This is a genomic window from Micromonospora sp. C28SCA-DRY-2 (assembly GCF_030519475.1).
Lineage (GTDB): Bacteria > Actinomycetota > Actinomycetes > Mycobacteriales > Micromonosporaceae > Micromonospora.
Genome location: NZ_JAUMKD010000002.1, coordinates 477,344 through 535,014, shown reverse-complemented (window position 1 = coordinate 535,014; position 57,671 = coordinate 477,344). Strand labels below are relative to the sequence as shown.

General features: G+C 73.5%; 44 protein-coding genes and 3 pseudogenes (1 of these 47 cut by a window edge). 25 read left to right on the top strand and 22 right to left on the bottom strand.

Annotated elements, in window-relative coordinates; all coding sequences use genetic code 11:
* The 6 genes and pseudogenes from meaB to Q3W71_RS30955 all read left to right on the top strand — a co-directional run.
* A protein-coding gene (meaB, locus tag Q3W71_RS10940) for a methylmalonyl Co-A mutase-associated GTPase MeaB (RefSeq protein WP_302919668.1) crosses the window boundary here: on the top strand, positions 1-821 show its 3' portion. Its footprint begins 184 nt before the window's first position; 821 of the gene's 1,005 nt are visible here — the last part of the coding sequence; the start codon falls outside the window, past its left edge; the stop codon is at positions 819-821.
* A gap of 132 nt (positions 822-953) precedes the next feature.
* Complete coding sequence (locus Q3W71_RS10935) at positions 954-1,367, top strand: Asp23/Gls24 family envelope stress response protein (protein ID WP_302919187.1); 414 nt, start codon at positions 954-956, stop codon at positions 1,365-1,367.
* Between the two features lie 108 nt (positions 1,368-1,475).
* Entirely contained in the window at positions 1,476-3,164 is a 1,689-nt protein-coding gene (locus tag Q3W71_RS10930) for a methylmalonyl-CoA mutase (protein WP_302919186.1), read from the top strand.
* Positions 3,165-3,266: 102 nt separating this feature from the next.
* Positions 3,267-4,175, top strand: coding sequence for a tetratricopeptide repeat protein (locus Q3W71_RS10925; protein WP_302919185.1), 909 nt, complete (start codon positions 3,267-3,269; stop codon positions 4,173-4,175).
* Between the two features lie 66 nt (positions 4,176-4,241).
* A pseudogene (locus Q3W71_RS30960) lies at positions 4,242-5,177 on the top strand (arginase family protein); the annotation flags it as partial.
* Positions 5,178-5,500: 323 nt separating this feature from the next.
* A pseudogene (locus tag Q3W71_RS30955) lies at positions 5,501-6,217 on the top strand (hypothetical protein); the annotation flags it as partial.
* Positions 6,218-6,244: 27 nt separating this feature from the next.
* On the opposite strand, the gene Q3W71_RS10915 reads toward Q3W71_RS30955, so the two are convergent.
* Entirely contained in the window at positions 6,245-8,194 is a 1,950-nt protein-coding gene (locus Q3W71_RS10915; protein ID WP_302919183.1) for a penicillin-binding transpeptidase domain-containing protein, read from the bottom strand.
* Between the two features lie 288 nt (positions 8,195-8,482).
* Here Q3W71_RS10915 and Q3W71_RS10910 point away from each other — a divergent pair, with 288 nt between their 5' ends.
* Complete coding sequence (locus tag Q3W71_RS10910; protein ID WP_302919182.1) at positions 8,483-13,540, top strand: NAD-glutamate dehydrogenase; 5,058 nt, start codon at positions 8,483-8,485, stop codon at positions 13,538-13,540.
* Positions 13,541-13,607: 67 nt separating this feature from the next.
* On the opposite strand, the gene Q3W71_RS10905 is transcribed toward Q3W71_RS10910, so the two are convergent.
* Together Q3W71_RS10905 and Q3W71_RS10900 are read right to left on the bottom strand one after the other, a co-directional pair.
* The gene (locus tag Q3W71_RS10905; protein WP_302919667.1) at positions 13,608-14,285 is read right to left on the bottom strand and encodes a class F sortase; all 678 of its coding nucleotides are present in this window, start codon (positions 14,283-14,285) and stop codon (positions 13,608-13,610) included.
* Between the two features lies 1 nt (position 14,286).
* Complete coding sequence (locus Q3W71_RS10900; RefSeq protein WP_302919181.1) at positions 14,287-15,324, bottom strand: hypothetical protein; 1,038 nt, start codon at positions 15,322-15,324, stop codon at positions 14,287-14,289.
* 634 nt (positions 15,325-15,958) lie between these two features.
* On the opposite strand from Q3W71_RS10900, the gene Q3W71_RS10895 reads away from it, so the two are divergent.
* Positions 15,959-17,722 (top strand): glycoside hydrolase family 6 protein, encoded by a 1,764-nt coding sequence (locus tag Q3W71_RS10895; RefSeq protein WP_302919180.1) that lies wholly within the window; start codon positions 15,959-15,961, stop codon positions 17,720-17,722.
* A gap of 236 nt (positions 17,723-17,958) precedes the next feature.
* Here the strand turns inward: Q3W71_RS10895 and Q3W71_RS10890 are convergent, their stop codons facing one another.
* The 5 genes from Q3W71_RS10890 to Q3W71_RS10870 form a co-directional block, all read right to left on the bottom strand.
* The gene (locus Q3W71_RS10890; protein WP_088992237.1) at positions 17,959-18,339 is read right to left on the bottom strand and encodes a hypothetical protein; all 381 of its coding nucleotides are present in this window, start codon (positions 18,337-18,339) and stop codon (positions 17,959-17,961) included.
* Positions 18,340-18,455: 116 nt separating this feature from the next.
* On the bottom strand, positions 18,456-18,767 hold the full coding sequence (locus tag Q3W71_RS10885) for a hypothetical protein (RefSeq protein WP_302919179.1): 312 nt from the start codon (positions 18,765-18,767) through the stop codon (positions 18,456-18,458).
* A 15-nt stretch (positions 18,768-18,782) separates the two neighbouring features.
* Positions 18,783-20,441 carry a sodium:solute symporter family protein gene (locus Q3W71_RS10880; protein ID WP_302919178.1) on the bottom strand — a complete coding sequence of 553 codons (1,659 nt, stop codon included), beginning with the start codon at positions 20,439-20,441 and terminating at the stop codon, positions 18,783-18,785.
* Between the two features lie 147 nt (positions 20,442-20,588).
* Entirely contained in the window at positions 20,589-21,521 is a 933-nt protein-coding gene (locus tag Q3W71_RS10875) for a hypothetical protein (protein WP_302919177.1), read from the bottom strand.
* Between the two features lie 10 nt (positions 21,522-21,531).
* The gene (locus tag Q3W71_RS10870) at positions 21,532-22,125 is read right to left on the bottom strand and encodes a hypothetical protein (RefSeq protein WP_302919176.1); all 594 of its coding nucleotides are present in this window, start codon (positions 22,123-22,125) and stop codon (positions 21,532-21,534) included.
* 301 nt (positions 22,126-22,426) lie between these two features.
* On the opposite strand from Q3W71_RS10870, the gene Q3W71_RS10865 reads away from it, so the two are divergent.
* The 8 genes and pseudogenes from Q3W71_RS10865 (at position 22,427) to Q3W71_RS10830 (ending at position 33,097) form a co-directional block, all read left to right on the top strand.
* Positions 22,427-23,917 (top strand): catalase, encoded by a 1,491-nt coding sequence (locus Q3W71_RS10865; protein ID WP_302919175.1) that lies wholly within the window; start codon positions 22,427-22,429, stop codon positions 23,915-23,917.
* A 219-nt stretch (positions 23,918-24,136) separates the two neighbouring features.
* A pseudogene (locus tag Q3W71_RS10860) lies at positions 24,137-26,521 on the top strand (nitrate- and nitrite sensing domain-containing protein); the annotation flags it as partial.
* 383 nt (positions 26,522-26,904) lie between these two features.
* Positions 26,905-27,330 carry a roadblock/LC7 domain-containing protein gene (locus Q3W71_RS10855; protein WP_302919666.1) on the top strand — a complete coding sequence of 142 codons (426 nt, stop codon included), beginning with the start codon at positions 26,905-26,907 and terminating at the stop codon, positions 27,328-27,330.
* Complete coding sequence (locus Q3W71_RS10850; protein ID WP_302919174.1) at positions 27,320-27,709, top strand: DUF742 domain-containing protein; 390 nt, start codon at positions 27,320-27,322, stop codon at positions 27,707-27,709. Before Q3W71_RS10855 ends, Q3W71_RS10850 begins: the two co-directional genes overlap by 11 nt.
* Positions 27,690-28,286 (top strand): ATP/GTP-binding protein, encoded by a 597-nt coding sequence (locus Q3W71_RS10845; RefSeq protein ID WP_302919173.1) that lies wholly within the window; start codon positions 27,690-27,692, stop codon positions 28,284-28,286. Before Q3W71_RS10850 ends, Q3W71_RS10845 begins: the two co-directional genes overlap by 20 nt.
* 169 nt (positions 28,287-28,455) lie before the next feature.
* Positions 28,456-29,493, top strand: coding sequence for a lactonase family protein (locus Q3W71_RS10840; protein ID WP_302919172.1), 1,038 nt, complete (start codon positions 28,456-28,458; stop codon positions 29,491-29,493).
* Between the two features lie 142 nt (positions 29,494-29,635).
* Positions 29,636-31,393 carry a VWA domain-containing protein gene (locus tag Q3W71_RS10835; RefSeq protein ID WP_302919171.1) on the top strand — a complete coding sequence of 586 codons (1,758 nt, stop codon included), beginning with the start codon at positions 29,636-29,638 and terminating at the stop codon, positions 31,391-31,393.
* A gap of 237 nt (positions 31,394-31,630) precedes the next feature.
* Complete coding sequence (locus Q3W71_RS10830) at positions 31,631-33,097, top strand: sugar transferase (protein ID WP_302919665.1); 1,467 nt, start codon at positions 31,631-31,633, stop codon at positions 33,095-33,097.
* 12 nt (positions 33,098-33,109) lie between these two features.
* On the opposite strand, the gene Q3W71_RS10825 is transcribed toward Q3W71_RS10830, so the two are convergent.
* Positions 33,110-34,240 carry a PP2C family protein-serine/threonine phosphatase gene (locus Q3W71_RS10825; RefSeq protein WP_302919170.1) on the bottom strand — a complete coding sequence of 377 codons (1,131 nt, stop codon included), beginning with the start codon at positions 34,238-34,240 and terminating at the stop codon, positions 33,110-33,112.
* Between the two features lie 57 nt (positions 34,241-34,297).
* Between Q3W71_RS10825 and Q3W71_RS10820 the strand changes: the two genes are divergently transcribed.
* Positions 34,298-34,870, top strand: coding sequence for a MarR family winged helix-turn-helix transcriptional regulator (locus Q3W71_RS10820; protein WP_302919169.1), 573 nt, complete (start codon positions 34,298-34,300; stop codon positions 34,868-34,870).
* Between the two features lie 205 nt (positions 34,871-35,075).
* Here Q3W71_RS10820 and Q3W71_RS10815 read toward each other — a convergent pair whose 3' ends face one another.
* Complete coding sequence (locus tag Q3W71_RS10815) at positions 35,076-36,710, bottom strand: PP2C family protein-serine/threonine phosphatase (protein WP_302919168.1); 1,635 nt, start codon at positions 36,708-36,710, stop codon at positions 35,076-35,078.
* Between the two features lie 128 nt (positions 36,711-36,838).
* The gene (locus tag Q3W71_RS10810; RefSeq protein WP_302919167.1) at positions 36,839-38,077 is read right to left on the bottom strand and encodes an ROK family transcriptional regulator; all 1,239 of its coding nucleotides are present in this window, start codon (positions 38,075-38,077) and stop codon (positions 36,839-36,841) included.
* Positions 38,078-38,153: 76 nt separating this feature from the next.
* Between Q3W71_RS10810 and xylA the strand changes: the two genes are divergently transcribed.
* The 4 genes from xylA (at position 38,154) to Q3W71_RS10790 (ending at position 43,544) form a co-directional block, all read left to right on the top strand.
* Complete coding sequence (gene xylA / locus Q3W71_RS10805) at positions 38,154-39,341, top strand: xylose isomerase (protein ID WP_302919166.1); 1,188 nt, start codon at positions 38,154-38,156, stop codon at positions 39,339-39,341.
* Positions 39,342-39,352: 11 nt separating this feature from the next.
* Positions 39,353-40,849, top strand: a complete 1,497-nt coding sequence (locus Q3W71_RS10800; RefSeq protein WP_302919165.1) for a xylulokinase — start codon at positions 39,353-39,355, stop codon at positions 40,847-40,849.
* Between the two features lie 92 nt (positions 40,850-40,941).
* On the top strand, positions 40,942-42,057 hold the full coding sequence (locus Q3W71_RS10795; RefSeq protein ID WP_302919164.1) for a DUF5925 domain-containing protein: 1,116 nt from the start codon (positions 40,942-40,944) through the stop codon (positions 42,055-42,057).
* A 62-nt stretch (positions 42,058-42,119) separates the two neighbouring features.
* The gene (locus tag Q3W71_RS10790) at positions 42,120-43,544 is read left to right on the top strand and encodes an MFS transporter (protein ID WP_302919163.1); all 1,425 of its coding nucleotides are present in this window, start codon (positions 42,120-42,122) and stop codon (positions 43,542-43,544) included.
* 178 nt (positions 43,545-43,722) lie between these two features.
* Here Q3W71_RS10790 and Q3W71_RS10785 read toward each other — a convergent pair whose 3' ends face one another.
* From Q3W71_RS10785 to Q3W71_RS10765, 5 genes are all read right to left on the bottom strand, one after another.
* Entirely contained in the window at positions 43,723-45,387 is a 1,665-nt protein-coding gene (locus Q3W71_RS10785; protein ID WP_302919664.1) for a glycoside hydrolase family 13 protein, read from the bottom strand.
* 68 nt (positions 45,388-45,455) lie between these two features.
* On the bottom strand, positions 45,456-46,505 hold the full coding sequence (locus Q3W71_RS10780; protein ID WP_302919162.1) for a LacI family DNA-binding transcriptional regulator: 1,050 nt from the start codon (positions 46,503-46,505) through the stop codon (positions 45,456-45,458).
* 62 nt (positions 46,506-46,567) lie between these two features.
* Positions 46,568-47,533: a carbohydrate ABC transporter permease gene (locus Q3W71_RS10775; RefSeq protein WP_302919161.1), complete on the bottom strand. Its 966-nt coding sequence runs from the start codon at positions 47,531-47,533 to the stop codon at positions 46,568-46,570.
* Between the two features lies 1 nt (position 47,534).
* Positions 47,535-48,584: a carbohydrate ABC transporter permease gene (locus Q3W71_RS10770; RefSeq protein ID WP_302919160.1), complete on the bottom strand. Its 1,050-nt coding sequence runs from the start codon at positions 48,582-48,584 to the stop codon at positions 47,535-47,537.
* Positions 48,585-48,654: 70 nt separating this feature from the next.
* Complete coding sequence (locus Q3W71_RS10765; protein WP_302919159.1) at positions 48,655-50,004, bottom strand: ABC transporter substrate-binding protein; 1,350 nt, start codon at positions 50,002-50,004, stop codon at positions 48,655-48,657.
* Positions 50,005-50,253: 249 nt separating this feature from the next.
* On the opposite strand from Q3W71_RS10765, the gene Q3W71_RS10760 reads away from it, so the two are divergent.
* Positions 50,254-51,027 carry a peptidoglycan DD-metalloendopeptidase family protein gene (locus Q3W71_RS10760; RefSeq protein WP_302919158.1) on the top strand — a complete coding sequence of 258 codons (774 nt, stop codon included), beginning with the start codon at positions 50,254-50,256 and terminating at the stop codon, positions 51,025-51,027.
* A gap of 39 nt (positions 51,028-51,066) precedes the next feature.
* On the opposite strand, the gene Q3W71_RS10755 is transcribed toward Q3W71_RS10760, so the two are convergent.
* The 5 genes from Q3W71_RS10755 to Q3W71_RS10735 all read right to left on the bottom strand — a co-directional run bounded on the left by Q3W71_RS10755 (position 51,067) and on the right by Q3W71_RS10735 (position 53,707).
* Positions 51,067-51,555 (bottom strand): TspO/MBR family protein, encoded by a 489-nt coding sequence (locus tag Q3W71_RS10755; RefSeq protein WP_302919157.1) that lies wholly within the window; start codon positions 51,553-51,555, stop codon positions 51,067-51,069.
* Between the two features lie 152 nt (positions 51,556-51,707).
* Positions 51,708-51,851, bottom strand: coding sequence for a GPGG-motif small membrane protein (locus Q3W71_RS10750; RefSeq protein WP_007464364.1), 144 nt, complete (start codon positions 51,849-51,851; stop codon positions 51,708-51,710).
* Positions 51,842-52,618, bottom strand: a complete 777-nt coding sequence (locus tag Q3W71_RS10745) for a metallophosphoesterase (RefSeq protein ID WP_302919156.1) — start codon at positions 52,616-52,618, stop codon at positions 51,842-51,844. The genes Q3W71_RS10750 and Q3W71_RS10745 overlap by 10 nt, the downstream gene beginning before the upstream one ends.
* Before the next feature lie 10 nt (positions 52,619-52,628).
* The gene (locus Q3W71_RS10740; RefSeq protein WP_302919663.1) at positions 52,629-52,838 is read right to left on the bottom strand and encodes a hypothetical protein; all 210 of its coding nucleotides are present in this window, start codon (positions 52,836-52,838) and stop codon (positions 52,629-52,631) included.
* Between the two features lie 56 nt (positions 52,839-52,894).
* The gene (locus Q3W71_RS10735; protein WP_302919155.1) at positions 52,895-53,707 is read right to left on the bottom strand and encodes a nucleotidyltransferase; all 813 of its coding nucleotides are present in this window, start codon (positions 53,705-53,707) and stop codon (positions 52,895-52,897) included.
* Between Q3W71_RS10735 and Q3W71_RS10730 the strand changes: the two genes are divergently transcribed.
* Positions 53,643-54,380 carry a dTMP kinase gene (locus Q3W71_RS10730; RefSeq protein WP_302919154.1) on the top strand — a complete coding sequence of 246 codons (738 nt, stop codon included), beginning with the start codon at positions 53,643-53,645 and terminating at the stop codon, positions 54,378-54,380. The genes Q3W71_RS10735 and Q3W71_RS10730 overlap by 65 nt on opposite strands.
* Positions 54,381-54,433: 53 nt before the next feature.
* Here Q3W71_RS10730 and Q3W71_RS10725 read toward each other — a convergent pair whose 3' ends face one another.
* Positions 54,434-55,117, bottom strand: coding sequence for an SDR family NAD(P)-dependent oxidoreductase (locus tag Q3W71_RS10725; protein ID WP_302919153.1), 684 nt, complete (start codon positions 55,115-55,117; stop codon positions 54,434-54,436).
* 236 nt (positions 55,118-55,353) lie between these two features.
* Here Q3W71_RS10725 and Q3W71_RS10720 point away from each other — a divergent pair, with 236 nt between their 5' ends.
* Both Q3W71_RS10720 and Q3W71_RS10715 read left to right on the top strand, forming a co-directional pair.
* Complete coding sequence (locus tag Q3W71_RS10720) at positions 55,354-56,268, top strand: MurR/RpiR family transcriptional regulator (RefSeq protein WP_302919152.1); 915 nt, start codon at positions 55,354-55,356, stop codon at positions 56,266-56,268.
* A complete protein-coding gene (locus Q3W71_RS10715; protein ID WP_302919151.1) occupies positions 56,265-57,215 on the top strand; it encodes an N-acetylmuramic acid 6-phosphate etherase in 951 nt (316 codons plus the stop codon). Before Q3W71_RS10720 ends, Q3W71_RS10715 begins: the two co-directional genes overlap by 4 nt.
* Positions 57,216-57,671 lie beyond the last annotated feature (456 nt).

The following is a 57,671-nucleotide window of genomic DNA, read 5'->3' as shown; positions in this document are numbered from 1 at the left end:
CCGGCCAGGCCCAGGTGGTCGGGCTGACCGGTTCCCCGGGCGTGGGCAAGTCCACCACCACCAACGAGCTGGTCCGGGCGCTGCGCGCCCGCGGGCACCGGGTGGGTGTGCTGGCCATCGACCCGTCCAGCCCGTTCACCGGCGGGGCGATCCTCGGTGACCGGGTGCGGATGCAGGACCACGCCACCGACCCCGGCGTCTACATCCGGTCCATGTCCAGCCGGGGTCACCTCGGCGGGCTCTCCGCGGCCACCCCGCAGGCGGTCCGGGTGCTGGAGGGCGCCGGCTGCGACGTGGTGCTGGTCGAGACCGTCGGCGTCGGGCAGGCGGAGGTGGAGGTCGCCTCGCTGGCCGACACCACGCTGGTGCTGCTCGCCCCCGGGATGGGCGACGCGATCCAGGCGGTCAAGGCCGGCATCCTGGAGATCGCCGACGTCTTCGTGGTCAACAAGGCCGACCGGGACGGCGCCGACGCCACGGTGCGCGACATCCAGGGGATGATCGCGCTGGGCGAGCGCGGGCCGGGCCAGTGGCGCCCGCAGGTGGTGCGCTCCGTCGCCGCCCGCGGCGAGGGGATCGACGACATCGCGGCCGCGATCGACAAGCACCGCGGCTGGCTGGTCGAGCACGGCGAGCTGCGCCGCCGGCAGGAGGCACGGGCCGCCGCCGAGATCGAGGCGATAGCGCTCGGCACGCTGCGCGACCGGATCGGCTCGCTGCGCGACGGTACGGAGCTGCCGGCGCTCGCCGCGAAGGTGGCCGAGGGGGCGCTGGACCCGTACGCGGCGGCGGACGAGCTGCTCGCGCAACTCGGCTCCTGAGCGTCGCGCCGGTTCCGTCCCGCCGGCCCGGACCGGCCGGTGCCGTGTCCACCCCGGACCGTCCGGAACTAGTACGCTCGCACCGCTCCACGGTCGGCGTGGGGCGGTGATGTGCGGGCGGAGTGGGAGAGCATGAGCGACGAGGCGACGCGGGACCTGTCGGTGACGCCGGACGCGGTGGCGGGCGGCACCACCTCCGTCTCCGACGAGGTGGTGGAGAAGATCGCGGTCGCCGCCGCGCGCTCGGTGCCCGGCGTGACCGAGCTGGGCGGCGACGTGGCCCGGTTCTTCAACTCGGTGCTCGACCGGGTCGGCCTGGACAGCGTGGGCGACGCGACGCGCGGCGCCTCGGCGCAGGTGAAGAACGGCGCCGCGGTGGTCAACCTGGTCATCGTGATCGAGGCGGGCCGGACGGTGCCCGAGGTGACCGAGGCGGTGCGGGCGAAGGTGACCGAGGCGGTCGAGGCGTACGGGCTGCGGGTCGACCAGGTCAACATCCGGGTCGACGACGTGGCCCTGGGCGAGCCCGCCGCGCCGACCGCCTGAGCGTCCGGCGCGCTCTGGTTACCAGCCGGTACGACTTCCCTTAGCGATCGTTCAGGCTCCCGGCCTACACTCGACGTGCAGTCGAGAGCTCGAGGAGGAGCCCCGCGGATGAACGCCGACGAGATCGCAGCCGGACGGGCACGCTGGCAGGCCCGCTACGACGCCGCGCGCAAGCGGGACGCCGACTTCACCACGCTCTCCGGGATGACCGTCGACCCGGTCTACGGGCCGCCGGAGGGCGTCGCCTACCCGGGCTTCGAGCGGATCGGCTGGCCGGGCGAGTTCCCGTACACCCGGGGCCTCTACCCGACCGGCTACCGGGGGCGGACCTGGACCATCCGGCAGTTCGCCGGCTTCGGCAACGCCCGGCAGACCAACGAGCGCTACAAGATGATCCTGGGCGCCGGCGGCGGCGGCCTCTCGGTCGCCTTCGACATGCCCACCCTGATGGGGCGGGACTCGGACGACCCGCAGGCGCTCGGCGAGGTCGGGCACTGCGGGGTCGCGGTGGACAGCGCCGCCGACATGGAGGTGCTCTTCGACGGCATCGACCTGGCCGGGGTGACCACCTCGATGACCATCTCCGGCCCGGCCGTGCCGGTGTTCTGCATGTACCTGGTGGCCGCCGAGCGGCAGGGCGCCGACCTGTCCAGCCTGGACGGCACCCTCCAGACGGACATCTTCAAGGAGTACATCGCGCAGAAGGAGTGGCTCTTCGACCCGGAGCCGCACCTGCGCCTGATCGGCGACCTGATGGAGTACTGCGCCCGGGAGATCCCCCGCTACAAGCCGCTCTCGGTCTCCGGCTACCACATCCGCGAGGCCGGCTCGACCGCCGCGCAGGAGCTGGCGTACACCCTCGCCGACGGGTTCGGCTACGTCGAGCTCGGCCTCTCCCGCGGCCTGGACGTGAACGTCTTCGCGCCCGGCCTGAGCTTCTTCTTCGACTCGCACGTCGACTTCTTCGAGGAGATCGCCAAGTTCCGGGCCGCCCGCCGGATCTGGGCCCGGTGGCTGCGCGACGTCTACGGCGCCACCAGCGAGAAGGCTCTCTGGCTGCGGTTCCACACGCAGACCGCGGGGGTCTCGCTGACCGCCCAGCAGCCGGTGAACAACGTGGTGCGGACCGCCGTCGAGGCGCTCGCGGCGGTGCTCGGCGGCACCAACTCGCTGCACACCAACGCCCTGGACGAGACGCTCGCGCTGCCCACCGACGAGTCCGCCGAGATCGCCCTGCGTACCCAGCAGGTGCTGATGGAGGAGACCGGGGTGACCAACGTGGCCGACCCGCTGGGCGGGTCGTGGTACGTCGAGGCGCTCACCGACAAGATCGAGGCCGAGGCGGAGGAGATCTTCGCCCGGATCCGGCAGCTCGGCGGCGAGGGCCCGCACCAGATCGGCCCGATGACCTCCGGCATCCTGCGCGGCATCGAGGACGGCTGGTTCACCGGCCACATCGCCGAGTCGGCGTTCGCCTACCAGCAGGCGCTGGAGAAGGGCGAGAAGAAGATCGTCGGGGTCAACTGCCACACCAACACGGTCGCCAAGGACCTGGAGATCCTGCGCATCTCGCACGAGGTGGAGCTGGAGCAGCGCCGGGTGCTGGCCGAGCGCAAGGCGACCCGCGACGACGCGGCGGTCAAGGCGGCCGTGGCCCGCATGGTCGAGGTCAGCCGCACCGGCGAGAACATGATCCCGGCCATGCTCGACGCCGTCCGCGCCGAAGCCACCCTCGGCGAGATCTGCGACGCCCTCCGCACCGAATGGGGCACCTACCGCGAACCCGCCCGCTTCTGACCGGGGTGGGGGTGGGCAGGGGCGGTGAGCAGGGTGAGAACTGCAACTGTCGCCGTCGCGGTTGATCGGCGTTGGGGCGCGCGCGTGCGAGACTAGATAACCATGAGCGACCCACGGATCACCTCGTCGATCTTCACCCGCGGCGCGGTCGACCTCAGCGCGCTGCGCACCCCTGCCCCGAGCCCGACCCCGGCCCAGGCCGGTCCGCCCGCCGGTGCCCCCGGCGGCGCCGTCGGCGGCGGCGTCACCGTCATCGACGTGACCGAGGCGACCTTCCAGTCCGAGGTCCTCGAACGCTCGCTGAACACACCGGTCGTGGTGGACTTCTGGGCCGAGTGGTGCGAGCCGTGCAAGCAGCTCTCCCCGGTGCTGGAGCGGCTGGCCGTCGAGGGCGGCGGCGCCTGGGTGCTCGCCAAGATCGACGTGGACGCCAACCCGCGCATCGCCCAGATGTTCCGGGTGCAGGGCATCCCGATGGTCTACGCGGTGGTCGGCGGCCAGCCGATCGACGCCTTCTCCGGGGTGGTGCCGGAGGCGCAGCTGCGGCAGTGGATCCAGGCGGTGCTCAAGGCCGGCGGCGTGAGCGTGGCGGAGCCGACCGACCCCCGCCTGGACGAGGCCGACGACGCCCTGATGAGCGGCGACCTGGACGCCGCCGAGCGGGCGTACCGCAAGATCCTGGCCGACTCGCCGGCCGACGCCGCGGCCGAGGCCGGCCTGGCCCAGGTCGGCCTGGCCCGCCGGGTGGCCGGCGCCGACCCGCAGGCGGCGCTTGCCGCCGCCGAGGCCGACCCCGACGACGTGGACGCGCAGCTGCTGGCCGCCGACATCGAGGTGCTCAGCGGCATGGCCGAGCAGGCCTACCGGCGGCTGGTCGGCGTGGTCCGGCGCACCGCCGGCGACGACCGGGAGAAGGTACGCCAGCACCTCGTCGGACTGTTCACCATCGCCGGTCCGGAGGACCCCGCGGTGGCCTCGGCCCGCCGGGCCCTGGCCAGCGCCCTGTTCTGAGCACGTAGCACGCCAGCGCGGGCCGGCGTCCCGGCCGGCCCGCCCGACCACCGAGGACGGGAGCCCATGATGCGCCGGATCGCCGTCCTCGACGCGCCGTCCAACCTGGGCCTGCGCCCGCCCACGGCCACCTCGGTGCCGGGCTGCGCCAAGGCGCCCGGCGCGCTGCGCGACCACGAGCTGCTCGCCCGGCTGCGGGCCCGCGACGCCGGCTGCCTGACCCCGCCGCGGTACGACCCGGGCGACTGGCGGCCGGGCGACGGCGTGTGCCACGCGCGGGAGATCTCCGACTACTCGGTGGCGCTCGCCGACCGGATCGGCTCGATCATCGACCGGGGGGAGTTCCCGCTGGTGCTCGGCGGGGACTGCTCGATCCTGCTCGGCTCGGCGCTGGCCATGCACCGGCTCGGCGAGGCGGTCGGCGGCCGGATCGGGCTGGTCTTCGTCGACGGCCACTCCGACTTCCGGCACCCCGGCAACGCCTCCTACGTGGGCGCCGCGGCGGGTGAGGATCTCGCCCTGGTCACCGGCCGGGGGCAGGCCGACCTGGCGGCCATCGAGGGGCGCCGCCCCTACTTCCGCGACATCGACGTGGTGGTGCTCGGCATCCGGGCCCAGGACGAGTACCGGCTCGACCTCCAGGCCGCCGGGATCATCACCCGGCCGGTGCCGGCGCTGCGCGCCGAGGGCGCGGCCCGTACCGCGCAGTGGGCGCACGAGCAGCTCGCCGACTGCGCCGGTTACTGGGTGCACATCGACGTGGACGTGCTGGACCCGGCCGTGATGCCGGCGGTCGACGCGCCCGACCCGGGCGGGATCGCCTTCGCCGAGCTGGAGATCCTGCTGGCCGGGCTGGTCGACACCCCGCACTGCCTCGGCGTCGAGCTGACCGTCTTCGACCCCGACTACGACCCGGACGGCGCGTACGCCGCCGAGATCGTCAACACGGTGGTGGCCGGGCTCGCCCCGGTCAGCGCGCCCGAGGCGGTGCCGCCCCGGCTGCTGCCCGGCCCGTCGAGCACCCGCGCCGCCCGCCCGGGCAACGGGCGCTCCGGTGCCCGGGTCGTCCCGCCGCGCGGCGCCGTGGAGGCCGACCAGCCGACCGAGCCGGGCCCGGACGCCGCGGCTCCTCCGGCCGGCCGGGAGCCGGTCGGTCTGACCGGGGCGACCGCTGCGGCCGGCCGTGGCGAGCCGGTCCGTGCGTCCGGGGCGGCCGTCGCGGCCGGCCTGGAACCGGTGGTGCCACCCGCGGCCGCCGGCAGGGCCGGGCTGGAGCCCGTCGGGCCGTCCTCCGTCGGGCCGTCCTCCGTCGGGCCGTCCTCCGTCGGGCCGTCCTCCGTCGGGCCGTCCTCCGTCGGGCCGACCTCCGTCGGGCTGGAACCGGTCGGGCCGCCCGCCGCCGCCGGTCCTGGGCTGCTGCGCCGGAACCCGCTGGTCACCGAACCGCCCGCCCAGTCCGACCCCGACGACGACCTGTCGGCACCGGAGGACGACACCGCCCATCCCAGCGCCGGGATCGCCTGACGCTCCGCACGGCGGCCCCACACTCCCGCGGACGCTTCAGAGCTGCCCCGTCTACCGGGGCATCCGCGTGGAGCGCGAGCGCGAACGCGGGTCATCGCCAGCCGGTGGTCCCATCGACGGGGCAGCTCGACAGGGCTCCCACCGTGTCGGCTTCCGGGAGGACCGACCCCGAGGGCGACGCGCCGACCACGAGGGCGACCGTGCCGACCAGGACGGCGACCGTGCCGACCAGGACGGCGACGTGCCGACCAGGACGGCGACGTGCCGACCACGAGGGCGACCATGCCGACCAGGACGGCGACGTGCCGACCAGGACGGCGACGTGCCGACCACGAGGGCGACGTGGGCAGGTCGCGCACGCGGAGGACCAGCGCGGCGACGAAGCGGGGCCGGCACTCGCGCACCCACCTCGCCGCCACAGGGCCTCATCCGCCCTCGTTTCGGCCCGCCCCCTGCTTCGGGAAAATGATCAAGGGGTTGTGTCAGAACCCGGTCGGTGGTTGACGCAAACCGCTTGATCAACGCTGCGGGGCCCCGTGGGGGGGTCAGCGGGGGAGGGCGCGGAGGAAGCGTTCGGCGATCGGGACGGCGCTCGCGGTGCTCGCGCCGCCCTGCTCGACGAAGACCGCGAACGCGACGTCGCCCTGCCAGCCGACGAACCAGGCGTGGGTGTGCGCCGGGTTGTTGTCGTACTCGGCGGTGCCGGTCTTGCCGTGCACCGGGTCGCCCGGCACGTCCTTCAGGGCGGTGCCGGTGCCGGCGGTGACCACCTCCCGCATCATCGTCTTCACCGCCTCGACCGACTCGGCCCTGAGCGGCTGGCCGGGGGCGGCCGGCTGGGCCGGGGCCGGGTCCAGCACCAGCTTCGGCTGCTCGAAGCGGCCCCGGGCGACGGCGGCGGTGGCCGACGCCATGGCCAGCGGGCTGACCACGGTGGTGCCCTGGCCGATCGCGGCGGCGGCCTGCTCGGTGGCGCCGCCGTTGGCGGAGACCTTGCCGGTGAAGGCGTCCAGGCCGACGTCCCACTGCCCCTCCAGGCCCAGCGACCGGCCGGCCACCGCGAGCCCGTCCGCACCCAGCTTCGGGGCCAGCGCGGTGAACGCGGTGTTGCAGGACTTCGCGAAGTCGGTGCGGAACGGCACCGAGCCGAGCACGAAGTTGTCGGAGTTCTTGAACGCCCGGCCGTCGACGGTGAACGTCTTCGGGCAGTCGACCCGCCCGTCCAGGGTGACCGCGCCGCGGTCCAGCAGCCCGAGCGCGCTGACCATCTTGAAGGTCGATCCCGGCGGTACCTGGGCGGTGAAGGCGAGGTTCTCGCCGGCCGCGCCCGGGCCGTTCGCCGCGGCGAGCACCGCCCCGTCGCTGATCCGCAGCGCCACCAGCGCCGCGCGCCGCCGCTCGCCGCGCAGCGCCGCGTCGGCCGCGTTCTGGGTCGCCACGTCGAGGGTGGTCTTCAGCGGCTTGCCGGGTTGTGGGTCCCGGCGGAACACCTCGGTGTCGGTCGGCGTCATGGTGCCGTCCGGCCCGGGCCGCTCGATGATCACGCTCAGCCCCGGCGTGCCGCGCAGCCGCTCGTCGTAGCGCCCCTGCAGACCGCCGTGGCCGACCAGGTCGCCGGCGGCGTACCGGTCGGGGTGCCGGGCCAGGTCGTCGGCCTGCGCCGGGTCGACCGAGCCGAGCACCGCCCGGGCGAACTCGCGGGTGGGGGCGAGATCCAGCCGGTCGGAGCGGAACTTGGTGCCGGGCAGGTCGTAGATCCGCGACTTGATCTGCCGGTAGGCGTCCTCCCGCAGGGTCACCACCTCGACGAAGGCGCCCGGGTCGGCGTCGGCGAGGCGCTTGGGCAGGCCGGAGAGGTCGACCGGCGGGGTGATCGCCGGCCGGATCGCCCGGAACGCGGCGTCCAGCTTGCGGACCAGGCCCGGGACGTCGGTCGCCTCGCTCGGCTGCACCCCCACCCGGACCACCGGTCGGGGCGCCACGATCGGCTGGCCGGCGTCGTCGAGCACCGCGGCCCGCGGTCCGGTCTGCCGGCGCAGCCCGAGCCGGTCGCCCCGGCTGAGCTGCTCCTGCACCACCTTCGGCTCCCAGATCACCTGCCACTGGTCGTCGCCGCCGCGGGTCAGCCGGATCGACCGGTCGTACGCCCAGCGGGTGTCGCCCGGCAGGGTCCACTCGACCTTGACGACCGCGGTGGCGGTGTCCGCGGTGATCTTCGGTTCGCCCCGGCGGCTCAGCGCCGGCGGGGTGGCCGCCAGCTCGCCGGAGAGTTCCTTGATCTCCCGGGCGACGTCGGCCGCCGGCACCTTCGCGCCGGTCGGGTCGACGAACCCGACCGCCTGCAGGTCGCCGGAGCGCCAGCCGGCGAGGAAGGCGTCCACGCTTCGTTCCGGCCCGTCGCTGTCGGAGCAGGCGGTGAGGCCGCCGGCCGCGAGCACGATCGCGGCCAGCGCGGCGAGTGACCGGCCGTGACGACGGGGGTACGACGGACGCATGGCGCAGCTCCTTGGATCTTCCACTGCCTGCACGTTAGTACGCGCCCGCCGTCCGCATCGTCCCCGGTTGGGGGCGGACGGGCGGGAAGACGGACCCGTGACGGTGTGATGAACATCGCGCGGCGGGGTACTCCTGAGCCGGCCAACCTCGTACCCGCAACGGGTGAAAGGACAGAGTCCCGATCCGGACGTCCGGCCGGAGGTCCGCCGCGGAAGCGCCAAAGCGGGAGGGCCTAGGCTGGGCGGGAGAGTGACCCACAACGCGGTGGGTCGAGGGGAGTGGCACCGATGGACCGGCGTCCGGCGATCAAACCGGGACCCGACCTCCGGCAGGATGACACCAGCCGGGACGACAGCTTCGATTCGGCGACCGACGGGGACGGTTTCGGCCGACTCGACACAGGAGTGACCGGGATGACCGGTTCGAGCATCGACACCATCTACGACCTGGGCCTGTCGCCGGATTCGCTGGCGGGGGACGTGGAGGACACCGAGCTCGACGAACCGGTACCGAACGCGGAGCGCCTGGTGGCCCAGGCGGTCGCGCTCGCCGGGGACGACCACGACGCGGCGACCCTGGTCAGCCGCTTCTGGCGGTTCGCCCCGGACGAGGAGCTGATCGGCTTCACCGCCGAGGAGATGCTCGCCGCGGCCCAGGCCCACCGCGACCTGGCCCGGCAGCGCGTCCCGGGTGAGCTGAAGCTACGGATCCACGAACCCGACGCCGACCAGCACCACACCGTCATCGAGATCGTCACCGACGACATGCCGTTCCTGGTCGACTCGGTGACCGCCCTGCTCAACTCGCACCACCTCGACGTGCACCTGCTGGTCCACCCGCTGGTGGTGGTCCGGCGCGAGCCGCTCGGCCGGCTGACCGAGGTCTGCGCGGACGTGGAGCCGGACGACGCGATCGCCGGCGACCTGGTCGAGAGCTGGATGCACATCGAGATCGACCCGGTCCGCGACGCGGCCGAGCGGGACACCCTGCGCCGGGAGTTGCAGCGGGTGCTCACCGACGTGCGGGAGGCCGTCGAGGACTGGCCGAAGATGCGCCAGCGGGCGCTCTCCCTCGCCGACGAGCTGGCCGCCGCCCGGACGAGCGACAACCGGCCGCCGGTGCCGGAGAAGGACATCACCGACTCGGTCGAGCTGCTGCGCTGGCTGGCGCACGACCACTTCACGTTCCTCGGCTACCGCGAGTACCGGCTCACCCGGGCTGCGGACGGCGGCCAGGCGCTGGAGGCGGTGCTCGGCACCGGGCTGGGCATCCTGCGCCAGGACTCGCCGGAGGCCCGGTCGCTGTCGTCGATGACGCCCGAGGCGCACGAGCGGGTCACCGAGAAGCGCCTGCTGATCATCACCAAGGCGAACTCGCGGGCCACCGTGCACCGCTCGGCCTACCTCGACTACATCGGGTTCAAGGTGTTCGACGAGGCGGGCGAGGTGGTGGGGGAGCGGCGCTTCCTGGGCCTGTTCTCCACCGCCGCGTACCGCACCAGCGTGCGGGAGCTGCCGGTGGTCCGGCGCAAGGTGGCCGAGGTGCTCGACCGCTCCGGTCTGAGCCAGCGCAGCCACTCCGGCAAGGACCTGCTCCAGATCCTGGAGACCTACCCGCGCGACGAGCTGTTCCAGATCAAGACCGACGACCTCTACCACGCGGTGATCGGCGTGCTGCGCATGGCCGGCCGTCGGCAGCTGCGGGTCTTCCTGCGCCGGGACGCGTACGGGCGGTTCATCTCCTGCCTGATCTACCTGCCCCGGGACCGGTTCACCACCCAGAACCGGCTGCGCATGCAGGACATCCTGCTGCGCGAGCTGAACGGCGTGGGTGTCGACTACACCACCCGGGTGACCGAGTCGATGCTGGCCCGGGTGCACTTCATCGTCCGGACCGACCCGAACCGCCCGCCCGGTGACATCGACGCCGACCTGCTCGCCGAGGAGCTGGCCGACGCCACCCGGCTCTGGGACGACGACTACCGGCTGGTGCTGGAGCGCAAGCTCGGCGACGAGCAGGCCAAGCACCTGTTCAGCCGGTACGCCGACGCCTTCCCGGAGGGCTACAAGGACGGGCACACGCCGTACGAGGCGATGAAGGACCTGGCCAAGCTGGAGCTGCTGGAGGAGCCCGGCCAGCTGGAGATGCACCTGTTCCGCAAGCAGCTGGCGCCCCGCCCCGGGGCCCGCCCGGCGGAGGCCGAGCAGGCCGAGCCGATGGACGTGCGGTTCAAGGTCTACCGCTACGGCGAGCCGATGATGCTCTCCGCCGTGCTGCCGGTGCTGCACTCGCTCGGCGTCCGGGTGGTCGACGAGCACCCGTACGAGGTGGAGCGGGTCGACGGCCGGATCTGGCTGTACGACTTCGGGCTCCAGCTACCCGAGGGGCACCAGGAACTGGCCGAGGTGCGCCCGCACGTGGAGAACGCCTTCGCGGCGGCGTGGCGGGGCGAGGCCGAGGTCGACGGCTTCAACGAGCTGGTGCTGCGCGCCGGCCTCACCTGGCGCCAGGTGGTCGTGCTGCGGGCGTACGCGAAGTACCTGCGGCAGGCGGGCACGGTCTTCTCCCAGGACTACATGGAGTCGACCTTCATCGCCTACCCGCGGATCGCGCGGCTGCTGGTCGAGCTCTTCGAGGTCCGGTTCGTGCCGGGCGCGATGGACGCCGGGCAGCGGCAGCAGCGCAGCGGCGAGCTGGTCACCGAGATCCGGGCCGCGCTGGACGACGTGGCCAGCCTCGACCAGGACCGCATCCTGCGCTCGTACCTGACGCTGATCCAGGCCACCCTGCGTACCAGCTTCTACCAGAAGCGCTCGGACGGGCGGCCGAAGGCGTACGTGGCCTTCAAGCTGGACCCGCAGGCGATCCCGGACCTGCCGGCACCCCGGCCGAAGTTCGAGATCTTCGTCTACTCGCCCCGGTTCGAGGGCGTGCACCTGCGGTTCGGGCCGGTGGCCCGGGGCGGGCTGCGCTGGTCGGACCGGCGGGAGGACTTCCGCACCGAGGTGCTCGGCCTGGTCAAGGCGCAGATGGTGAAGAACGCCGTGATCGTGCCGGTGGGCGCCAAGGGCGGCTTCGTGCTGAAGCAGAAGCCGGGCGACCGGGACGAGGCGGTGGCCTGCTACAAGGAGTTCGTCTCGGCGCTGCTGGACGTCACCGACAACATCCTCAGCGGGGAGATCGTGCCGCCGGAGGACGTGGTCCGGCACGACGGCGACGACCCGTACATGGTCGTGGCGGCGGACAAGGGCACCGCCACGTTCTCCGACATCGCCAACGAGATCTCCGCGGCGCACAACTTCTGGCTCGGCGACGCGTTCGCCTCCGGCGGCTCCGCCGGCTACGACCACAAGAAGATGGGCATCACCGCCCGGGGCGCCTGGGAGTCGGTCAAGCGGCACTTCCGCGAGCTGGGCCACGACACCCAGACCCAGGACTTCACGGTGGTCGGCGTCGGTGACATGTCCGGCGACGTGTTCGGCAACGGGATGCTGCTGTCGGAGCACATCCGGCTGGTGGCCGCCTTCGACCACCGGCACATCTTCCTCGACCCGGACCCGGACGCCGCCACCTCGTACGCCGAGCGGAAGCGGTTGTTCGAGCTGCCCCGGTCGTCCTGGGAGGACTACAACCCGGAGTTGATCTCGACTGGTGGTGGCGTCTACCCGCGTACCGCCAAGTCGGTGCCGATCTCGCCGCAGGTCCGCGAGCGGCTCGGCCTGGACGACGACGTGGCGCAGCTGTCCCCGCAGGAGCTGATGAAGGCGATCCTCACCGCGCCGGTCGACCTGTTCTGGAACGGTGGCATCGGCACCTACGTCAAGGCGTCCAGCCAGACCAACGCCGAGGTGGGCGACAAGTCCAACGACGCGATCCGGGTGGACGGCAAGAACCTGCGCTGCCGGGTCGCCGGCGAGGGCGGCAACCTGGGCTGGACCCAGCTCGGCCGGATCGAGTACGCGCTGACCGGCGGTCGGATCTACACCGACTTCATCGACAACGCGGCCGGGGTGGACTGCTCCGACCACGAGGTGAACATCAAGATCCTGCTCAACACGGCGGTCGCCGACGGCGAGCTGACCGTGCCGGAGCGGGACGAACTGCTCGCCGAGATGACCGAAGAGGTCGCCGAGCTGGTGCTGCGGGACAACTACGACCAGGCCCGGGCGATCAACAACGCCCAGGCGCAGGCCGCCTCGCTGCTCCCGGTGCACCGCCGGATGATCACCGAGCTGGAGCGCTCCGGCGCGCTGGACCGGGCCCTGGAGGCGCTGCCGCCGGACGAGGAGCTGGCGGTGCGCAGCGAGTCCGGGCTCACCGCGCCGGAGTTCGCCGTGCTGCTCGCGTACGTCAAGATCGTCCTGGAGAAGGAGATCCTGAACGAGGGGCTGGCGGACGAGGACTGGACCACCGAGGTTCTGGTCAACTACTTCCCGACCCCGATGCGCGAGCGGTTCGCCGACCGGATGGGCCGGCACCGGCTGCGCCGGGACATCGTCACCACGGTGCTGGTCAACGAGGCGATCAACCGGGGCGGCATCTCGTTCGTCTTCCGGGTGGTCGAGGAGACCGCGGCCAGCGCGGCCGACGTGATCCGGGCGTACGTGGTGGTCCGCGAGGTGTTCGGCCTCGGCGCGCTCTGGGACGCGGTGGAGGCGCTGGACAACAAGGTCGCCCCGGAGCTGCAGACCAGCGTCTACCTGGACACCCGCCGGCTGCTCGACCGCGCGGTGCGGTGGTTGGTGACCAATCGCCGCTCGCCGATCGACGTGCCGGCGGAGATCGCCCGGCTGCGGGACGGGGTGGCCCGGCTGCTGCCGGGGCTGGAGAACCTCTTCTACGGCAGCGAGCGGGAGGCGATCGCGGCGCACATCGACTCGATGACCGAGCGGGGGCTGCCGCGTGACCTGGCCGAGCAGGCGACCCGGCTGATGTACAGCTTCGGCCTGCTCGACGTGGTCGAGACGGCGGCCAGCAGCGGGCGCGACGTGGGCGAGGTCGCCTCGGTCTACTTCGTGCTCTCCGACCGGTTCCGGGTGGACTCGCTGCTGTCGAAGATCTCCCTGCTGCCGCGCGAGGACCGCTGGCAGACGCTGGCCCGGATGGCGCTGCGGTACGACCTGTACGCCGCGCTGGCCGCGCTCACCGCGGAGGTGCTCGACTCCACGCCGGACAGCCTGCCCCCGCACGAGCGGGTGTTGCAGTGGGAGCAGTCCAACGCCACCTCGATCCACCGGGCCGAGCGGGCGATGGGCGAGTTCGACGAGTCCCGGGCGGACCTGGCCGCCCTGTCGGTGCTGCTGCGCCAGATCCGCACGCTGGTGCGGACCTCGGCCGCGGCCTGAGCGAACCACCCAGCGGTCCGGCCGGTCTGTGAAACCGACCGGCCGGACCGCTTTCTGCTCTGCCTGGTCATTCCGCCATGGTGGCCAGGACGATCACGTTGTCGGGGTAGCTGCCGGCGGCCTGGTCGAAGACCCCGCCGCAGGTCACCACCCGCAGGCTGGGCTTGTCGCTGGGGCCGTAGACCAGCTCGGTGGGGAACGCGTCCTTCGGGTGCCGCTGGACCGACTCGACGGTGAAGGTAGCCGGCCGGCCGTCCTCGCGGGCGACGGTGATGGTGTCCCCGGGTTGCAGGGCGCCGAGCGAGAAGAAGACCGCCGGCCCGATCTTGGCCGAGTCGACGTGCCCCACGATCACCGCGTTGCCGACCTCGCCCGGGCTCGGTCCCGGCTGGTACCAGCCGGCCAGCTCGGCCCGCTCCAGCGGCGGGACCTGGACGGTGCCGTCCGGGTTGGTGCCCAACGAGATGATGCTCGCGTCGACCCCGATCCGGGGGATCGTGATCGTGGTGGGGGTGGAGCGGGGCAGCCCGGCGGCGGCCGGCGCCTCGTCGTACGTGTCGAACGACGGCGTGGCGCTCGGCGTGGCCGCCGCCTGGGCCAGGGGTTGGGGCGGGCGGGGAGCGGGCGTGCCCTTGAGCGACGCGCCGACCAGGCCGGCGCCCACCATGGCGAGCAGGACGACGACGGCCGCGCCGGCGGCGCGCCACGGAATCCCGTGGCGGCCGCCGGCCCGGGTCGCCGTCACGTCACGCGTAGGACGCATCGGTCCGACGACGACGCAGCAGCACGATGCCGCCCAGCGCGGAGGCGCCGATCAGGCTCGCGCCCGCGGCGGCCAGCTCGCGGTCGGTGCCGGCGCCGGCGCCACCGTCACCACCGTCGACCCCGCCACGCGGCAGGACGACCAGCTCGCCCTTGCCGCAGGAGCCCTCGAGCTTGTAGCGGCCCGGCTTGGCGTGCCGGTCCACCTTGGCCTCGCCGTAGTAGACGAAGTCACGCTTGTGCTCCCAGCGGTCCTCGTCCTTGCCGTAGTCCCCGGACTCCTCGTCGGACCAGCCGTTCTCGTGGTCCTTGCCGTCCTCGTGGTCCTTGCCGTTCTCGTCGTGGCCCTTCCAGTCCGAGCCGTGGTCGCCCCGGTCGGACTCGTCGCCGTAGTCGCCGTAGTCGCCGTGGTCGTTGTTCTCGTGGTCCTTCTTGTCGCCGTCGCGGCCGGACTCCTCGCGGTCCTTCCAGTCGCTGCCGTGCTCGGCGTCCTGGCCGTGCTCGTCGCCCTTCCAGTCCTTGCGGTCCTCCTCGCGGCCGGAGTCCGCGGCGCCGCCGCCCTGGCCGTTCGGCTGCGGCTTGCCGGTCTCGTCACCGCGGCCGTCGTGGTCCTTGCCCTTGTCCTCGTGGTCCTTGCCCTTGTCGTGGTCCTTGCCCTTGTCCTCGTGGTCCTTGCCCTTGTCGTGGTCCTTGCCCTTGTCCTCGTGGTCCTTGCCGTGCTCGTCGCGACGGTCCTCCTCCCCGCCACGCCAGTCACGGTGGTCCTCGCGCCCGTCGACCGGCTTGAGCTTGACCTTGCCGGTGACCTTGGACCACACGTACGCGTGCTTCTGCGGCTCTTCGCAGACCTCGAGGAGCTTGACCTCGTCGCCGGGCTTGACCACGTGCGGCTTGGCGAAGACCTTGCCGTCCTTGTCGTCGTGGTGACCGTCGGCGTACGCGACCGCCGGCGAGAACACCAGCAGCGAGGCACCGCCGAGGGCGGCGCCCGCGACGACCTTTCCGAGCATCTTCTTACCCATGACCTGCGTCACTCCATCCCCTGTTGTCCTCGGCTCGGCCACATCCGAGCTAGGACCGACGTTAGACCGTTTCACGACCTATGAGAGGAAAGATTCGTGTTTAAGAGTTTGACGGGGATGAGGGCTATAGGGGTGGTAAGCGGCTTTCATCGCATGTGCCGCCGACTGGTGGGGGTCGCGGGGTTCCCGACCCCTGGCGCGCTAGGGGTCCGTCCGGCGCTCGCCGGGGTGACTCGACGGGATCGTCCGGGTTCGGGGGAGTGCGGAACCGGACCATCGCCGGGGTGGCCGCCGCCATTGTCCGACCCGGCGGGGCTCGGGGCGCCGGACCCGGCGGGCGGTCGAGCGGGAGACATAGAGGCATTGCCATGGAAGCGCTCCCATGCAAGAATCGGCGGCACGCGGTTCGGGGAGCCACACCGCGCAGCAGGCAGGAGTCGAGGGCACCGGTCCGCCGGACGACGTCCCGCCCGGGCCGGCGGTCGCCGGTCATCGCACCACCACCACCGCCCGTCCGGGTCGGGCGCCCCCCGAAGGAATCCCGTTGGCGCCGGCGGTCGTCCGCGCAGGACGCCCATCGGACCACCGTGCCGGGCCGTTCGCGGGTCCGGTCTCGCCCAAGGAGATCAGTGGCATGAACGTGTGGAGAAGGATGTCCGGCCCACGCCGGGCCCTCGCGCTCGCCGGCGCGGGCACCCTGGTCGCGGGCGGGCTGGTGACCCTTCCGGTCACCGTCGCCCACGCCGCGACCCAGTGTGCGGTGACGTACACGACCAACGACTGGCCAGGCGGCTTCACCGCCACCGTCAACATCAGGAACATCGGCGACGCGCTCAACGGGTGGACGCTCGGCTTCACGTTCCCGGACGGCGGCCAGCGCGTGCAGCAGGGCTGGTCGGCCCGGTGGGCGCAGTCCGGCCAGAACGTCACCGCGCAGAACGAGTCGTACAACGGCTCGCTGGCCAGCGGGGCCACCATCAGCATCGGCTTCAACGGGGCCTGGAGCGGTAGCAACCCGAAGCCGACCTCGTTCACCCTGAACGGGGTGACCTGCAACGGCGGCACGAACCCGACCACCCCGCCGCCCACCACCACGCCGCCGCCGACCACCCCGCCCCCCACGACCCCGCCGCCCGGCAACCGGGTGGACAACCCGTACCTGAACGCCCGGGGCTACGTGAACCCGGAGTGGAAGGCCAAGGCCGAGTCGGTCGCCGGCGGCAACCGGGTCTCCAACAACCCCACAGCGGTCTGGCTGGACCGGATCGCCGCCATCAACGGCACGCCGGACAGCAGCTCCAACGGCGCCATGGGAGTACGGGACCACCTGGACGAGGCGCTGCGCCAGGGCGCCAACTACATCCAGTTCGTCATCTACAACCTGCCCGGTCGGGACTGCGCGGCGCTCGCCTCCAACGGTGAGCTCGGCCCGGACGAGCTGCCGAAGTACAAGGCCGAGTACATCGACCCGATCGCCGCGATCCAGGGCGACCCGAAGTACGCCAACCTGCGGATCATCAACATCATCGAGATCGACTCACTGCCGAACCTGGTGACCAACACCTCCGGCCAGCCCGGCGGCACCACGATGTGCGACACCGTGAAGGCCAACGGCGCGTACGTCAACGGGGTCGGCTACGCGCTGGCCAAGCTCGGCGCGATCGGCAACGTCTACAACTACATCGACGCCGCGCACCACGGCTGGATCGGCTGGGACAGCAACTTCGGCCCGACCGCCGACATGCTGAAGAGCGCCGCGGTCGCCTCCGGCAGCACGGTGGCGAACGTGCACGGCTTCATCGTGAACACGGCCAACTACTCGGCCCTGCGCGAGCCGTACGTCAAGGTGACCGACACGGTGAACGGCCAGACCGTGCGGCAGTCCACCTGGATCGACTGGAACCAGTACGTCGACGAGCTGTCCTTCGCCCAGGCCTTCCGCAACAAGCTGGTCCAGGTCGGCTTCGACAGCGGGATCGGCATGCTGATCGACACCTCCCGCAACGGCTGGGGCGGCTCCGCCCGGCCCACCGGCCCGGGTCCGATGACCAACGTCAACGACTACGTCAACGGTGGCCGGGTGGACCGGCGGATCCACCCCGGCAACTGGTGCAACCAGTCCGGGGCCGGTCTGGGCGAGCGCCCGAAGGCCGCGCCGGAGCCGGGCATCGACGCGTACGTCTGGGTCAAGCCGCCGGGTGAGTCGGACGGCTCCAGCCGGGAGATCCCGAACAACGAGGGCAAGGGCTTCGACCGGATGTGCGACCCGACGTACACCGGCAACGCGCGCAACGGCAACAACCCCACCGGGGCCCTGCCGGACGCCCCGATCTCCGGCGCCTGGTTCCCCGCACAGTTCGCGCAGCTCATGCAGAACGCCTACCCGCCGCTCTCCTGAGCCGACGCCCACCGGCCGCTGGCAGTAGGTGAGGTGCTCCAGCGGCAGGTTCCCCGGGCCCCCGGCCCGACCGCCACCGGTCGGCCGGGGGCCCCCTCGCGCGCTCCCACCCGCTCGACATCCCCGCACTTTCCCGGAAAGAGTGGCCTCCCGACGCCCGGAGGCCACTCTTTCCCTGTCCGTGCCGGAGCCCGCGTCCCCGAGCGCGCGGGCCCGGGGGAGTGCGGGGTGTGGGGTCAGGGCACTGTCTTCTCGATCGCGGCCCGGCCCAGTTCGGCGAGGTCGCGGCGGGCCCGTTCGAGGTTCTCCGGGGTCATGTCCTGGCCCCGGGCCATCACCAGGTCCTCCGGGTCCCACGGCTGCTCACCACCGGTGCGGATGTTGTCCGGGGCGGCGCCGGTGCCGGTCCCGGTCGCGCCGGTGCCGGCTGCGTACGGGTCACCGATCAGGTTCTCGCCGGCGCTCCGCTCGCCGCGGTCACCGGGCCCCACAAAGGTCGGATTGTCCCGGTCGGCGCCGCCCCCGGTCATCAGCTGCGGGACGCCGGTGTCGTCCTCCACCGCCGCGGCCACTTCCGGGCTCTCCTCCAGCGGGCGGTCACGGTCACGGTCCGTCATGTCGCTGCCCTCCTGTCCCAGGCGCGTTCCCTGATCCCCCTGGCCTACCCCGGGAGGCGGAGGGCATGCCCGCCGGGTCGTCCGCCCGGCCCGCGCCGGGCGGTACGTCCGGTTCGTCAGGACCGCTCGTGCTCCTGGGACTCGGGGGGCTCGGCCGGGTTGCGCCACTGCCAGAGCAGCATCAGCACGCCGAACACCAGCATGCCGAGGCCGGCCCAGAGGTTGATCCGTACGCCCTCGGCCTTCTCCACCGCGGCGGCGCCGTCGAAGATCCCGACCAGCGTGACGATCGCCCCGTACGCCGTGAACAGCCCACCGATCACCCGGCGGATGTCGAACAGCCGGGCGGCGGCGGACCGGCGCCGGGCCTCTTCGGTGGCCGCCACCATGTGGTCGTGCCCGTGCGGGTCGAGGTTGTCCATGGCCATGGCCGAGCACCCTTCCTAGAAGAACGGCACGTAGAGGAGGAGCGAGAGGGTCAGCACGATCACGCCGAGCACGACGGGGGAGCGCCACCAGACGGCGTCCCCGGTGAGCACGTCGCCCTTCAGGTCGATCCCGCCCGTGCCGTACACCAGGCCGCGCAGCTCCTCGTCCCGCCGCGGCCTGGTGAACGGGGTGACGATCGCGGCGACCACCGCCACCGTCACGAACGCGATGCCGGCGCCCCAGAAGCTCTCCTCCAGGTCGGAGTTGAAGTGCACCACCCCGCCCTTGTAGAGCAGGTAGGTGGCCAGGGCGGCCAGGGTGCCCAGGAGCAGGGAGAGGAAGCCGGCCGCGGCGGTCATCCGCTTCCAGAACATGCCGATGATGAAGGTGGCGAACAGCGGCGCGTTGAACAGCGAGAAGAGCGCCTGGATGTAGTTCATGATGTTGCTGAACCCGGCCGCGATGAAGGCGGTGCCGATGCCGATCAGCACGCCGGCGACGGTGGCCCAGCGGCCGATCCGGATGTAGTACTCGTCGGGCCGGTCCCGGCGGATGTACGACTGCCAGATGTCGTAGGTGAAGACGGTGTTGAAGCCGCTGACGTTGGCCGCCATGCCGGCCATGAACGAGGCGACCAGGCCGGTCACCGCGACGCCGAGCACGCCGTTGGGGAGCAGGTCGCGCATCAGCAGCGGGATGGCGTTGTTGTAGACCAGGTCGCCGCTCTCCGCGCCCAGCCCCTGCACGGTGACCAGGGCGACCAGGCCGGGGATCACGGTGACCACCGGGATGAGCAGCTTCGGGTACGCGGCGATGATCGGCGTGCGCCGGGCGGCGCTCATGTTCTTGGCCGACAGGGCGCGCTGCACCTCGGCGAAGTTCGTCGTCCAGTAGCCGAAGGAGAGCACGAAGCCGAGGCCGAAGACGATGCCGATCCAGTGCGCGCCCAGCGGGTTGGCGGTGGTGCCGGTGTCCTGCCAGGTGTGCAGGCCGGCCTCGCCGAGCTTGGAGTCGCGCACCGCGTCCATCAGCCCGGCGACCCCGCCCACCTTCACCAGGCCGAGGATGGTGATCGGCAGCAGGCCGGCGACGATCACGAAGAACTGGAGCACCTCGTTGTAGATCGCCCCGGAGAGCCCGCCCACGGTGATGTACGCCAGCACGATCAGCGCGCCGACCACGATGGCCACCCAGAGCGGCCAGCCGAGCAGCGCCTGCATGATCAGCGCCAGCGCGTAGAGGTTCACCCCCGCGATCAGCACCTGGGCCACCGCGAAGCTGAGCGCGTTCAGCAGGTGGGTCGGGCGGTTGAAGCGCAGCCGCAGGTACTCGGGGACGCTGCGGACCTTGGAGCCGTAGTAGAAGGGCATCATCACGATGCCGAGGAAGACCATCGCCGGGACGGCGCCGATCCAGTAGTAGTGCAGCGTCATCGCGCCGTACTGGGCGCCGTTGGCGGCCATCCCGATGATCTCCAACGCCCCGAGGTTGGCCGAGACGAAGGCGAGGCCGGTCACCCAGGCGGGCAGCGAGCGACCGGAGAGGAAGAAGTCGACACTGGTCCGGATCGCCCGTCGGGCCGCGAAGCCGACCCCGAGCACGGTGACGAAGTAGAGCGCCAGGATGCCGTAGTCCAGGACGTTCATGTTCAGCCGGAGGCCGCCGCCGTCCATCCCCGTCACCCTTCGTCCGCCGTTGCGCGCCGGTCGCACGCGCGCCCCCATTTACCCCAGGTGCGAAGTTTCACGCCTGGCCCTCCCGATGGGGCCGGCACGCGGGGCGCCCCCGGCCGGTCCGGCCGGGGGCGCCCGTGGGGTCGGTCAGCGGCCGAGGACCCGGTCCAGGAAGTCGCGGTACTGGCGGACCGCCATCCGCAGCTGCTCGGTGTCCGCCGAGCCGGCGTCCTGCCACGCGCCGAGCCGGCTCTTCTGCGCCGACAGCGCCGAGGCGAGGGCCTGGATGGCCTCGTCCACCAGGGCCTGCGCCTCGCCGGCGGCCGCCCTGGGATCGTCCACGAAGCGCAGCTGGACGTCGCGCCAGCGGTCCCGGAACCGCTGCGCGACGTCCGCCTCGAAGAGGGTGGCCGGCTCGGCGGGCACCGTGGTGGCGGGTTGCCCGCCGATCGCGGCCCCCGCCTCCGGGCTGGCGGTGTCCGGGTCGACCATGACCGGCGTGGCGCTGCCGTAGCCGGCCGCCCCGGTCGCGTCCGGGTCGCCGCCCCGGTCGATCAGGTTCGCCCGCCGGCCCGGGTCGCCCCCGGCCGTGTCCGGCCGCCCGACCGGGGCGCCGGAGGGTTCCTCGGGGTCGCCGCCGGGCCGCTGTTCCGCGGTGCCGCGCGGCCCGTGCAGCTCGGCCGTCGGGTCGGCCCGCCGCCCCTCGCGCGGGCCGTCGGCGGCACCGTCGCCGGGCCGCGCGGTCCACTCCGTCCGCGGGTCCGGCTCGTCCTCGGGGCGCGGGCTGGCCAGGGCGGACGCGGCGACCGCGCCACCCACGCTGGTGGCGCCGAACGCGGTGGGCACCGGACCCGGCTCGTGGAACTCGGTCCGGTCGTCGGCCGCGTCGGCGCCGTCCGGCCGGTCGGCGGTACGGCGCTCGCCGGCGACCGTCGGGTCGTCGAAGGTGCCGCGGTCGGAGATCACGTCCTCCGGTACGTCGGCCCGGTCGGCCCGGTCCTCGGCCGGCGGAACCGGCACCGGGGTGGACCGGACGGCCTCGGGGTGCTCGTTGCTCGCCCGCTGCTCTTCCTGGCGCATGGTGGTCTCCTCAGCGGTTCGTGACGTCGTGCGGGGTGTCCGGGTGGCGCTGCTCGGGCGGCCGGGGCGTGACCGGCTCCTCGCCGAGCAGTTCGGCGAAGAGGGCCCGGTAGTGCACCACGGCCTGGCGCAGCTCCTCGGTGCTGGCCTCCCCGCGGGAGTTGCGCAGGTGGATCTCGTGTGCGTCCCGGTACCGGGTGAGCGTCCGGGCGTGCTCGACGGAGAGGTGGGCGATCTGGTCGGAGAAGTCGCCGGTGGGGTAGCCGCGTTCGGCGATGAGCCGGGTGAGAAGTTCGTCCGCGTCGCCCACCGTCTCGCCCGGCGAGTCGACGAAACGGACCTGGAGTTCCTCCCAGGCGGCCGCGTACCGGGCCCGGGACTCGGCGGAGAGCGGGGTCAGGGTGAGTTCGGCGTGCCGGCGCTCCCGGTCCCGCAGCTCCCGCTCGGCGGCGGTGCGGCTGTCCCGTTCGGCGACCACCCGGTCGTACTCCGGCCCGAAGCGGCGCCGCAGCGCCCGGCGCCGGCCGGCCACCAGGGCGACCGCGACCAGCGCCGCGATCACCAGGATGACGAGGACTGTGACGATTACCTGCGTGGGCGACATGGCCTCCTCCTTCGCCCGGTGGTATTCCCTCGGCTCACTGATCGCCAATCCCGTTGCGCGGCACTTTCCTGACCGATCCGGCGGGATCCCGGCGGGTCGGCACGCCGGCGCGCGGACATGACGAGTCACACAGAGTGATGGCCGGCCAAAACTTGACTCATTCCAGAAAACGCGATTGGCTGGGTGCGGTCGGTCGGATCCGACCCCGAGCGCCCCGCCGCCCCCCGACTGCCAGCAGTCCCGCCCCGACCGCCGCCGACGCGTCCGGGGGCACGCCGCAACACCGATCAGGAGGAGAGCGATGAGCGACCCGCAGGCCAGCAAGCCGATCCTCACCACCCGTCAGGGCCACCCGGTGCACAACAACCAGCAGCAGCGGACGGTCGGTTCCCGCGGCCCGGCGACGCTGGAGAACTACCACTTCCTGGAGAAGATCAGCCACTTCGACCGGGAGCGGATCCCGGAGCGGGTGGTGCACGCCCGCGGCTTCGTCGCGCACGGCGAGTTCGAGGCGTACGGGACCATCGGTGACCAGCCGGCGTCGACGTACACCCGGGCCAAGCTGTTCCAGACCAAGGGCAAGAAGACCCCCGTCACCATCCGGTTCTCCACCGTCATCGGCGGCCGGGACTCCTCCGAGGCGGCCCGCGACCCGCGCGGCTTCGCGGTGAAGTTCCGCACCGAGGACGGCAACTGGGACATGGTGGGCAACAACCTCCAGATCTTCTTCATCCGCGACGCGATCAAGTTCCCGGACGTGATCCACGCGCTGAAGCCGGACCCGGTGACCTTCCGGCAGGAGCCGAACCGGATCTTCGACTTCATGTCCAACACGCCCGAGTCGATGCACATGCTGACCTGGCTCTTCTCCCCGTACGGCATCCCGCGGAACTACCGGACGATGCGCGGCTCCGGGGTGAACACCTACCGCTTCGTCAACGCCGAGGGCGAGGGCGTGCTGGTCAAGTTCCACTGGCTGTCCCAGCAGGGCGAGCACAACCTGACCCAGGCCGAGGCGGACGCGATCCAGGCCACCGACCTGGGCCACGCGTCCAAGGACCTGTACGAGGCGATCGAGCGCGGCGAGTACCCGCGGTGGGAGCTCAACGTGCAGATCATGAGCGACGACGAGCACCCGGAGCTGGACTTCGACCCGCTCGACGACACCAAGATCTGGCCCGAGGAGGACTTCCCCTACCTGCCGGTCGGCATGATGACGCTCAACCGCAACATCACCGACCACCACAACGAGAACGAGCAAATCGCCTTCGGCACCGGCGTGCTGGTCGACGGGATCGACTTCTCCGACGACAAGATGCTGGTCGGGCGGACCTTCTCCTACTCGGACACCCAGCGCTACCGGGTCGGCCCGAACTACCTCCAGCTGCCGATCAACCGGCCGCGCGAGGACGTGGTGGTCAGCACCAACCAGACCGGCGGCGCGATGTCGTACGGGGTGGACAACCGCGGCGCCAACCCGCACGTCAACTTCGAGCCGTCCTCGGTCGCCGGGCTCCAGGAGGCCGACGAGTCCTACCGCGAGTACCGACCGTTCGTCTCCGGCCAGATCATGAAGGCCCCGATCGAGCGGCAGAACAACTACTCGCAGGCCGGTCGCCGCTACCGCGAGATGGCCGACTGGGAGCGGGACGACCTGATCCACAACCTGGTCACCAACCTGGCCCAGTGCGACAAGCACATCCAGGAGAAGATGGTCTGGCACTTCAGCCAGTGCGACGAGGACTACGGTCGCCGGGTCGCCGAGGGGCTCGGCCTCGCCGCCAACGTCTGATCCCCGTCCGCTTCCCGAGCGCCCCGCCGGCCGACCGGCGGGGCGCTCGTCGTCCGTCCGGGTCCACGGTGGAGGGCGCGACGGACGGTAGTGCTTCGGGCGCGGATTACGTATCCTGCCGAGGGCGCCCTGCCGGCGCCGCGGCCGGGCCCCGGCCGGCCGGAAGCCACCCGGTCGGCGTCGGTTGCCCCTGCCGCCATCCTTCCGGGCGAGGTCTGATTGAACACCCGCGACTGGCCGATCCGGTCCAAGCTGACCGCGCTGGTCGTCGTCCCGGTCACCGCGCTGCTGGCGCTCTGGATCTTCGCCACCACGCTCACCTTCGGCCCCGCCCTCGACCTGCTCTCCGCCCGCACCCTCCTCTACGACCTGGGTCGCCCCGGCGAGGCGGTGGTGGCCGAGTTGCAGCGGGAACGCCGCCTCTCGGTGATCCAGCTCGCCGGGTCCGAGTCGCTGCCGGCGCTGGCCGAGCAGCGGGCGCGTACCGACCGGGCATTGACCGAGCTGCGCCGCCGGATCGGCGGCGAAGACCTCCGCGACGCCACCGACGACCACCTCGACGCCCGGCTGGACCAGCTGGTCACCGCACTGGAGGGGCTGCCGGCCGGCCGCGGGTTCATCGACCGGCGGGAGGTGGACCGGGTCGGCGCGCTCAACCTCTACAGCGGGATGATCTCGTCGGCCTTCCAGACCTTCGCCGCCATGGCGACCCTGCCCGACCAGGAGCTCAACCGGCAGGCGCTGGCCGTCACCGCGCTCGGTCGCTCCCGTGAGCTGCTCGGCCAGACCGACGCGCTGCTGGCCGGGGCGCTGGCCGCCGGGCGGTTCGCCGAGGGGGAGCACGCCCAGCTGGTGCAGACCATCGGCAACCAGCGGTTCCTGGCCGAGACGGCGGTGGCGGACCTGCCCGACGCCGACCGCGCCGGCTACCAGCGGCTCACCGAGCGGCCGGCGTTCGGCCGGCTGCGGGCCCTGCAGGACACGCTGCTGGCGGCCGACCGGTCCGCCCGCCCACCGGTCGACGGGCCGGCGTGGCAGGCCAACTACGAGGCCGTCCAGCAGGCGCTGCGGGACTTCGAGCTGGCCCAGGCCGACGGCCTGGCCGAACGGTCGGTGCCGCTGGCGGTGCGGGTCCTGGTCCGGCTCGCCGCCGCCGGCCTGCTGGGCCTGACCGCCGTCGTGGTCGCGGTGGTGGTGGCGCTGCGGGTCGGCCGTTCCCTCGCGCAACGGCTGACCGGCGTACGCACTGCCGCGCTGGAGATGGCCGAGCGCCGGCTGCCGGACGTGGTGGCCCGGCTGCGCCGGGGCGAGCAGGTCGACGTGGCCCGGGAGGCGCCCCCGCTGGAGTACGGCGCGGACGAGATCGGCCAGGTCGGGCGGGCCTTCAACGAGGTGCAGCGGACGGCGGTGCGGGCCGCGGTCGACGAGGTGACCCTGCGCCGCGGGCTGAACGAGGTCTTCCTGAACATCGCCCGACGCAGCCAGGGGCTGGTGCACCGGCAGCTCGCCCTGCTCGACCGGATGGAGCGGCACACCGAGGACCCGGACGAGCTGGCCGAGCTGTTCCGGGTCGACCATCTCGCCACCCGGCTGCGCCGGCACGCCGAGGACCTGGTCATCCTGGCCGGCGCGGCGCCGGGCCGGGGTTGGCGCAACCCGGTCGCCATGGTCGACCTGATCCGCGGCGCGATCTCCGAGGTCGAGTCCTACGACCGGGTCGACATCACCACCGTGCAGCCCGCCGGCACCCTCGGACGGGCGGTGGGTGACGTGATCCACCTGCTCGCCGAGCTGATCGAGAACGCCACCGCCTTCTCCCCGCCGGACAGCCGGGTGGAGGTCGCCGGGGAGCGGGTGGCCAAGGGCTACGCCATCGAGATCACCGACCGGGGGCTGGGCATGTCGGCCGCGGCGATCGAGGACGCGAACCGGCGGCTGGCCCGTTCGCCCGAGTTCGAGCCCAGCGAGACCGCCCGCCTCGGCCTGTTCGTGGTGGCCCGGCTCGCCGCCCGGCACGGGGTCCGGGTGCGGTTGCGCCCGGCCGACCCCACCGGGCTGACCGCCGTGGTGCTGCTGCCGGCCGACCTGGTCACCGCCGAGCCGTCCCCGCTGCCCGGCCCGGTCGACGCCGAGCCGGCGCGGGTCGGTGCGACGCCCGGGCGGCGCCAGCTGGACCGGGCCGACCGGCTGGCCGGCCTGCCCCGGCCCCGGACCGGCCGGACGACCCGGCCGCGGCCCGCCCCGACGGTGCCCGACGGGGCGGCCGAGCCGTCCCGCCCCGGTGGCGGCCCGGCGCCCGCCGCGCCGGCCGGCGAGATCGACGGGCTGCCCCGGCGGGTGCGCCGGCGGCCGGCCGCCCGCCCGCGGGCCGGGGACGCCGCCCGCCCGGCGACGGAGTCGGCGGCGAGCGCCCGGGCGGCGGAGGCGGTGAGCCCGGCGGCGCCCGGGGGCCGGCCCGCGGTGGACGCCCGGCCCGTGCGGCAGCCGGCCGGGGACGGTCCGAGCCTGCCGCAACCGGTGGCCGAGGTGCCGCGGTCGCGGACCCCGGAGGAGGCGCGCCGGTTCATGTCGGCGTTGCAGGCCGGCACCGCTCGGGGCCGCCGGGCGGCCGAGGGCACCGCGGCGAGCCGCGACGCGGATCAGACCGCCCCCGCACCGGCCGCCGGACCCGCCGGACCCGCCGGTTCGGCCGAACCGGCCGTTCCCGCCGACGCGGCCGGCGCTCCGGCCGGACCGGCCGTCGCTCCCGGTGGGCGGGGCGGCGCTGACGCGCCGGTGGTCGCCCCGGGCACCGCTGACGCCGCCAACGGCTCCGCGCCAGCGGGTGCTCCCGTCCAACCCGCCGGCGGCGACCCGTCGGCGGTCGCCCCGGGCACCGCGGACCCGACCGACGGCGCCGGAGCCGCGGGCGGGCGGCCGGTGGACGACGACGCCACGGTCGTCCTGCCGGCGGCCACCGAATCCCTGACCGCGACTGAGAGGGACGCCTGATGCTGCAGCCGACGAGGCAGACTGCCGATCTCGACTGGTTGCTCGACGAGTTGGTGGACCGGGTGCCATCCGCCCGCGAGGCGGTGGTGCTGTCGGCGGACGGGCTCCTGCTCGGCGCCTCCACCGGGTTGGACCGGGCGGACGCGGAGCACCTGTGCGCGCTCGCCTCCGGCCTGTCCAGCCTGGCCCGCGGGGCGAGCCGGCACGTCGCGGGCGGGCCGGTGCGGCAGACCGTGGTGGAGATGGAGTCGGCGTACCTGCTGGTCACGGCGGCCGGGCAGGGCGCCTGCCTGGCAGTGGTCAGCGAGGCGGACGCCGACATCGGCCTGGTGGCGTACGAGATGGCGATGCTGGTGACCCGGGTGGGCGAGTACCTGACAGCCCCGGCCCGGTCGGCGGCGGGAGCGGCCGATGCGGACTGAGTCGCCCGGGCCGCAGCACGAGTGGCTGGACGGCGACGCCGGCCCCGTCGTGCGGCCGTACACGCTCACCGGCGGGCGGGTCCGCTCGGCCGTCGGCGGCTTCGACCTGGTCGCGTTCGTCCTGGCCGAGCCGGGCGCCGACCTGGCCGCCCACCCGGAGCTGCAACCGGAGCACCGTCGACTGGTCGAGCTGGCCGGCCGGCCGGTCCCGGTGGCGGAGCTGGCGGCCGACCTCGACCTCGCGGTCGGCGTGGTCCGGGTGCTGCTCGGTGACCTGTTGGCCCGGGGCGTGGTCGCCGTGCACCAGCCGCCGCGCACCGCGTACCTGCCCGACAACGACATCCTCAAGGCGGTGGTCAGTGGACTCCGTGCGTTATGACGGTGAGCGGGCCCGGATCCCGCTCGCACTGAAGATCCTCATCGCCGGGGGCTTCGGGGCCGGCAAGACGACGCTGGTCAGCGCGCTGAGCGAGGTCCGGCCGCTGCAGACCGAGGAGGTGCTGACCGGGGCCGGCGTCGGTACCGACGACCTCTCCGGGGTGGAGACCAAGTCGACCACCACGGTGGCGATGGACTTCGGCCGGATCACCATCAACGAGGATCTCCAGGTCTACCTCTTCGGCACCCCCGGCCAGGACCGCTTCTGGTTCCTCTGGGACGAGCTGGCCTTCGGCGCGCTCGGCGCGGTGGTGCTCGCCGACACCCGGCGACTGGCCGACTGCTTCCCGTCGATCGACTACTTCGAGCAGCGCGGCATCCCGTTCGTGGTCGGGGTGAACTGCTTCGACGGCGCCCGCCGGTTCAGCCTGGAGACCGTACGCCAGGCCCTCGACCTGGACCCGGAGGTGCCGCTGGTGCTCTGCGACGCCCGGGACCGGCAGTCCGGCAAGCTGGTGCTGATCGAGCTGGTCGAGCACGTGGCCCGGCAGCGCGGCGAGCCGGTGCCGGCGGCCTGACCCGGCGGCGGGCCAGCGGCACCCGGCGGCGCGGCCGGCGCGGCACCCGGCGGCGTGGGCGTAGACCGGACGAGCGGGCGGAATCGGGGCGGCGAATCGTGGCTAAGGATCCGGCATTGCGGGAACCCTCTGGTTGGATCGACGCAGGAGCGGGCGGAGGGTGGAACCGGTGACAGGTCAGGACGCGATCGTCCACGTCGGCGGCTACACGGAGCACAGCGGCGGCCGGGCCACGGGCATCGTGGCGGCCCGGCGGGACCGGGACTCCGGGGCGCTCACCCCGCTGGGCACGGTCGCGGTCACCCCGTCGCCGTCGTTCCTCGCCCGGCACCCCGAGCTGCCGGTGCTCTACGCCGTCAACGAGCTCCCCACCGGTGAGGTCAGCGCCTGGCGGGTCGGGCCGGACGGCGGGCTCACCCCGCTCGGCTCCCAGCTCAGCGGCGGCGTCGAGCCCTGCCACCTGGCGGTCGCCCCGGACGGGCGGCACCTGTTCGTGGCCAACTACGGCGACGGCAGCGTGTCGGTGCTCCCGCTCGACCAGCAGGGGGTGCCCGGCGAGCGCACCGACCTGGTGCAGCACGAGGGGCACGGCCCCGACCCGGAGCGTCAGGAGCGGGCGCACGCCCACATGGTCTCGCCCGGCCCGGGGCGGGGGCCGCTGCTCGCGGTCGACCTGGGCACCGACTCGGTCTACCGGTACGACCTGGACGCCGCCACCGGCCGGCTGGTGCCCCGGGCGCCCCGGGTGCGGACCCACCCCGGGGCCGGCCCCCGGCACCTGGCCCGGCACCCCGACGGCCGGCGCTGCTACCTGGCCGGCGAGCTGGACGCCTCGGTCACCGCGTACGAGCTGACCGCCGAGGGGGCGCTGCACCAGCGGGGTCGGGTCGAGGCCAGCGAGCGGACCGGGCACGTGCAGCCGTCGGAGATCGCCGTCGGGCCGGACGGGCGCTTCCTGTACGTGGCCAATCGCGGGGTGGGCACCGTCTCCGTCTTCGCCCTCGCCGGCGAGCTGCCGGAGCAGGTCGCCGAGGTGGACACCGGTGGCGAGTGGCCGCGGCACTTCGCGCTGATCGGGACGCACCTCTACGTGGCCGACGAGCGGGCCGACATGGTCCGGGTGTTCCGGGTCGATCCGAGCAGCGGCGTACCGGCCCCGGTGGGCGAGCCGGTGCCGCTACCCAGCCCCACCTGTGTCCTGGGCTGACCGGGCGGAAAGCCTTGTTCGGCAACGCCTTGAGGCTGAGCAATCACTCAGTGTCGCCAAATGGTGATCAACTGTATCTCCTCCGTAACTTTCGTCCGAACGGTTATGGCAGTCCCCCCTTCGGATACGCAAGATGGTCTGCGTGTCAGCAGGCCGCCATCGCATGCGTTCGAATCTCAACGGCGCCGCCGCCGCAGCAGCGGTCGGCGTGCTCGTCGTCTCCGCGGGAGGGTGGTTCGGCTATCAGCAGCTCTCCGGGCCGGACTGTTCGGGCAAGGTCGAACTCTCCGTCGCGGTGGCCACCGAGCTGGCGCCCGCCGTCAGCGGCGCGGCCGACCAGTGGGTCAAGGACGGGGCGGCGGTCGGCGGCACCTGCATCGCGGTGACGGTGTCGGCCTCCGACCCGGTCGAGGTGGCCGCGACGGTGGCGGCCAAGCACGGCGCCGTGCTGGCCGGCGTCGGCCAGGCCAGCGGCACCGCGGTCAGCCCCGACGTCTGGATCCCGGATTCCTCCACCTGGCTGGCCCGCCTCAAGGACGGCGGCGCGACCGCCTTCGACCCGGCCAACGGGGCGTCCATCGCGCGCAGCCCGGTGGTCGTGGCGATGCCCGAGCCGATCGCCTCCCGGCTCGGCTGGCCGGACCAGAAGCTGACCTGGAACAGGCTGCTCGGTGAGCTGAAGAGCGACAAGCCGCTGAACACCGGGATCGTCGAGCCGACCAAGGACGCCGCCGGGCTCTCCGGGCTGCTCTCGCTGACCGCCGCGGCCGCCAGCGCCGGCGGGGCGGACGCGCAGCGGGACACCGTCGGCGCGCTGCGCGCACTGGCCAACAGCCGCTCGGCACTGCGTCAGGACCTGCTCGCCCGGTTCCCGACCTCGCCGGATCCCACCACGATCGCCAGCGGCCTCGGCGCCGCACCCCTCTCCGAAGAGGACGTGATCGAGTACAACAGCAAGAAGCCGCCGGTCCCGCTGGCCGCGCTCTACCTGGAGCCGGCGCCGATGCCGCTGGACTACCCGTACGCGGTGCTGCCCGGCATCGAGCCGGCCAAGGCGTCCGCGGCCCGGGTGCTCTTCGAGGTGCTCACCACCTCCACCTTCCGTAACCGGCTGGCGGCGCAGTCGCTGCGCGCCCCGGATGGCAACTGGGGCGACGGCTTCGAGGCGCCGGTGGGTGCGCCCAGCCCGGCGGGTGGCGCGCCGGCGCCCCCGACCGCGGGCGGCACCGCCGCCGGCGGGCTGGACGCCGCCGCGATCGGCAGCGCGGTCTCGAGTTGGGCGATCGCCACCCAGTCCGGCCGGATGCTGGCCGTCATCGACGTCTCCGGTTCGATGAAGGCCGAGGTGCCCAGCGCCAACAACGCCACCCGGCAGCAGGTCACCGTCGAGGCGGCGCGTCGGGGTCTGACCCTCTTCGACGACTCCTGGTCGATCGGGCTCTGGACCTTCTCCACCAACCTCGAGGGCAGCCGCGACTACCGGCAACTGGTGCCCATCGGCCGGCTGTCCAGCAAGCGCGGGCAACTGGAGCAGGCGCTCGGCGGCATCCGGTCCTCCAGTGGTGACACCGGCCTCTACGACACCATGCTCGCCGCCTACAAGAACGTCCAGGACGGCTGGGAGGCGGGTCGGGTGAACTCGATCGTGCTCTTCACCGACGGCAAGAACGAGGACGCCAACGGCATCTCCCAGCAGAAGCTGCTCTCCGAACTCAACAAGATCAAGGACCCGGAGCGGCCGATCCAGGTCGTGATCATCGGTATCGGCAACGCGGTCAGCAAGGCCGAGCTGGAGTCGATCACCAAGGTCACCGGCGGCGGCGCGTTCGTCACCGAGGACCCGACCAAGATCGGCGAGATCTTCCTCCGGGCCATCGCGCTGCGCAAGGCGCCCGCCTGAGCCTTCGGACAGCCTGAAAGGGCCCGTCGTACCGCCGCATCCGGTACGGCGGGCCCTTTACCGATCGCGGCCCGGTCGGGAAAAGTGACGGCAATACGTCCGAAGCAATCGGCCACCATAGTTGTCGGGGCAGGATGTCGTTCGTGCTCCCGCACGCCGGTCCCGCGATCCGGGCCGGCCGCCGCCCGGGGGCCGCCGGCGACCGATGTGGGAGGTTCGGTGACCTCGGCGACGCTGATGACCCCCGCACGGACGCCGGCGCGACCGGACGGCCCTCCGTCCGGCCTGGTGGCCCGCGCCGACGAGCGGGCCTACGTCCGCGTCCTGGTGGTGCTGGACACCAGCATCCTGACCGTCGCCGTGCTGGTCGGCTACGTCGCCCGGTTCGGCGAGGACGTCCCGACCGGCTCCCGGATCCCGTACGTGCTGGTGGCGCCCGGGGTGGTGCTCGCCTGGCTGGTCTCGCTCAAGGCGCTCGGCTGCTACGACGACCGGGTGCTCGGCTACGGGGCGGACGAGTACCGCCGGGTCGGCGCGGCGAGCCTGCGGCTGGCCGGCGGGGTCGCCATCGCCGGCTACGTCGCCGACGTCGGCATCTCCCGGGGCTTCCTGGCCGTCTCCTTCGCCGTCGGCACCCTCGGGCTCGAGGTGGCCCGGTTCGCCGCCCGCAAGCGGCTGCACCGGGCCCGCTCCCGGGGCGCCGGCTGGTCGCGCAAGGTGCTGGTGGTCGGCGACACCGCGCACGTGCTGGAACTGGTGCACACGCTGCGCCGCGAGCCGTACGCCGGCTACCACGTGGTCGGCGCGTGCATCCCGGACGCGCTGCTGGCCCCGGTGGCGCAGCGGCTGGGCGACGTGCCGGTGGTCGGCTCGTTCCGGGGCATCCCCGAGGCGGCTACCGCGATCGGCGCGGACACCGTGGCCGTCACCGCCTCCGGCGAGCTGACCGCGACCCGGCTGCGCCGGCTGGGATGGCAGTTGGAGGGCACCGGGATCGACCTGGTGGTCGCTCCGGCGCTGACCGACGTGGCCGGCCCGCGCATCCACACCCGGCCGGTGGCCGGGCTGCCGCTGATCCACGTCGAGGCGCCCGAGTTCCGGGGGGTCCGGAAGCTGGTCAAGGGCCTCGTCGACCGGTCCGCCGCCGCGCTGGCCGTGGCGCTGCTGCTGCCGGTGCTGGGGCTGATCGCGCTGGCCATCCGGCTGGACAGCCGTGGGCCGGCGCTGTTCCGGCAGATCCGGGTCGGCCAGGGCGGCCGGGAGTTCGGGGTGTTCAAGTTCCGCACCATGGTGGTGAACGCGGACGCCCTGCGAGCCGAGCTGGCCGCCCGCAACGAGACCGACGGCCTGATGTTCAAGATGCGCGACGATCCCCGGGTCACCCGGATCGGCCGGCTGCTGCGCAAGTGGTCCCTGGACGAGTTGCCGCAGCTGGTCAACGTCCTGCTCGGGCAGATGAGCCTGGTCGGCCCCCGCCCGCCGCTGCCCGCCGAGGTGGCCCGCTACGAGGGCGACGTGGCCCGCCGGCTGCTGGTGAAGCCGGGCATGACCGGGCTCTGGCAGGTCAGCGGCCGGTCCGACCTGAGCTGGGAGGACGGCATCCGGCTGGACCTCTACTACGTGGAGAACTGGTCGCTCGCGGCCGACCTGACCATCCTGTGGAAGACCTTCGGCGCGGTGCTGCGCAGCCGGGGGGCGTACTGACCCGGCGGCGGGTCACGGCTGCGGGCCGGTCCAGTCCAGGCAGACCACCACGGCGTCGTCCACCAGGTCGCCGGCGACGAACGCGCGCAGGTCGCCGATCAGCGAGCGGACGGCGTCCAGCGGCTCCATCCGGCCGGTCCGGCGCAGGAACCGGTCCAGCGCTGTCTCGCCGTACCGGACGTTCTGCCCGGTGGCGTCGATCACACCGTCGCTGACCACGAAGAGCCGGTCGCCGCGGCGCAGCTCCAGGCGCTGCTCCCGGTAGTCGGTCGCCTCGAACATGCCGAGCGGGAACTGCTGCTCCAGCGGCTGCTCGCTCACCTCGCCGTCGCGGAGCAGTACCAGCCGGGGTGAGCCGGCGTCGACCACCGTCAGCACTCCGGTGCGCAGCTCCAGCTGCATCAGCAGGGCGGCCAGGTGCTGGCCGCCCCGGTGCAGGTCGTACACGGCCTGGTCGGCCAGCGCGGCCTGGTCGGCCAGGCTCAGCCCGGCCCGCCGGGCGTTGCGCAGCGCGTGGGTGGCGAGCGTGGTGAGCATGGCCGCCTCGACACCCTCGCCGGAGCCGTTGATGGTGGAGAGCCAGAGCCGGTCGCCGTCGTCGGCCCAGTCGAAGCTGTCGCCGCGCACCGCGTACGCCGGCTCCAACTGGCCGGCCAACCGGAACGCGGGACGGGAGCGGCTGCGGCCGGGCAGCATCTCCCACTGCATCTCGGCGGCGAGGGTGAGCCGCCGGCTGCGCCGGGCGGTCCGGTAGACGTCCGTGCCGGCCGAGACGGCGGCCAGCTCGTGGGCCAGTGCGGTGGCGACCTCGGCCAGCCCGTCCAGCGCTGCCGGGGGGACGGGCACCGGGGTGATCCGGAGCACCCCGCGCCGTTCCCCGCGCATCGAGACCGGCAGGTAGCCCACCTGGTCGACGACGACCGGCGTCTGGTGGTCGAAGCAGCGCCAGGCCGGATGCCCCGGCGTGGTGATCGGGTCGCCGTCGTGCAGCGGCAGCAGCGCGGAGAGCCGGTAGTCGACCTGGAACAGCTCGGTGCCGGTCACGCCGTACGACTCGGCGAGCACCGCGGCGACCCGGTCCACCAGCAGGTCGGCGGGAGACTCGATGAGCGCACGCCGGGCCCGGTCGACGGGTTCGCTCATCGTCGCTCCAATCACAAGCACAAAGACCAGCTGAGGCGGAGTAGTCTCGGGCCCACCATGGCGGAACTGCACGGTCCACCCGGACCCGACACGAGTATCGCTGCCGAGCTGGACGCGGCGGCGGGTGCCCTGCTGACCGTATGGGAGGCGGCGCGGGAACGCACCACCAGCCGGATCTCCGGTGCCCAGTTGCGCGCCGTGATGGTGGTCGAGCAGCAGGACGGGATCAACCTGCGCCGGCTGGCCACCGGCCTGGACATGCTGCTCTCCTCGGCGAGCCGGCTCTGTGACCGGCTGGTCGCCGCCGGACTGCTGGAGCGGGAGCCCGGCCGGTTCGACCGTCGGGAGATCTCGCTGCACCTCACCCAGGAGGCCCGCCGGCTCCTCGCCGAGCTGCGCGACGACCGCCGCCAGCAACTCGCCGCGATCCTGGCCGACATGACCCCCGCCGGCCGGCAGGCCCTGCTGAACGGGATGCGGGAGTTCGACGAGGCGGCCCGCCGGCGGGACGCCTCGGTCCGCTCCGTCGAACCGGTCGGCCCCTGGTCGCCCGAGACGGCCGCGGCGGAGCGCGCGCTCGGCGCGGCACCCGATTGGCCGGGCGACCAGTCGGTGGCCCGCACGGCCTGACCGACTGACCGCCGCCGGCCCCGATCCCGCCTGACTCCCGGGGCCGGCCGCCGGCTCCGACAACTCCCGCCACCGGTGAACCGGCTCCGATGCCGGCCCAGTCGCCGCGGTACCGGCCGCCGGCTCCGACACCGGCCTACCGACTCGCGCTACCGGCCAACCGGCTTCGATCCCGGCCCGCCGGCCGGCGCGCGTCCCCGGGGGGTCAGCCTTCCGCCGCCGTGACGGCGAGCATGGCGATGTCGTCCTGGCTCTGCCCGGCCAGCCAGTCGTCGACCAGCCGGAGCAGCCGGTCGACCAGCGTCGCCGGGGGCAGGCCGGCCGCGTCGGCGAGCGCCCGGCGCAGCCGCCGCTCGCCGAACAGCTCGTCGCCGGCCGGCCCGCCGCGGGCCCCGGTCACCCCGTCGGTGTAGGCGAACAGCAGCTCGCCCGGGGCGAGCCGGATCTCGGTCTCGGCGAACCGGGCCGCCGCCAGCACACCCACCGGCATCCCGCCGACCCGGACCGGGCCGACCGTGCCGTCGGCGCGCACCACCAGCGGGTCGGGGTGCCCGCCGCCGGCCACCCGGACCCGGACGCCGCCGGCCGGCTCGCCCTCCACGGTGCCGAGCAGCAGGGTGGTGAACTGGCTGCGCCGGGCGGGCTGCGGGGTGTCCAGCAGCGCCCGGTCCAACAGCCGGATCAGCTCCAGCGGCCGCCGCTCCACCAGCCGCAGCGTCTGCAGGGACTGGCGGACCCGCCCGGTGAGCACGGCCGCGCCGACGCCCCGGCCGCAGACGTCGCCGAGGGCGAACAGCGCGCCCTGCCCGATACGCGAGACGTCGTAGAAGTCACCGCCGATGCGCAGCCGGTCCCCGGCCGCGCGGTAGCCGCCGGCGAGGGTGACGCCGGGCACCGTGGGCAGTTCCGGCGGGAGCAGGCTCTGCTCCAGCACCCGGGCCAGGTGGGCCTGCTCGCCGTAGAGTTCGGCGGCGCCGACGGCGGCTCCGGCCCGGGCGGCGTACTCCCGGGCCAGTTCGGCGTCGCGCCGGTCGAAACCGGCCCGGCCCGGCCGGCGCAACAGGATCAGGGCGCCGGCCGGGCGGCCCGCGCCGGGCATCGGGCAGACCAGCGCCGGGCCGGGGTCGGCGAAGGCGGGCGGGAGCACGGCGGCCAGTGCGGCCGGATCGGCGTCCCGCCACGGGTCCGGTACGGCGTCGCCGTGCAGCGCCGCGGCCAGGCCGGGCAGCCCGGCCGGCACCGGGCCTTCGGTGGGCGACGGGTCGCCGGCGGCGTACCGGATCCAGCGCGGCCGCTGGTCGGCCGGAGACGGCGGCCGGTACAGCACCAGGGCCAGGTCGGCCAGGTAGGGCACGGGCAGGGTGGCGGTGGCACGCAGCGTCTGGTCGCGGTGCGGCGAGAGCCCGAGGCGGCCGCCGGCCTCGGCCAGGAAGGCGGTCCGGGTACGTTCCGCGCGCAGCGCGTCGGCGCGCGCCCGCTCCTCGGTGACGTCCCGCACGTACCAGACGCACCGGCCGCCGCCGAGGATCCGCCGGGTAGCGCTCAGCCGCCGCCCGTGGTGGGTGGTCTCGAAGCCGTCCGTTCCGTCCCGGGTGGCCGCGGCCAGTGCCGGCACCGCGCAGCGGGTCAGGTCGGTGCCGGGGGTGACCTCCGGCAGCAGGTCGGTGGCGAGCGCGTTGGCCAGGGTGACCACCTGGTCGGGACCGGTGGTCAGCACCGCCTCGGCCAGCCCGTCGAGCAGCTCGCGGGCGAGCCGGGGATCGGCCGGGAGCCGCCCGCCACGGGGCCCGGCGGCGGTGGGCACCGCCCCGGCGCCGCCGTCCGGTCGGGTCGTGGTCACCGCCGGTCGCCGGGCGCTGCGGCCTGTCGACCTGTGGACATGCTGGTCCGGCACTCCTCGCGTGGGGGTCGCTGCCTGCGGCAAGCGTACCGAGGCGGCCGGTGGTGCGCCGGGGCGGCGGTGCGGGGTCAGCTGGCCCGGGCCAGCCAGCCACCGGGGCGCGCGACGATCCGGCGGACCACCGATCCGGCCGCCCCGACCGCCGCGGCGGCCGGGCCGAGCGTCGCCGGCCGGACGGTGACCGGTGACCAGGCGGCGGTCAGCACCCGACCGGAGATCTCGGCGAGCACCGGCGGGCACAGCCAGCGGGCCAGCGGGGCGTAGCCGCCGCCGAGCACCACCGTGTCCAGGTCCAGCAGGTTCACCACGGCCGCGACCGCCACGCCGAGGGCGGTGCCGGCGTCGTGCAGGGCGCGCAGGGCGGCCGGGTCCCCGGCCGAGGCAAGCTCCGCCAGCCGGGCCGCCGCGGTGTCCGCCGGCAGGTCGGCCCCGGCCAGTCCGGCCGCAGCCAGGACGGCCTCCTGGCCGGCGTACCGCTCCAGGCAGCCGCGGCCGCCGCACCGGCACGGCCGGCCCTCCGGGCGGACCGGGATGTGCCCGATCTCGCCGCTCCAGCCGCGCGCGCCGCGGAAGAGGTCGCCGTCGAGCACGATCCCGGCGCCGATGCCGACCTCGCCGGAGATGTGCAGGAAGCTGGCCGGCCCGGGCGGCCCGGCGTGCAGTTCGCCGAGCGCCGCGAGGTTCGCCTCGTTGTCGACGACCAGGGGCGGCACCCCGTCGATCCGCTCGGTGAGCGGCGGGTGCCCGGCGAGCAGCGCCGGGACCGGCACGTCCCGCCAGCCGAGGTTGGGCGCGAGGCGGACCAGCCCGGCGTCGTCGACCAGGCCGGGCACGGCGAGGGCCGCGCCGGCCAGGGTGAGCCCCTGGTCGGCCGCGTCGGCCCGGGCCCGGCCGGCCAGCTCGACCAGCCGGGCGAGGGTCTCGGCGGGGGAGACCGGCCGCAGGTCGGCCCGGCGGACCGTGTGGTGGCGGACCCGGCCGGCGAGGTCGACCACGCAGGCGGCCAGGTAGTCGACGTTGATCTCCAGGCCGAGCCCGGCCGGGCCGTCGTCGGCGAGCACCAGGCCGCGGGCGGGTCGGCCGGCCCCGGTACGCGGCGTCGGCTCCGCCTCGGCGACCAGCCGCCCGTTGACCAGATCCTCCACCACGGCGGAGACGGTGGCCCGGGTCAGCCCGGTCTCGGCGGCCAGCTCGGCCCGGGACGGTGGGCGCTCGGCGGCGGCGATCCGGCCCAGCACCACGGCGAGGTTCAGCTCGCGCAGGCTGCCCTGCCGGACCGCCCCGGCGGTGGTGTCGGGTCGGCGCACCCCTTGACACTGCCACAGGTGCGGCATTTAATTCAACCACTGAACAAATAGCGGACGACACCCCCGGAGGTCTGCCATGGCACCCCGTCCCACCCCCGCCGACAAGTTCTCCTTCGGCCTCTGGACGGTGGGCTGGCAGGCCCGCGACCCGTTCGGTGACGCCACCCGGCCGGCGCTCGACCCGGTCGAGGCGGTGCACCGGCTCGCCGAGCTCGGCGCGTACGGGATCACCTTCCACGACGACGACCTGGTGCCGTTCGGCGTCGACGGGGCCGCCCGCGACCAGCACATCACCCGGTTCCGCAAGGCCCTGGACGAGACCGGCCTGGTGGTGCCGATGGTGACCACCAACCTGTTCAACCACCCCGTCTTCAAGGACGGCGGCTTCACCAGCAACGACCGCGAGGTGCGCCGCTACGCGCTGCGCAAGGTGCTGCGCAACGTCGACCTCGCCGCCGAGCTGGGCGCCAAGACGTTCGTCATGTGGGGCGGCCGGGAGGGCTCCGAGTACGACGTGGCCAAGGACGTCCGGGCCGCGCTGGACCGCTACCGCGAGGCGGTCGACCTGCTCACCCAGTACGTGATCGACCGCGGCTACGACCTGCGCTTCGCGCTGGAGCCCAAGCCGAACGAGCCGCGCGGCGACATCCTGCTGCCCACCGTCGGGCACGCGCTCGCCTTCATCTCCACCCTGGCCCACCCGGAGCTGGTCGGCCTCAACCCCGAGGTCGGGCACGAGCAGATGGCCGGGCTCAACTTCGCCCACGGCATCGCCCAGGCGCTCTGGCAGGGCAAGCTGTTCCACATCGACCTCAACGGCCAGCGTGGCGTCAAGTACGACCAGGACCTGGTCTTCGGTCACGGCGACCTGCTCAACGCGTTCGCCCTGGTCGACCTGCTGGAGCACGGCGGCCCGGGCGGCGCGCCCGCCTACGAGGGCCCGCGGCACTTCGACTACAAGCCGTCGCGCACCGAGGACGTCACCGGCGTCTGGGCCTCGGCCGAGGCCAACATGCGCACCTACCTGCTGCTCAAGGAGCGGGCCGCGGCGTTCCGCGCCGACCCGGAGGTGGCCGAGGCGCTGGCCGCCGCGAAGGTGGGCGAGCTGAGCACCCCCACGCTCGCCCCCGGCGAGACGTACGCCGACCTGCTCGCCGACCGCTCCGCGTTCGAGGAGCTGGACGTCGACGCGGTGGCCGCCCGGGGCTTCGGCTTCGTCCGGCTCAACCAGCTCGCCGTCGAGCACCTGCTCGGCGCCCGCTGAGGCGGCCGGTGGTGACCCTCGTCGCCGGGGTGGACTCCTCCACCCAGTCCTGCAAGGTGGTCGTCCGGGACGCGGAGACCGGCGCGCTGCTGCGGCAGGGCCGGGCGCCGCACCCGGACGGCACCGAGGTCGACCCCGAGGCGTGGTGGCGCGCCCTCGGGGCGGCCGTCGAGGCGGCCGGCGGGCTGGCCGACGTCGCGGCCGTCTCGGTCGGCGGCCAGCAGCACGGCATGGTCGCCCTCGACGAGGCGGGCCGGACGGTCCGGCCGGCCCTGCTGTGGAACGACACCCGTTCCGCCGAGGCCGCCGCCGAGCTGGTCGAGGAGGCCGGCGGCGGCGAGGCGGGCCGGCGGTTCTGGGCCGACGCGGTGGGCAGCGTGCCGGTGGCCAGCTTCACCGTCACCAAGCTGCGCTGGCTGGCCCGGCACGAGCCGGCGCAGGCCGCCCAGGTGGCGGCGGTCTGCCTGCCGCACGACTGGCTGACCTGGCGGCTGGCCGGCGCCGCCGGGCTGGACGCGCTGCGCACCGACCGGGGCGACGCCAGCGGCACCGGCTACTGGTCCCCGGCCACCGGAGACTACCGGCTCGACCTGCTGGAGCGGGCCTTCGGCCGGCGGCTGCACGTGCCGACCGTGCTCGGGCCGGCGGAGCCGGCGGGGGTCCTGCACCCGGCGGCGTTCCGGGCGGCGCCGGCGATCTCGTCCGGCGAGCCGTCCGGGCTGCCGTGGCCGCCCGGACCCGGCCGGGCGTGGACCGGCGACGGTCCGCTGCTCGGCCCCGGCACCGGCGACAACGCCGCCGCCGCGCTCGGCGTCGGGGCCGGCCCCGGCGACGTGGTGGTCTCGATCGGCACCTCCGGCACGGTGTTCAGCGTGGCCGACGCCCCGGCCGCCGACGCCACCGGAATCGTCGCCGGCTTCGCCGACGCGACCGGCCGGTACCTGCCGCTGGTCTGCACGCTCAACGCGGCCCGGGTGCTCGACGCCGCGGCCGCGATGCTCCGGGTCGGCTTGGACGAGCTCGCCGAACTGGCGCTCTCCGCCCCGGCCGGCGCCGACGGGCTGGTCATGGTCCCCTACCTGGAGGGTGAGCGGACGCCGAACCGGCCGCTGGCCACCGGCGCGGTGCACGGGCTGACCCTGCGCACCTCCACCCCGGCCCACCTGGCCCGGGCGGCCGTCGAGGGCATGCTCTGCGCCCTCGCCGACGGCCTGGACGCCATCGTGGCGCAGGGCGTCACCCCGCGGCGGGTGATCCTCGTGGGCGGTGGTGCCCGGTCGGCCGCGGTGCGCCGGATCGCGCCGCAGGTCTTCGGCTGCCCGGTGGTGGTGCCCCCGCCGGGCGAGTACGTGGCTGACGGCGCGGCCCGCCAGGCGGCCTGGGTCGCCCTGGGCGGCCCGGTGGCGCCCGAGTGGGCGGTCGAGGGCACCGAGGTGTACGAGGCCGAGCCGGTCCCCGCCGTCCGCGAACGGTACGCGGCCGCCCGGGAGCACGTCGTCGAGCGCTGACCGGTCGCCGGCGACCGGGGGAGCCTCTCCCGGTCGCCGGTGGCCGGTAAACCGCTGTACGCGCGCTCCGCCGGTTGGCGATGATCATCGACGTGCCTGCCTCGCCCGAACCGCCCGCAGCCCCGGCCGGCGTCGCCCCGCTGCCGGTGATGCAGTACGACGACGTCGACAGTCCCACCGACGTGGTGGACGCTCTGCTGCTCGCCGACTTCGTCAGCGGGCGGCACCCCTGGGCGCGCACCGCGCGGCTGGCCAAGCTCCGCCCCGGAGCGGAACTGGTGCCGCAGCGGGCCCGCCTGATCCGGACGGCCATCGAACGTCACAAGGTCGCGCGCCTCGCCAGCGGCGACGGGTGGACGGTGCGGGTGGTGAGCTGGCGGGGGCGGGGCGCGGAGGTGACCGTCACCGCTGTCGACGCCGAGACCGGAGCGAGCGTGCTGGACGAGATCGTCCGGGGCGGCGCGGAACCGGTCGGGGCCGGCACGGTGCCGATCGGCTTCTGGCACGCCGACCAGCGGCGCGGCGCGCGGCGGGACACCCGGCGGATCAAGGCGCCGAGCTGGACGTCCATCCGGTCGAACTACACCGCCGGGGCCCGGGCCGAGCTGACCCGGCTGATGGAGCTGACCCCGGACGACGTGGCGGGCCGGCTGGTGCTGCTCCACGGGCCGCCCGGCACCGGCAAGACCACCGCGTTGCGGGCGCTGGCCCAGCAGTGGCGGGCGTGGTGCCAGGTCGACTGCGTCCTCGATCCCGAGGAGCTGTTCGCCGACCCGGCGTACCTGTCGGAGGTCGCGGTCGGCGAGTCGGAGGACGAGGACGAGCACGACGGCCCGGAGCGGCGGTGGCGGCTGCTGGTCCTGGAGGACTGCGACGAGCTGATCCGGGGCGAGGCCCGGCAGACCGCCGGGCAGGCGTTGTCCCGGCTGCTCAACCTGACCGACGGGTTGCTGGGCCAGGGCCGCAACGTGCTGGTCGCGATCACCACCAACGAGGACCTGTCCCGGCTGCACCCCGCGGTCGTCCGGCCCGGCCGGTGCCTGGCCCGGATCGAGGTGGGCCCGCTGTCGTACGCCGAGGCGACCAACTGGCTGGGCGACGCGGCCGGGGCGCCGGCCGGCGGCGCCACCCTCGCCGAGCTGTACGCGCACCGGGCCGGCGCGCCGGTGGTCGCGGAGCCGCCGGTGCTCGTCGGTGGCTACCTGTGAGCCGGCCCGCCCGCCCGCGCGCCTTCACCCGCTCGTGATCTGATCCTGGTTGGCTGCCGCACATGACCTTGACCAGCGGTGGGCCGACGCGGGCCCGGGGCGGTACGGCCGCGCACCGGTTCTACAGCGTGGTGGTCTTCGTGCTGCTCGCCTCGCTGGACAACGTGGCGATCGGCCTGGTGCCCCCGCTGTACGGGTCGATCGCCGAGGCCTTCGAGGTGCCGCAGCGGTTGCTCGGCCTGGTCACCGCGGCGAGCTTCCTGACCAGCGCGGTGGCCGCGGTGGCCTGGGCGTACGTCGGCGACCGCGGCAACCGCAAACCGCTGCTCATGATCGGCACGCTGATCTGGGCGCTGGGCACCGGCGGCAGCGCGGTCGCCGGCAACTACCCGGCCTTCCTGGCCGCGCAACTGCTCGCCGCGGTCGGTCTCGGCGCGGTCGGCTCGGTCGGCTTCTCGGTGGTCACCGACCTGATCTCGCCCCGCCGCCGGGGCCTGGTGATGAGCTTCTGGGGGCTGTCGCAGGGCGTCGGCACGCTGGCCGGCACGCTGGTCGGCGGGCTGCTCGGGGCCGCCGACTGGCGGCGGCCGTTCCTGGTGCTGACCGTGGTGGGGCTGGCCGCCACCGCGGCGTACCTGTTCACCTACGACATCCCGCGCGGCGAGAGCCAGCCGGAGCTGGCCGACGCGCTGGCCACCGGCGCCGAGTACGACTACCGGATCAGCCGGGCCGACCTGCCCCGGATCCTGGACCGGCGGACCAACCGCTGGCTGGTCCTGCAGGGCCTCACCGCGCAGGCGGCCTTCGGGTCGCTGGTCTGGCTGCCGGTGCTCTTCTCCGAACGGGCCGAGGCGCAGGGCTACTCCGAGTCGACGGCGGTGGTGGTGGGCAGCGTCTTCGCCACCCTGTTCCAGCTCGGCGGGGTGTTCTCCATCGTCGGCGGGCTGGCCGGCGACGCGCTGCACCGGCGTACGCCCCGGGGCCGGGCCCTGGTCGCGGCGATCGGCATCCTCGCGGCGCTGCCGTTCTACCTGGTGCTCTTCTTCGTGCCGATCCGCATCGAGGTGCCCGACGGCGCCGCCAACGGCGCGGTGGTGCGGGCGGTGCTGGCCAGCGTGTTCACCGAGCCGACCGTCGGGCTGAGCCTGCTCACCGCGGTGCTCGCGCTGGCCCTGACCTCGGCCAACTCGCCGAACTGGTTCGCGCTGATCGCCGACGTCAACCCGCCCGAGCACCGGGGCACCGTCTACAGCCTCGGCAACCTGGTCAACGGGGTGGGCCGGGCAGGCGGCAACTTCCTGGTGGGTGTGGCCTTCCAGGGGCTGCGGGGGGCGTTCCCGCCGCCGCTGAACTACGCCGTCGGGCTGGCCGCGTTCCAGCTCTTCTTCATCCCGACGGGGATCATGTACTGGCTGGCGTCCCGCACCTCGCCGAAGGACATCACCGAGGTGCACGACCTGCTCACCGCGCGCGCCGACCGGCTGTGAGCGGCGGCCGGCCCGGTCCGTCCGTCACGTCGGCCGCCGCGGGCCGGGCCGCCGGCGTCCGCGCCGCCCGGGGTCGCCACGCCCCGCGGAGCCGATGCCGTCGACGACGCACCGTGGTGAATCGTCAACGACATCAGCTCCGCGGGGAGCACCCGGTCCCGAGCTGCCGGGACGCCGGTCAGTCGCGGACCCAGACCGTGACGTCGGTGGGGACCGCGCCGTCCTCGGTCAGCGGCGCGCTGGCGAGCACCAGCTCGCCGCCGGCCGGCAGCGGCACCGGGGCGTCGCCGAAGTTGGTCAGCACCCTCAGCCCGGCGATGCGGAAGGAGAGCACCTCGTCGCCGGAGGCGAGCCAGCTCAGGGTGCCCCGGCCCAGGCCGTGCGCGCGCCGCAGCCGCAGCGCCGAGCGGTACAGCTCGTAGGTGGAGCCGCCGACGCCGCGCTGGCGGTCCAGCGCGTACTCGGCCCAGCTCGGCGGCTGCGGCAGCCAACTGGCGTCGGTCGGCCCGAAGCCGTACGACGGGGCGTCGGCCTCCCACGGGATCGGCACCCGGCAGCCGTCCCGACCGCGCTGGGTGTGCCCGCTGCGCTCCCAGGTCGGGTCCTGCCGGGCCTCGTCGGGCATCGTGGTGTGCTCCGGCAGCCCCAGCTCCTCGCCCTGGTAGAGGTACGCCGAGCCGGGCAGGGCGAGCATCAGCAGGGTGGCCGCCCGGGCCCGGCGCAGGCCGAGCGCGGCGTCCGGTTGCGGGTCGCCGATGCCGATGCCGTTCGGCCGGGGCGCGCCGACCGGCAGGCCGAGCCGGGAGGCGTGCCGCACCACGTCGTGGTTGGAGAGCACCCAGGTGGTCGGGGCGCCCACCGAGTCGGTGGCCTCCAGCGACCGGGTGATGACCGCGTACTGGGCCGGCGCGGTCCAGGCGGCGAGCAGGTACTCGAAGTTGAACGCCTGGTGCATCTCGTCCGGGCGGACGTAGCGGGCCAGCCGCTCGGCCGGCTCGACCCAGGCCTCGGCGACCAGGATCCGCCCGCCCGGGTAGCCGTCCAGCACCCGGCGCCAGTCCCGGTAGATCTCGTGCACGCCGTCCTGGTCCCACATCGGCGGCCGCGGCTTGTCGATCTCGTTGCCGGAGAGGATCTCCTGGGGCTCCTGCCAGTCCGCCAGGTCGGCCTGCTTGACCAGCCCGTGCGCCACGTCGACCCGGAAGCCGTCCACCCCGCGGTCCAGCCAGAACCGCAGCACGTCCAGGAACTCGGCGCGCACCTCCGGGTTGTCCCAGTTCAGGTCCGGCTGCCCGGTGTCGAACAGGTGCAGGTACCACTGGCCGGGGCGGCCGTCGGCCTCGGTGACCCGGGTCCAGGCCGGCCCGCCGAAGACGCTCTGCCAGTCGTTCGGCGGCTGGTCGCCGTCCGGCCCGAGGCCGTCGCGGAAGACGTACCGGTCGCGCTCCGGGCTGCCCGGCCCGGCCGCCAGCGCGGCGGCGAACCAGTGGTGCGCCGACGAGGTGTGGTTGGGCACCAGGTCGACGATCACCCGCAGCCCCCGGGCGTGCGCCTCGGCGATCAGCTTGTCCGCGTCGGCGAGCGTGCCGAAGAGCGGGTCCACGTCCCGGTAGTCGGCCACGTCGTACCCGGCGTCGGCCTGCGGCGACGGGTAGAACGGCGACAGCCAGAGCGCGTCCACGCCCAGCTCGACCAGGTGGTCGAGGCGGGCGGTGATGCCCGGCAGGTCGCCGATCCCGTCCCCGTCCGAGTCGGCGAAGGAGCGCGGGTAGACCTGGTAGATGACGGCCTCGGTCCACCAGCCGGGGGTGGACGATTCCTGCTGCGTCGGGTTGCTGTTCAGGGCGTTCTCCTGTGCGTCGAGCCGGTCGTCGGTGCGGTGGACGCCCGCCGGGGCGGGACGGCTGCCGTTCAGTGTGCCCGGGGCGGGGCGGTCGATTCGCGCACGACCAGCCGAGTGGGCAGGATCACCGGGAATCCCGGCGGGCCGTCGCCGGTCGGGGCGGTGAGCGGATCGAGGACCGGGCCGCCGAGCGGGTCGAGCAGCAGCCGGGCGGCGAGCCGGGCCTGCTCCGCCGCGGGCTGCGCGATCGTGGTCAGCCCGAGCGCGCCGGCCAGGTCGTGGTCGTCGATGCCGACCACGCTCACGTCCTGCGGCACCCGCAGCCCGGCCTCGCGCAGCGCCGTCATGGCACCCATGGCCATCTCGTCGCAGGCCGCGAAGATCGCCGTGGGCGGGTCGCCCCGGCGCAGCAACTCCTCGGCGGCCCGGGTGCCGCCGTCGATGGTGAACTGCGACTCGACGTCCAGGCTCGGGTCCGGGCGCAGCCCGGCCGCCCGCAACGCCTCCTGGTAGCCCCGGCGCCGGTCCAGGTGGGTGGTGAAGGCGAGTTCGTCGTCGGGGTCGCCGGAGATGTGCGCGATCCGGCGGTGGCCGAGGTCGAGCAGGTGCCGGGTGGCGGTCCGCGCGGCGGCCACGTCGTCGATGCGGACGCACGGCCAGCCGGGCACGCCGGTGCCGGAGCTGACGATCACCCCGGGGAGGTCCAGCGCGGCGAGGGCGGTCAGGTCGGGGGCCCGCAGCGGGGTGGCGACCAGCATGATCCCGTCCACCCGCTTGTGCAGGTTGGCCGTCCGCAGCACCCGCTGGCGGATCCGCTCCCGCCCGCCGAGGTTGTAGAGCAGCAGGTCGTAGCCGGCCTGGTGGAGGAACTCCTCGACGGTCTCGACGACGACGCCGAAGAACCACCGGGTGATCCGGGGGACCACCACGGCGACGGTTCCGGTCCGGCCGCCGGCCAGCCGGGAGGCGCTGGGGGAGACGGCGTACTCCAGCTGCTCGGCGGCGGCCAGCACCCGGCGGCGGGTGGCCGCCGAGACCGTCGGCAGGCCCCGCAGCGCCCGCGAGACGGTGGCCGTGGAGACCCCGGCCAACCGGGCGACATCATCAATCTTCGTCACGGTTCCGCGCTCCCACCCCCCGCCCGCCGCCGCCGGTCGCCCGGCGGCGGCGGAGCTGCGGGTCAGCCCTTGACGCTGCCGGCGAGCAGGCCTCGCACGAAGTAGCGCTGCAGGGAGAGGAACACCAGCAGCGGTACGACGATCGAGACGAACGCACCGGCGGTCAACCGCTGCCACTCGTTGCCCCGGGTGCCGGCCAGCTCGGCCAGCCGGACGGTGAGCGGGGCGGTCTCGTCGCCGCCACCGGCGAAGATCAGCGCGACCAGCAGGTCGTTCCAGACCCAGAGGAACTGGAAGATGCCGAACGCGGCCAGCGCCGGGGTGATCAGCGGCAGGACGATGGTGCGGAAGATCTTGGGGTGGGTGGCCCCGTCGACCCGGGCCGCCTCCATCAGGTCCCGCGGTAGCTGCGAGATGAAGTTGTGCAGCAGGAACACGGCGAACGGGAGCGCGAAGCAGGTGTGCGCGAACCACACCTGGGCGAACTTCTGCGCACCGTCGAGGTCCCAGGCCGGCAGCAGGGTCACCCCGGCCAGGGTCACCCCGTTGGAGAAGAAGCTGAGCAGCGGCACCAGGGCCATCTGCAGCGGCACGATCTGCATCGCGAAGATCGCGATGTAGACCCAGTCCCGGCCGCGGAAGTTGATCCACGCCAGCGCGTACGCGGCCAGGGCCGCGAAGGCGAGCGGGAACAGCACCGACGGGATGGTGATCGCCAGCGAGTTGATGAAGTAGCTGGCCAACTGCCCGGACGACGAGGACCGCCCGAACAGCACCTCCTGGTAGTTCTCCAGGGTGAACTGGGGGTTGGTGAAGAAGGTCCACCAGCCGGTGGTCTTGATCTGGTCCTCGGGCCGGAACGAGGAGATGAACAGGCCGAAGGTCGGGATGGTCCAGACCAGCGCGATGACGATCGAGACCAGGGTGGCGGTACGGCTGTTCAACCGCTTGCGTACCCGGGCGACCCGGGTCTTCGGCTGGTCGGTCGCCTGCGTGCCGGTGGCGAGCGTGGGCGTGGTGGTGGTCATCTCAGCCCTCCCGCTGCTGACGCAGGTTGCGGATCTGGTAGATCACGATCGGGATGACCAGGACGAAGAGGAAGACCGCCAGCGCGGAGCCCTGCCCGTTCTGGCCGTACCGGAACGCCTGGTTGTACATCTCGTTGGCGATCACGCTGGTGTCGTAGTTGCCGTTGGTGGAGGTCCGGACGATGTCGAAGACCTTCAGCGTGGCGATGGAGAGGGTGACCACCACGACGATCAGCGCCGGCCGGATGCTCGGCAGGGTGATCTGCCAGAACATCTGCCAGGGGCTGACCCCGTCGAGCCGGGCGGCCTCCACGATGTCCGCCGGGATCGCCTTGATCGCGGCGGAGAGCACCACCATGGCGAAGCCGGCCTGGATCCACACCATGATCACGATCAGCAGCAGGGTGTTCAGCGGCGAGTCGAGCAGCCACTGCTTCGGCTCGCCACCCAGGCTGACCACGATCTGGTTGAGCAGGCCGATCTGCTCCTGCTCGTCGCCGCGGTAGGCGTAGACGAACTTCCAGATGATGCTGGCGCCGACGAACGAGATCGCCATCGGCATGAAGATGAGCGACTTCGCCAGCGCCTCGAACCGGGCCCGGTCCACCATGACCGCGTAGAGCAGGCCGATCGCGGTGGCCACCAGGGGCACCAGGAGCACCCAGACCAGGGTGTTCAGCAGTACCCGGACGATCGAGTTCTCGGTGAACATCCAGACGTAGTTGTCCAGGCCGACCCAGTTCTGGCTGTTGCCGTCCATGAACGACAGCAGCGTGGTGCGGATCGCCGGGACGACCAGGCCGACGATGAGCAGCAGCACCGTCGGCAGCAGGAAGAAGAGCGCGAAGAGGCCCTCACGGGGCTTGGTGCGGCGGGGGAGCGGGGCGCCGCTGGCCGAGGCGGCGATCAGCTGGGCCTCGCGGCGCCGGGCGAACCAGGACGGCACCACGTCGAGCAGCAGGAGCAGGCCACCGACCACCGCGACGAAGGCGACCAGTCCCCAGAGCAACATCATCAGCTTCGGCGACTCGTCGGCGAAGTCGAAGTTCATCAACCCTCCCAGGGGTGTCCGCGAAGCAGGCGGGCCGGCCCGCGGTCACGGGCCGGCCCACCGTCTCAGGTCACTTCGGCCAGTTGCTCTCGATGCCCTGGAGCACCGCCGCGGTGTCCTTGCCGTTCACCCAGTCGACCATGCCCTTCCAGAAGGTCCCGGCGCCGACCGCGGCCGGCATCAGGTCGGAACCGTCGAACCGGAAGACGGTGCTCTTGTCCTGGAGGATCTGGACGGAGAGCTTGTCGATCGGGTTGGCGACGTTGGCCAGGTCGAGCTTGTTGTTCGCCGACACCCAGTCGCCGATCTTGGCCCGGCTGTTCGCGTGCTCGCCGGAGGCGAGGTAGGTCTGCACCGCCTGCACCTCGGGGCGGTCGGCGAAGGCCGCGACGAACTCGCCGCCGCCCAGCACCGGCTTGCCCTTCGACGGGTCGATGGCCGGGAAGTAGAAGGCGAAGACGTCGCCGTCCTCGGCCACCTTGGTGCCCTCGGGCCACTGGTTGGCGTAGAACGACGCCTGCCGGTGCAGCGCGCACTTGCCGGTGGTGATCGGCACGCCGGCCTCCTGGAAGGAGGTGGTGGCGATGCTCTTCACGCCGCCGAAGCCGCCGTTGACGTACTTCTCGTTCTTGAGGATCTGGCCGGCCCGGTTCAGCGCCTCGGCGACCTTCGGGTCGTTGAACGGGATGCCGTGGGTGGTCCACTGGTCGTAGACCTCGGGGGTCTGCGTCCGCAGCATCAGGTCTTCGATCCAGTCGGTGGCCGGCCAGCCGGTCGCGTCACCGGACTCGATGCCGGCGCACCACGGCTTGGTGCCGCTCGCGGCGATCGTGTCGCTGAGCTTGATCAGGTCGTCCCAGCTGGTCGGGACGGTCCAGCCCTTCTCCTTGAACATCTTCGGCGAGTACCACACGAACGACTTGACGTTCGAGCCGAGCGGGGCGCCGTAGAAGGTGCCGTTCACGGTGGAGTACTTCAGCCAGTCGGCCGGGTAGTTCTGCTCGGCCATCGCCTTGGTGTCGGCGCCGGCCGGCTTGAGCTTGCCCTGGTCGGCGAAGCGCTTCAGCAGACCCGGCTGCGGGATGAAGGCCAGGTCGGGGGCGTTGCCACCGTCGACCCGGACGCCGAGCTGCGCCTCGAACTCACCGCTGCCCTCGTGGTCGATCTCGATCCCGGTGCACTCGGTGAACTGCTCCCAGGACTGCTCCAGCCGGTCGGCCTCGATGTCCCGGATCGACGAGTAGATCGTGACCTTCTTGCCCTCGTGGCCCTGGTACTTCTCGTATGCGGCACACTCCGCGGAGCCCGCGTTGCTGCTCTTGTCGTCGTCGCCGCCGGTGCCGCAGGCGGTGGCGCTGAGCGCCAGCCCCAGTACGCCGGCGATTACGAAGGCCTGGCGTGGTCTGGCAAAGACCGCCATGCCGTCCTCCTTCCTTGCCGGCGCGGCCACGGGCGTGACCTGGCGCCGGTCCGATGGGCGTCCCCACATGTAAGCGCTTGCATCTGGTCCGGTCCAGCCCCCGCCGGACACGACCGAGTAACAATCCGGAAACCCGCTCGCCTCCCGATGGGCGCGCTCCCATCCTGCATTTTCACCTCTTTCGATCGATGGCGATTTCTGTCAGGCTGGGGGCAGGTGATCGAAGGATTTCGACATTGGAGGTGCTGGATGGGTAAGCGGTGGTTCGGCCTGATCGCTGCCGGCCTGCTCGTGGTGGGGATCACCCTGCCGGCGGCCCCGGCGATGGCCGCCCCGACGTTCAAGGTCCCGTTCCCCTGCGGGCAGACCTGGTCCGGGCAGACCCGGACCAACCACAGCCCCGCGTACGCCGTCGACTTCAACCGCACCGACGACCTCGGCGACCCGGTGGTGGCGAGTGCCCCCGGCACCGTCGACCGGGTCACCGACCTCGGCGGGACGAGCTACGGCAAGTACGTGCGGATCAGCCACGCCGGCGGGTACCACACGTACTACGCCCACCTGAACGGCTTCAACGTCTCGGTCGGGCAGAGCGTCGGCTACGGCAAGGTGATCGGCTGGGTCGGCAGCACCGGTGGCTCCACCGGCCCGCACCTGCACTACGAGCAGCGGCTGAACGGCAGCGACATCCAGGTCCGCTTCAACGGGGCGCTGGCGCTCTACTGGGGCACCAAGAACTACACCAGTGACAACGGCTGCGGCAGCTCCACCGGCTCCGGCACGGTGAACACCAGCGGCACCGCGCTCACCGTGCGCTCCGGCCCGGGCACCGGCTACGCGGCGGTCGGCACCGTCGCCGACGGCGCCCAGGTGACGATCTACTGCCAGACCAGCGGCACCAGCGTCACCGGCACGTACGGCACCAGCACGATCTGGGACCGGATCGGCACCGACCGGTTCATCAGCGACGCCTACGTCTACACCGGCCACGACGGCTACATCCCGAACGTGCCGCGCTGCTGATCCCGGCGGCGGGATCCCGCGCCCGCGGGGTCCCGCCGCTCAGCTGTTCAGCCGCCAGATGGCGAAGTTGAGCGCGGCGGCGAAGGTGACCCAGGCCCAGTACGGCAGCAGCAGCACCGCGGCCGGCCGCCAGACCCGGTCGAAGAGCACGACCGTCGCCCCGATGGCCAGCCAGAGCAGCACGATCTCGGCGAACGCCAGCCCGTACCGGCCGGCGCCGAAGAAGAGCGGGGTCCAGACCGCGTTCAGCACCAGCTGCACGGCCCAGGCGATGAGCGCCGCGCCGTTGCCGACCCGTCGCCAGACCAGCCAGCCGGCCAGCGCGATCAGCACGTACAGCAGGGTCCAGACCGGCCCGAAGAGCCACGACGGCGGCGCCCAGGCGGGCTGTTCGAGGGCGGCGTACTCCGCGCCGGTGCCGCGGACGCCCAGCCCGCCGATCGCCGCCGCGACGAAGACCGCCGCGGCGAACCCGAGCAGGGCCCACCACTGCCGGGTGCCGTGCCGGGCGCGCTCCGATATCTCCATGGCCGAGATATCACCCCCGAAGCGGGGGGACAAACCTCCCCGACCGGGCTCGAAGGCGAAACGCCGGGGTCGTCACGTCCGGTGCTCCTGTCGGGAGGACGGAGCTCCGGCCGCGACGACCCCGGCGGGTCCGGGTGCGTACGACGGCGAGGTCAATTGAAGATGCTGACCCCACCCGGGCCCACCAACAGCCCGACCACGATGAGGACGATGCCCCACAGGATCTGCCGGCGGAACAGTGCCAGGATGCCGGCGACCACGAGTACGACTGCGAGAATCCAGAGAATCAGCTCCATGACCGCTCCATACCCGAGCTTCCGATCCGGGAAACCTGGTGTTGATCGAGGTGGTCGCCCAGGTGGAACACGCTGTAGGCCTGCTTGATGACCGGGTGGGCGACGTTGCGGACCCGCACCCCGCCCGGGGTGGTGCCGCGCTCGGTGCCCGCGTGTGCGTGCCCGTGCAGGGCGAGCGCGGTCGGCGCCGAGTCGATCGCCTGCCCCAGCTGGTACGCCCCCAGGAAGGGGTAGATCTCCAGCGGCTCGCCGGCCAGCGTGTCCGGCACCGGCGAGTAGTGGGTGAGCGCCACCAGCACGTCGCAGTCGAGCGAACGCAGCGCCTCGGCCAGCCGGTCGGCGCTGTCGGTCGTGGTCCGGACGAACGACTTCATCTCCGGCTCGCCGAAGTCGCTGGCGCAGCGCCCGGCGAACCCGCCGCCGAACCCCTTCACCCCGGCGATGCCGAGCCGGCCCCCGGCGCACTCCAGCACCACGCCGTTGCCCTCCAGCACCGTGATGCCGGCGTCCTCCAGCACCCGCACCACCTGCGGCACCTGGTCGCACTGGTGGTCGTGGTTGCCGAGCACGGTCACCACCGGCACGCCGAGTCCACCGAACTCCTGGGCCACGCAGCGCGCCTCCGACTCGGTCCCGTGCCGGGTCAGGTCCCCGGCGAGCAGCAGCGCGTCGGCGTGCTCGGGCAGTTCCTCCAGGGCCGGCCGGAACCGGCCGACCACGTCCTCGTCCAGATGCACGTCGCCCACGGCGGCGATCCGGATCACCATCGAACCTCCCTCAGGGCAGTTCCTCGACCTGGGTGGGCGCCTGCGTGCGGATCACCCCGATGTCACTGGTGATCGGCACGTCGGGAAAGCGCTCGGCCACCCGGCGCAGGATCTCCTCGCGCCGGTGCGGGCTCTCCACCTCGCCGGAGAGCACGAGGGCGCGTTCCCGGCGGACCACGGTGATGCCCTGCTCGGCCACGTCCGGATCCTCGGTCAGCATCCGCTGGATCTCCGCTTCGACGTACTCGTCGGGTGGCCCGGCGCCGCGATGCACGGTCACGGTGTCCCCTTCCCTTCCGGGGTGCCGGAGTACGGCACCACGTCCAGCCGGTCGAGCAGCACCAGGAACGCCTCGGCGTACGGCGAGTGCTGCGTCTCCTTCCGTACCCGTTCCCAGTCGATCTGCTCCCGCAACGAGCGGGCCAGCGGCAGACCGCGGGCGAAGTCGCAGTAGTGCTGGGAGAAGCTGAGCAGTTTGTGCACCATCAACTGGGTGGCCGAGAGCACCGGCATGTGGATGGCGTCGACCGGCCGGACGACGGTGTCGGCGAAGGTCTCCTCGGTCACCGGGGTCTCGATCGGCCGGTGGATCAGGTCCACCATCCGCCCGTCGTCGTAGACCTTCACCAGCCAGTCCTCCGGCGGGCGCTCGGCGGTGAAGCCGGCCTCGACCAGTGCCTCCAGGGCGCGGTCCACGTCCTCGCCGCGGATCAGGAAGTCCACGTCGTGCTCGCTGGAGTGGCCACCGTGCGCGTAGACCGCGAAGCTGCCGCCCAGGGCGAACGGGATCTCGGACTGCTTGAGCACGGCGGCGACCTTCTTCAAGGTGGTTACCAGGGTCTCGTCTCCGCGCTCGGCCATCTGGATCTCCCGTCGTCGTTGAGGTGGACAGGCGGTTGGGATCGAACTTCGATACCCGGCATTCCGGTCGGCCACACCTGCTCGGGTCGCGGGTGGGTGCCAACCGGGAGCATGACGGACAAATCTCCCGGCGGCCGAGCGTGCGTCGGATAGCCTGTGTCGGGTGGCCAGATCAACGCGGACGCGGCGCGGCAGGGCCCGATTGCGCGCCGTCGCCCTGATCGGCATCGACGGCTCGGGCAAGACCACCCAGGCGCACCGCCTCGCCGACGCGCTCACCGCGGCCGGCCGCCCCGCCACCTACCACCGCAACGCCGGCGGCCGACGCTGGCTCGGCCGGGTCGCGCAGCGGCTCGGCCGACCGGACGCGCAACGGCTCGTCGGGCGCAACGGCCTGCTCGCGGTGGAATCCGTGCTGCGCTGGCTGGCCATCGCCGCCGCCCTGCTCAGTTGCCTGCTGACCGGCCGGGTCGCGGTGATGGACCGCTACTCCGCCTGCCAGTACGCCAGCATCCGGGCGCACGGCGGGCACCGCTGGGAGCGGCTGGCCCGGGTCGGCTACCGGCTCTTCCCGGCGCCGCAGGTGACCTTCCTGCTGGCCGTGGACCCGGCCGAGGCGTACCGGCGGATCGAGCGGCGCGGCACCGACCACGAGAGCATGCGCTACCTCACCGCGGCGGACACCGCCTACCGGACGCTGCCCGAGTACCCGACGTTCGTGCTGGTCGACGCCGGCCGGCCGGCGGACGAGGTGTCCCGGCAGATCCAGGACCACCTGGCCGGCTGGCTGTCGGCGGCCGAGCCACGGCCGGACGCCCCGCCGCCCACCGACGCCGGTCCGGCCGCCCTGCCGGTCGAGCACCCGCCGCCGGGTCGGCTGCCGGCGCGGGTCGTGCCGTAGGGGCGCGCCTTGCCCGCCGTCGCCGGCCGGCGATGCCCCGCGACGACCTCGGCTCAGGCCCGGCCGTACACCGGAACGCTGGCGCCGCTGGTCGGCGCCGACTCGTCGGAGGCCAGGAACCGGATCACCCGGGCGATCTCGGCCGGGTCCACCCAGCGGGAGTGGTCGGCGTCGGGCTGGGCGGCCCGGTTGGCGGGCGTGTCGATGACGCTCGGCAACACCGTGTTGCAGCGCACCCCGGCGGACCGGTACTCGACGGCCACCGCGGCCGCGAAGGCGAGCACCGCGGCCTTGGCGGTGACGTAGCCGGCGGCCCCGGCGAACGGGGCGACCGCGGCCCGGGAGGAGACGCAGACCACCGCGCCGCCGCCGGCCGCGATCAGGTGCGGCAGGGCCGCCCGGGTGACCAGGTGGGTGGGGCGCAGGTTGACGGTCAGCATCCGCTCGAACTCGTCGACCGGTGTCTCGTGCACCTTGCCGCCGCCGGCGTACCCCCCGACCAGGTTGACCACCGCGCGCAGCGGCGCCGCGGGATCGCCGGCGGCGGCCTCGACCGCGTGTTGCGCGCCGGCCGGCCCGGTCAGGTCGGCCACCACGCGGACCGGCCCGTCCGCCGTCGTGGCCGGGCTCGTCCGCTGCGGTACGACCACCCGCCAGCCCGCCTCGACGAAGGCGGCGGTGACCGCGCCGCCGAGCCCACCCGTGCCTCCGGTCACCAGCACACTGCGATCCGCCATGCCGCCCACGCTAGCGGCGGATCGGCGGGGCATGGCCCCCGCCCGGGAGTCGACCGGCGACCGACCGGCAGGCCGGTCCGTCCCGGTGGCGGAGGCGCCGGTCGCCGGGGCGGTGGCACCCTGGCAGGGTGCTCCGCGGTGGCAGGCTGTCAAGCGGAGCGCGCCGATTGGCGGTACTTTCGCCAACACGCGGAGTCATGGTTGACGCTCACGCCTCATGAAAGTAAGTTTCATCCGTGGCGAAGAGTCCGAAGATTTCTGCGAGTCACGAGCCGGGTGGGCTGATCGTCCACATCAGCGGCCTGCTCCCCTCGCTGTCCCCGGCCGAGCAGCGGGTCGCCCGGTTGGTCGTCGCCGACCCGGCCGACGCGGCCCGCCGGACGATCACCGACCTCGCCACCGCCGCCGAGACGTCCGAGGCGACCGTGATCCGGTTCTGCCGGTCGGTCGGCATGGACGGCTACCCCCAGCTGCGGATCCGGCTCGCCGCCGAGGCCGCCCGCCGGGTCGAGCCGCCGGACGCCCGGGTCGTCGGCGGCGACATCCCGCCCGGCGCCGACCTCGCCCAGATCATCGCGACCATCGCGTTCAACGACGCCCGCGCCGTCGAGGAGACGGCCGAGCAGCTCGACCCGGCGGTCTGCGAGCAGGTCGTGGACGCGATCGTCAACGCCGGCCGGATCGACGTCTACGGCGCCGGCGCCAGCGGCTTCGTCGCCTCCGACTTCCAGCAGAAGCTGCACCGGATCGGCCGGACCGCCTTCTACTTCCCGGACGTGCACACCGCGCTGACCTCGGCCGCGCTGCTCGGCCGGGGCGACGTCGCGGTCGGCATCTCGCACACCGGCACCACCTCCGACGTGGTGGAGGTGCTGGAGCAGGCGCGGGCCCGGGGCGCGGCGACGGTGGCGCTGACCAACTTCCCGCGCTCACCGATCACCGAGGTCGCCGACTTCGTGCTCACCACGGCGGCCCGCGAGACCACCTACCGGTCCGGCGCCATGGCCAGCCGGCTGGCCCAGCTCACCGTGGTCGACTGTCTCTTCGTCGGGGTGGCCGCGCGCAACCGCGCCCGGGCCAAGAAGGCGCTGGAGGCGACCGCCGAGGCGGTCCAGTCGCACCGGGTGGGCTCGGGCCGGAGGCGGGCATGACCGCGGTGGAGCCGGACGAGCAGGCGCTTTCGGTAGCGGCCGGCCCGGCGATCCGGGTCGGCGCGCCCACCGAACGCCGTAACCCGCTCAGCGTCGACCTCGACCTGATGTCGACCCGCGAGGTGCTCTCGGTGATCAACGAGGCGGACCGGCGGGTGCCGGGCGCGGTGGCCGCCGTCCTGGACGAGATCGCCGAGACGGTCGACCTCGCGGTGACCGCCCTGCGCGCCGGGCGTCGGGTGCACTACTTCGGCGCGGGCACCTCCGGCCGGCTGGGCGTGCTCGACGTCGCCGAACTCGCCCCCACCTTCAACTCCCCGCGGCACTGGTTCTGCGCCCACCTCGCCGGCGGGCCGGACGCCATGTGGCAGGCGGTGGAGAACGTCGAGGACGACGAGCCGGCCGGCGCCGCCGAGGCGGCCGGCTGCGTACGCTCCGGTGACGTGGTGGTCGGCCTGGCCGCGAGCGGGCGCACCCCGTACGTCCTCGGGGCGCTCGCCGCGTCCCGGGCCGCCGGGGCCGCGACGGTGCTGCTCTGCGCGAACCCGGAGGCCGAGGCCGCCCGGTCGGTCGACGTCTTCATCGGCGTGGACACCGGCCCGGAGGTGATCACCGGGTCGACCCGGATGAAGGCGGGCACCGCGCAGAAGCTGGTGCTCAACACGTTCTCCACGGCCGTGATGGTGCGGTTGGGCCGGGTCTACTCGAACCTCATGATCGACATGGTGGCCACCAACGCCAAGCTGCGGGGCCGGATGATCTCGATCCTGGTCGAGGCCACCGGATGCGCGGAGGAGATCTGCCGGCGGGCCCTCGACGAGGCCGACGGTGACCTGAAGACCGCCCTGGTGTCGCTCGTCTCCGGGGCCGAGGTGTCGGTCGCCCGGGCCGCCCTGGCCCGCTCCGCCGACCAGGTACGCGGCGCGCTCGCCCTGCTCGCCTCCTGACCCTCCCGCGCGGCCCGGTCACCCCGTCCCGGCCGGACGTGCCGCCGGGGGCGGCACCGGACGTGTCGTCCGACACGTTCCGAACCGGCGCGGTGCGCCGGGCATAACCGGAGGCCCCGGATTGTTCAACCTGCCGTGGGGTATCACCATGGGCGTGGATGAACCGGCCCGGCCGCCCGCGCGTATGTGGCAGTGACCAGGATCGCAGCGCGGCGGTGACCCGGGTCGCTGTGTTCCCGGGACGGGCGGTGTTGCCATGGACCGGGCGGACGGCCTCCGTCGATCCGTAACCCGTGCGTGGTGCCCACCGACGAGCAGCCCGACGGGGGTGCTGACAGCAAACATGGACCGCGCTCTCAGCTGATTATCAGGCATTCGTGACACTTTCGACTCACGACATGGAATCCCCGACACGTCTCATCTGTTGTGTAGGTGTCAGCACCGGTGGGCACGGCA

What these genes read in the sequence shown, in the direction of transcription:
- Q3W71_RS10935 (WP_302919187.1), top strand. Translation starts at nt 954, where the DNA reads ATGAGCGACGAGGCGACGCGGGACCTGTCGGTGACGCCGGACGCGGTG.
- Q3W71_RS10930 (WP_302919186.1), top strand. Translation starts at nt 1,476, where the DNA reads ATGAACGCCGACGAGATCGCAGCCGGACGGGCACGCTGGCAGGCCCGC.
- Q3W71_RS10925 (WP_302919185.1), top strand. Translation starts at nt 3,267, where the DNA reads ATGAGCGACCCACGGATCACCTCGTCGATCTTCACCCGCGGCGCGGTC.
- Q3W71_RS10915 (WP_302919183.1), bottom strand. Translation starts at nt 8,194, where the DNA reads ATGCGTCCGTCGTACCCCCGTCGTCACGGCCGGTCACTCGCCGCGCTG.
- Q3W71_RS10910 (WP_302919182.1), top strand. Translation starts at nt 8,483, where the DNA reads ATGGACCGGCGTCCGGCGATCAAACCGGGACCCGACCTCCGGCAGGAT.
- Q3W71_RS10900 (WP_302919181.1), bottom strand. Translation starts at nt 15,324, where the DNA reads ATGGGTAAGAAGATGCTCGGAAAGGTCGTCGCGGGCGCCGCCCTCGGC.
- Q3W71_RS10895 (WP_302919180.1), top strand. Translation starts at nt 15,959, where the DNA reads ATGAACGTGTGGAGAAGGATGTCCGGCCCACGCCGGGCCCTCGCGCTC.
- Q3W71_RS10890 (WP_088992237.1), bottom strand. Translation starts at nt 18,339, where the DNA reads ATGACGGACCGTGACCGTGACCGCCCGCTGGAGGAGAGCCCGGAAGTG.
- Q3W71_RS10885 (WP_302919179.1), bottom strand. Translation starts at nt 18,767, where the DNA reads ATGGCCATGGACAACCTCGACCCGCACGGGCACGACCACATGGTGGCG.
- Q3W71_RS10880 (WP_302919178.1), bottom strand. Translation starts at nt 20,441, where the DNA reads ATGGACGGCGGCGGCCTCCGGCTGAACATGAACGTCCTGGACTACGGC.
- Q3W71_RS10875 (WP_302919177.1), bottom strand. Translation starts at nt 21,521, where the DNA reads ATGCGCCAGGAAGAGCAGCGGGCGAGCAACGAGCACCCCGAGGCCGTC.
- Q3W71_RS10870 (WP_302919176.1), bottom strand. Translation starts at nt 22,125, where the DNA reads ATGTCGCCCACGCAGGTAATCGTCACAGTCCTCGTCATCCTGGTGATC.
- Q3W71_RS10865 (WP_302919175.1), top strand. Translation starts at nt 22,427, where the DNA reads ATGAGCGACCCGCAGGCCAGCAAGCCGATCCTCACCACCCGTCAGGGC.
- Q3W71_RS10850 (WP_302919174.1), top strand. Translation starts at nt 27,320, where the DNA reads ATGCGGACTGAGTCGCCCGGGCCGCAGCACGAGTGGCTGGACGGCGAC.
- Q3W71_RS10830 (WP_302919665.1), top strand. Translation starts at nt 31,631, where the DNA reads ATGACCCCCGCACGGACGCCGGCGCGACCGGACGGCCCTCCGTCCGGC.
- Q3W71_RS10825 (WP_302919170.1), bottom strand. Translation starts at nt 34,240, where the DNA reads ATGAGCGAACCCGTCGACCGGGCCCGGCGTGCGCTCATCGAGTCTCCC.
- Q3W71_RS10820 (WP_302919169.1), top strand. Translation starts at nt 34,298, where the DNA reads ATGGCGGAACTGCACGGTCCACCCGGACCCGACACGAGTATCGCTGCC.
- xylA (WP_302919166.1), top strand. Translation starts at nt 38,154, where the DNA reads ATGGCACCCCGTCCCACCCCCGCCGACAAGTTCTCCTTCGGCCTCTGG.
- Q3W71_RS10790 (WP_302919163.1), top strand. Translation starts at nt 42,120, where the DNA reads ATGACCTTGACCAGCGGTGGGCCGACGCGGGCCCGGGGCGGTACGGCC.
- Q3W71_RS10775 (WP_302919161.1), bottom strand. Translation starts at nt 47,533, where the DNA reads ATGACCACCACCACGCCCACGCTCGCCACCGGCACGCAGGCGACCGAC.
- Q3W71_RS10770 (WP_302919160.1), bottom strand. Translation starts at nt 48,584, where the DNA reads ATGAACTTCGACTTCGCCGACGAGTCGCCGAAGCTGATGATGTTGCTC.
- Q3W71_RS10765 (WP_302919159.1), bottom strand. Translation starts at nt 50,004, where the DNA reads ATGGCGGTCTTTGCCAGACCACGCCAGGCCTTCGTAATCGCCGGCGTA.
- Q3W71_RS10760 (WP_302919158.1), top strand. Translation starts at nt 50,254, where the DNA reads ATGGGTAAGCGGTGGTTCGGCCTGATCGCTGCCGGCCTGCTCGTGGTG.
- Q3W71_RS10755 (WP_302919157.1), bottom strand. Translation starts at nt 51,555, where the DNA reads ATGGAGATATCGGAGCGCGCCCGGCACGGCACCCGGCAGTGGTGGGCC.
- Q3W71_RS10750 (WP_007464364.1), bottom strand. Translation starts at nt 51,851, where the DNA reads ATGGAGCTGATTCTCTGGATTCTCGCAGTCGTACTCGTGGTCGCCGGC.
- Q3W71_RS10745 (WP_302919156.1), bottom strand. Translation starts at nt 52,618, where the DNA reads ATGGTGATCCGGATCGCCGCCGTGGGCGACGTGCATCTGGACGAGGAC.
- Q3W71_RS10740 (WP_302919663.1), bottom strand. Translation starts at nt 52,838, where the DNA reads ATGCTGACCGAGGATCCGGACGTGGCCGAGCAGGGCATCACCGTGGTC.
- Q3W71_RS10735 (WP_302919155.1), bottom strand. Translation starts at nt 53,707, where the DNA reads ATGCCGATCAGGGCGACGGCGCGCAATCGGGCCCTGCCGCGCCGCGTC.
- Q3W71_RS10725 (WP_302919153.1), bottom strand. Translation starts at nt 55,117, where the DNA reads ATGGCGGATCGCAGTGTGCTGGTGACCGGAGGCACGGGTGGGCTCGGC.
- Q3W71_RS10715 (WP_302919151.1), top strand. Translation starts at nt 56,265, where the DNA reads ATGACCGCGGTGGAGCCGGACGAGCAGGCGCTTTCGGTAGCGGCCGGC.